The sequence below is a fragment of the Mycoplasma sp. 1573 genome (genome assembly GCF_053851775.1).
The window spans coordinates 57,672-115,342 of sequence record NZ_JBSQBG010000002.1 but is presented as its reverse complement, the minus strand read 5'-3'; the positions used below and the strand labels follow the sequence as shown (position 1 = coordinate 115,342).

Below are 57,671 nucleotides of genomic sequence, written 5' to 3'. Positions count from 1 at the left end.
TACATTTTCGTTAGTGAAAAGAGCATTAACTAGCAAGTTAATGTCGTGTTTATTTAATAATGTTTCAACTGTTAAGCCTTCGAATAAATTAGCTCAGGTAATTGAATTTAAATCATTAATATCTTTTTGATCTAGTTTATTGAAATTATCAAGTACTTGATTTTTTAAACTTTGGTAAACATCTAATGTATTAGCCTTAGAAATAACTTGCGAAAGAATTTCTTTGATATCGGTAGTTACTTCTTTGTTTAATGAGTCGATTTTTAACTCTTTTTTCATCAAATCAGTGATTTTGTCAATAACAAAATCTCTAATTATTGAAACATTGTTAATTTTTTGAACTAGTGAATCGATGTATGATGAAAGTTCTTCTCTGTTCTTGTTAACAAAGATAGTAATTAAATTAGCAAAGTTGTTAGCTTTGTTGACTTCTGAATTGTTAGCAGTTAAAGTTTGACTTAAAGCATCCTTTAGAATAGTCTTAGTTTGACTATCTTGTGCTAGTAAGTTTCAAATTTCCTGACTTTTTTGTTCGTCAATAGTTAGTAGAGAAGCGATTTTTTGAACAAAAAAGTCTTTAATTGAGTCATTATTTGAAAGTTTATCAACTAAACTATCCAAGTGATTTCTAGTGTCTTGACTATATTGCGAAGCAGTTAATTTTTTGTTAAATGCTTTAATTACTTTAAATATTGTTTCGCCATTGATTTGAATGTTAACTTCAACATTATCTGTGATTCCACTATTAACTTCAGCATTAGTTTCAGAATTCTTGTTTTCTTTCGGCACTAAAAGTTTGGCCACAGTATCGAAGTTATTGTCTAATACACGAACAATGGTGTTAATTTCTTTATCAGTTAGAAGATCAAGCAATTTATCAATGTTATCAATCAAAATAGTGTTAATTACACTTTTTACATTCAATAAATTACTTAAATTTGTATTTTGAAGTGAAACAACTAAATCATCACTTAGATTAATTGAGTTCAATAATTTGTCAAAAATACTTTTAGCTGTTGAACGAACGAAATCTTTTTGAGTAAGTTCAGCAAAAACTTTTTCAAGTAGTTTTTTGATAGTGTCAAAATCACTTTGTGTAGCTTGAATGTGTTGTTTTAAGTAATTTACAATGAAATCAGCTACTGATGAAGCAATGCTTTGAGTATTTTCAGAATCATTTAGTAAAGTACTTAAAACATTGTTTAATAGTTTATCAATTGCTTCAGTGATTTTGACTGTTGCATAGTCTTTGTATCAATTGTGTGGACTAGCTTGTGCTCTTTTGATTGATTCTTCATTGAATAAAGAAGCAAAAATTTGTTCAAGTGCTTCTTTGACTAATGTGTCAAATTTTTCTTCGACTACATAACCTAAACGGTTCATGATGTTTTGCAATTGTTGTCTTAAACTATCTTCTAGTTGTAATGAACTTAGATCGATATTTTTGATCAAACTAATTAATTTGTCTTTAAGTTTTAAATTATCGAATACAACATTGTAGAATTTAGGGCTTTGCACGATTGGTTGCAATGCTAATAGTCATTTGTCTAATTTAACATTAACAAAATCGTTGTTGTTATTATCTTTTGCAAAAATTACACCAAAAAACTTGTTAATTAGTTCGATTGTATTAACTTTGAAAATACTATTAATGTTTTTAGCGAGTTCTTCAAAAAAGTCAGCTGGAGTTTTGTTTTGAATTTCAGTTTGTGTTACTTTTTGAATTAATTCTTTAAATAAAACAGTATTTGGTAAATTTTGAAGAACAGCTGCAATATTTTGTTGCAACAAGGTTTTTTGTTGTCCTGATAATTCAATGTCAAAATAAACTTCTAAAGCGTTATAGAAAAGATCTAAACCTTTTTGTTTTGATTGTGAGTCCTGGTTAATTACTTCTGCTAGAGCTGAAAGTACTTTTTCAGGTTTCAATAAATCGATATTTTTTACTAAGTTAGCCAGAATTTCTTCAAATGTAGCACCTTTGAATTTAGCGACATTATCAATAAAATTATTGAAAATTTCTACTAATGCATCACTAAATTTAGAACTGCTAAAAATATCGTTTAATAACGCTGAAACTCATTCATTTATTGCTTCTCTTAGTCCACCTTGATTTAGATAACGTAAATTAAGTCCGTTAACTAGGTTGTTTTTATCTAAGAAGGCATAAACTTTATTAACTAAATTCCCTTGTGCATAGGCACTTAAAAATTGTGGAATTAAGTCAGATCTTAAAACGTTTGATTCAACTAATAATTTGAAAATATCTTTTAGGATTTGTTTTAGATTTTCATTAGTTACTAGCTGTTCATTATTAATCAAGATTACTGCTAATTTTTTGATTTCTTCGACACTAATTTGACTTTGTCCTAAGTCAGTGAATGAAATATCAGTAATCAAGTTACTGTTAACGAATGATTCAAGAATATCTTTTAGACCTGCTGCATATTTTTCATCATTACCTATTTGGTTAATAAAATCTAAAATAACTTCAGCATTTTCATTACCTTTATATGGTTTTAAAATTGCACCATAAATGCTTTGAAGCATAAAGTTTTTGAAGTTAAAGTTGTTGTTTTCAATGCTTTTTATAAAGTTAGAAATGATTAAATCTAGCATTCCATCTAAATATAGTTTGCTTGGAATAACTTTTAAACTTTGAACTGCAAAGTGGGCAATATTGGCCTTTTGTTCATCACTATATTTTGTTGCAAAAGTATTTTCTAATTGATTAATTACAACGTTTGAAACATACTTTTCAAATGAACTATTGTTAGCTAAAAAGTCGATAAGTGTAGCAATAACTTTACGAATCTCTGCGCCGTGGTGCTCGTAAACTTTGCTTAATAAGTCGGTCATTGAGTATGAAGAAGCAAAATAAAAATCATAATTATCAATAAAATCATCTAAAACTGCTGAAGCCGCAGAAGAAATAGAATTATTGATTTTTTCATCATTTAAAATTGCATTAACAACATCTTTGTGATCTTTATCGATTAGTTCTAAGACAATTTTGCTTGTTAATAAATCTTTAACGATTGCATTTTGTAATGATTTGAAGTAATTTTTATCTTCCTCATTTTTAACTACATCAGACTTGTAAATCGATTTTAAGGTTGCAAAAATTAGTGGCAAATTGAAAATGTTTTTTTCAAAAACGTTTTGAATTTCATTAACTGAAATGTTTTCAATTTGTTTTTCACTGATTAATTTGTCTAAATCAGCTTGTAAATTAGCAAAAAGCTTATCGATATATTTTGATTCAACAAATGCATCAATTAATTTTGGCATAAATGAAGATTGCTTGTTGTCGGCAATCAACTTAGCAAAAAATGCTTTAATATTTGGCATTTGATCATAGTCAACACCAATATTTTTAAACATTCGTTTTAGTAAAGATTCAAAATTTTCTTTTTCAAATAATAAGGCCGAATCGCTAGTTCAGAATTTAATTAATTTTCCATAATCAACAACTGGATTTTTTAATAAGAAATTGTAAATTGCTTTGTTATAAACAGTTTGTTCAAAGTCGTATCTAACATCGATAGAATCGGTGTTTTGCACTCCTGAAGCACTCAATTTCAACACAATTCTTTTTAGTTCTATATTGCTTTTGGCAAATTTTAGACTTTGTTTAAAACTGTTTGCATCACTATCTAGATAATTTTTATCAGCTACTATTTGACCGTTTTCTTCATCTTGAGTTAGTGACATTTTCAAGAAGATATCTTGTGCCATTTTTTTGTATCCAGCAATATCTGGGTGAATGTCAAAAATATTACTTGATAACAAGTTAGCGTTTTTTAGTCAGTAAATTTTGTCAAAAGTATTGATGTATTGAACATTAGTATTAGCTGCTGTTTGTTTAATTGCACCATTTAAGATATCTAATGCTTTTTCAGTCAAATCAGTAGTTAAAAGACTGAATTTTTTATCAATAAGTGGTGAAAGTCTTAAAAAAGGCATTGGATAAGAAATTAAATTAATTCTTAAATCCGGATTGATTGCTTTAAGTTTGGTAATTAATTTTGTGTAATTTTCAATGATGTTTTGGCTTGCTTGTTGAGCTTGTGAAATAAAATCATCATAATATTTTTTGATTAATTCAGAATTATTTGTTTCATCAAAACTTAACGTTGAAAGAATACTGAATAAGTCAACTTGGTTAATGAAATCATTTGCCCCAAGTGAAATAGTCATCAAATTAGCATTCTTAATTTGTTGCTGTAAAATACCAAACTCATTGTTAGCTTGTTCAAAATTATTGAATAAATATTGCAATCTTTTTTGTCCTTGGATAGTGATTGGATTATTGCTGTCACTATCAATATTTAAGTCAAATTTCAAGTTCGAAGTAGCTTTTTGCTTTTCATTTTCGCTTGCAGATTGTGGGTCTAAAAGATATAGTCAATCCGTGATTGTTGTTCCTGACAAACCGAAATTATAAAAGCTTTCAAGGCGATTAGGATTGGTTTCACGAATTGCATTGGCAATAAAAGAAGAATAAGACATTCCTTGTACTTCGTTGTTTTCACTATCGTAATATCCACCTTGATCAAATCCTAGTTTAACATTAAAACCAGCTGCAATAGAGTCTCCTAAAGCAGCGTATTTGATATTTCCACTAATAGCATAACTATTTTCCACTACTGGTGGTTTAGGTTCTTCTTTTGAGTTTTTCTTTGTCAATAAAATCGATGTAGGAATTGTTGCTCCTAATAGTGCTAAAAGCCCTAATGAAGCAGCAACAGCAATTTTTCTTTTCTTTTGCATACTAATCTCCTATTCCAAGTTATCCAATTGAAATATCCTCATAAATGTATTGAATTCTTGAACTATAGTGTTTTTGTCTTCCTCATATTAGAATTGTTGAACTAATTCCAATCCGTCCAATAAACATCAATAGAATCAGTGTTATTTTTGAATAAATATTAAGGTTGGCTGATAGTCCAGTTGATATTCCGGAGCTACCGAAAGCTGATAAAGTTTCAAAAAATACTAAAACGAAATTAAATTTCTTTTGTGAACCGTCATAATCTTTTCATGATTCATTTGTTAGTCCGTTTGCTGAAGTTGTGACTACTAACATACCAATAAATACTAAAACTAACCCGATTACAAAAACATTAATTGCTTTGATAAGGGTTTCTTTTCCGATCTGACGTCGGAAAGTAACAATATTTTTTTTTTCCCGAATAACACTAAAAATACTCAAAAATAGTATTGCAATAGTGATATTACTTATCCCTCCGGCTGTTGATGAAGGAGCAAACCCAATAAACATTAAAATTCCGTGTAAAACTAAGGTTGGTTGGGTCAAAACATAAAAATCAATAGTTGAAAATCCAGCGCTCCGAGTTGCCATTGTATTGAAGAAAATAGCTAGGCTTTTGTTAGCTGTTGAACCATATTGTTCTTGTTTTCAGAATGCCATGCGACTGGATGCCGTTGTTTCTAAAGCAAAAGTCAAGGCAATAGCAACTACTGAAATGATTAATCATGTTGTGATATTCAGTTTTGTAAATAAAGTGATACGGTAACGCTTTTTGGTGGCTAGTGATTCTAATTTACGATAGATGTCATAAATAGTAGGAAAACCAACTCCCCCAATAATGAATAAAATTAGTAAAATGATTTGAATTCCGTATCCTGTGTAATAAACTTGTAAAGATTTACCACCTAAAATGTCTAATCCAGCATTATTAACTGCACTGATTGAGTGAAAAACAGCATACCGTAGCGACATTTCGATATTACCCTTAGGGTCGAACTTACCACTTACTATTGGATCAAAACTACTTACTCGATCAAATTTATGATGTGCTTTTCAGTCTTGTACTCAAGCTTTATCATCATAAAAACCATCATTTGAAAAGTAAAAATATAAAAATAAAACAATCGAACTAATGATAATTGTGATAAATAAGGTGGTCACACTAACTTTAACTAGTCTTTTTGTATCACCGATGACGGCCGTTCCTCTTTCAAATTGAGTTAGAGAGACATCATAGTTAGTACTTTTTCATCCAAAGTGTCTTATTACCAAGTTGAAGAAATAAAGCTTCAAGGTAAAAAAACCAAAACCTCCAATTAATATGCCAATTGCAATTATCGCTTGACCTAGGGCATTGAAATGTTCACTAATATTAACAGAACTTAGCCCGGTATCGCTAAATGCACTAGCGGCTAAAAATAAAGCATCACTATAAGAAAAATCTTTTTTTCCCATAGGTTGTCCGTTACTATCAAGATTTCAAGTAATTTTCGAATACAAGAGAAAACTGATAATAAAGGTTATTAATAGGTAAATGAGAAAAATATGTTTGATACTTCCCATTCGCTTAAAGTAGTTAAAGAAATTAAATATCTTTTTGACTACTTTACCTTTGCTGGCTATTTTTTTCATATTGAAAATTTTACTACAAATATCCGAAACTTAGTCTTTTAGTTTATTTACATAGTAAATAAAAAAATATTTTTTAGGTCTTTTCAAGGCAAAAAAAGGCTAATTTTTAGCTTCGAAACGTATTTTTTAACAAATTATCAGGATTGATAAGCATCAATTATTTATTAATAAATAATTTGAAAGAGGATTTGTGTTTTTTGCCAATTAGGAACAAAAAAATTTTAAGTAAGTATACCAAAAATAAGGATTAAAGGCTTTAAAAAATCTGTTTTTGGACTTTTAAGAAACTAAAATTGTGCTAAATTGCTTAACACAAATTAAAATATTTATAATAGTTAACGTAAAAATTGCAATATTTTGCAAAAAACAGAGGTAAAAATGAAAAAAAATAAGTCAAAAATTGTTGAAATTTGCATCATCGGAATGGGTCGTTATGGACAAAGTGTTGTCCAAAATTTAATTAAAACTTATGATAATAAATTACACCTAACCTTAATTGACGAAAGTGAAAAGAATTTAATTCCTTTCCGGGATGAAGTAAATAAAGTTTTTGTGGCAGATGCGGCCGATCCTAAAGCGCTAATGGCAATGGCAATTAACGACATTGAAACCGTTGTTGTTGCAACTGGAGATAACATTGAAATTGTGGCAGCGTTACAAGAAATTGGAATTAAAAACATCATTGCCAGAGCAAATTCAGTACGTCACTCACGGGTATTAAAGCAAATCGGAGTAAATGTCATTATTAGTCCTGAAGAAGAAGCAGGAATTAAAACTGCTTTAATTGTTGCCAACCAATCGCTAATTTCATACTCGCAAGACTTAGAAGACGCTGGGGATGGCTTTGTGTTTGGTTCAGCCTACATTAAGAACCCAAAACTAGCTAAAAAAACCATTCGTGAACTAGATGTTCGTAGCAAAAATGCATCAATTGTGTTAATAAAACGTGGACTTTCAAGCTTTTTACCTGAAGGGGACTTCGTCATCGAAGAAGGAGATTTAGTTACTGTAATTGCAAAATTGGAAGACATTATCAATATCATTGACTGATTTTCAGAAGTGAAGAGCTAAGAGTGAACCGACTGCTTGTCGGTTTTTCTTTAATATTTTGGTAAAATATTACATAATACGTCAAATTGTAAAAAATGATTGATTTTAAAACGAGGAGCAATATGAAAGATTACAAAGATACGTTGTTAATGCCTGAGACTGATTTCCCAATGAAAGCAGACTTGGCTAACAAAGAAAAAAGTTACCGTTTACAATGAGAACAAGATAAGTTGTATCGTCAAATTTTAGCTAAAAATAAGAGCTTGCCAAGTTTCGTGTTACATGATGGACCACCTTATGCAAATGGCCACATTCACACCGGACACGCAATGAATAAAGTGCTTAAAGACATCATTGTTCGTCAAAAAAATATGGCCGGATTTTATTCTCCTTTTGTTGCTGGTTGAGATACTCACGGTTTACCAATTGAACACAAAATGCTTTCTGAAACTAAGAAAAATAAAAATGATTTCAGTGTTGTAGAACTAAGAAAAGCTTGTGCCGAATATGCACTAAGCCAAATTGAATTACAAAAAGAAGAATTCAAACAATTATCACTGCTTACAGATTTTGAAACCATTTATAAAACCTTAGATAAAAAAATGGAAGCGGATCAATTGCGTTTATTACAAAAAATGATTAATCGCGGATTAATTTACAAAGATTTAAAGCCAGTTTACTGATCGCCTTCGAGTCAAAGTGCTTTAGCTGAAGCAGAAGTTGAATATGCTGACCATATCTCTCCATCAATGTATGTTGCTTTCAAAATTGTTGAAGGAAATGAAGTCTTAGCCAAAGACGATAACGTTGTAATTTGAACAACTACTCCTTGAACTCTAATTGCCAATAGTGGGGTAGCAGTAAGTAAAGAATTCGATTATGTTAAGGTTAGTGCTAATAATCAAAATTACATTGTTGCAAAAGAGTTGCTTGAGTCTTTAGTCGAAATTTTTAAGTGAGAAAATTATCAAGTTTTAGACACATTTAAAGGACAAAAACTTTTAGATGCTAAGTACCTTTCGCCAGTGAATGACTTAGTTTGTCCAATTGTTGAAGGTCACCACGTAACATTGGACGGTGGGACAGGTTTAGTGCATATGGCTCCACTTTTTGGTGAAGATGACTTTTTAATTGGGAAAAAGAACAATTTAGCAATGATTATGCATGTTGAAGACGATGGTTCGTTAAATAATAAAGCAGGTCAATTTGCTAACTTATTCTATGATGATGCTAATCCAAAAGTGGGAGCACTTCTAACAGAAAAAGGTTTACTACTTGCGTTCAAGAAAATTAAACACTCATACCCACACGATTGAAGAACACACTTGCCAATAATGTACCGTGCAACACCACAATGATTCGTATCTTTAAAACCAATCAAAAAAGAAATAATGGATGCTATTCAAAATGTCCAAACTTTCAATGATTGAAGCAAAAAAAGATTGTCACTAATGCTAGAAGCAAGAGAAAGTTGAACTATTTCAAGACAAAGATCTTGAGGAGTCCCAATTACTGTTTTCTATGACAAAAATAAAGAACCAGTATTCAACGATGAAATTATGGATCACATTATTGCGTTGGTTGAAAAACATGGAACAGATATTTGATATGAACTAAGTGCGGATGAATTATTACCAGAAAAATTCCGTAATTTAGGCTACACCAAAGAAAATGACATTATGGACGTTTGATTTGACTCAGGTTCAACTTCAATTGGTCTGGATGTAGAAGGGATTAAGGCACCTTTTGATTTATATCTTGAAGGTAGCGACCAATATCGTGGATGATTTAACTCTAGTCTAATCAACTCAATTGCTTGAAGAGATACAGCACCTTATAAACAATTAGTATCACATGGTTTCTTACTAGATGGTAAGGGTGAGAAAATGTCAAAATCAAAGGGAAATATCATCAAACCTTTGGACATCGTTTCAAAATACGGAGCAGACATTTTAAGACTTTGAGTTGCAAATAGTGAATACACTTCTGATATTTCAATTAATGACAAAATTCTTGACCAAAATGTTGAAATTTACCGTAAATTAAGAAATACATTTAAGTTTATGTTGGGAGCAATTAGTGATTATGAGTTCCACGAAACTAAACTTGAATCAATCCATGTTTTAATCGATGAAAGAAGAAAAAACCTTGAGGCTAAAATTGTTGAAAATTACGAAAATTATCGCTTCATTAACGTAATCAAGGATATCAACAATTTCGTTATTGATCTAAGTTCTTACTATATTTCAATTTCGAAAGATAGTTTATATGCAGATGCTAAAAATAATGCAAATCGTTTACAAATTCAATACAACTTCTACAAAATCATTGAAACATTAATTACTGCCTTGGCGCCAATATTGCCAACTACAACCGAAGAAATTTATAAATATTTCAAACACCAAAATAAAAAATCTTCAGTTCACTTGCTTGACTTTTTCAAAGCTAAATCACTTGATTTTACAATCGAAAATCAATGAAAAGAATTCTTTGAACTAAAGGATGAAGTTTACAGACTAATTGAAAATGCTATTAAAAACCAAGAATTCAAGAGAGTGAATGAAGCTTACGTAACAATTAAAACTGACAGTGAATTTATCAAGTCTTTAGATTTAGTTTCTCTATTGATGGTAGCTAAAGTAGATTTTGCTAACGAAACAAAAGTACAACCATTAAAAGATAGTATCAAGTGTCAGAGATGTTGAAACCATTTTGAATCTAGTGAAATCAAAGATGATTTATGTTCAAGATGTGAGGAGGTCATCAATGCTTAATAATGCTAAAAAATGACTAAAAAAGGCAGCTCATGATATTGCTGCTCACTACAAAAAAATCACTTTTTACACATTTCTTGTAAACACAACTATCTTTTTTGCTGTTTTTGGATTAATGCTGGTTATTGACTTAGCAACTAAATATTCAATCTATAATAAAAACGATGCCACCTTGGCAGTTGACTATGGAAGATTATGAGGCCTAAGACATGTTCTTAATCCTGGAACAACCTTCTTTGGTTCTTCACTTTCATATGGATTTTTACATTTTTTGAGTATCGTAATAGTTTTATTAAGTTATGGTATTACGGTATCAATAACAAACAAAAGAAATTTAGCGATTATTATTGGACTAGCAAGTATTAGTGCTGGTGCAGTAGGAAATATGGCTGACAGAATTAACTACGATGGAGTAAGAGATATCTTTATCGTTCCTTGAGCTAGTCACGGAGTATTCAACTGAGCAGACTTAAGCTTAGTGTGTGGAGCAATTTTCACATCATTATACGTTGTTATTTCAAACATTGTTTTTTGAGTTTTAGACTCTAAAAAGCACCAAAATCAAAACCAATCAGCACACACTAGTGCACAACATCAACAATTAAAATAATCATAAGGAGACAATATGTTAAATGTTAATGAATTTAAACCAGGAATCACATTTGAATTAGATGGTGATATTTATGTTGTTTTAGAATCACAACACTCAAAACAAGGGCGTGGACAAGCAACAGTTAAAGCAAAAGTTAAAAATCTACGTAGCGGTTCAACTACAATCAAATCATTCACCGGTGGAGATAAAGTTAAGCCTGCTAGAATTGAAAAATCTTCAATGGACTATCTATACAGCGATGGAGAAAACATTATTTTGATGGATCAAGAAACTTTCGAGCAAATTGAAATTCCAGTTGCTAAAGTTGAGTGAGAAATGAATTTCTTGAAACCTTCACTAAAAGTTTTAGTACGTAAATATGAAACAGAAGTCTTAGACATTGAATTGCCAGCTAACGTTGAATTGCAAGTTATCTCAGCACCTGAAGCTGTTAAAGGAAACACAGCAAATAACCCACAAAAGAAAGTTATTGTTGAAACTAACTTCGAAGTTGAAACTCCAATGTTCATTAAAGAAGGAGAAACAATTTTAGTATCAACTGAATCAGGTAAATATGTTGGAAGAGCAAACAAATAAAATGAAAGAATGAATTAATGTTAATTCAGGCATGAATGTAACTTATTCAGTTCACATCGATGTACTAAAAAAAGCCATTTGTGAGCAAAAACATGCAAATATTAACATTCTAGATGATTTTCAAATTAGTATTGATAACAACAAAAATAATGTTTCTTACAAAATTAAATACAAAGTAAAGAAAAATGCTGATTTTGTTTTCGAAACTAAGAATCTAATCTTTTTTGTTGAACAAAAAACATTCAGCTTAATCAATGTTAAACCTATTAATGTTAATTTAGAATATTGCGGAACATATTAATTAAACACAAACCCCAGCCAGATGTTAGGCTAGGGTTTTTTTAATTTTCTGTGCAAAAAATAAAGCTATGTTATGTACTGTTATAATTAATTTTTCTTTTTCTGTTTCATCTAAATTCTTATCATATCACTGCAAAAATTCAAAGTCATATGATCAATCGTTAACATCATTTAAATTAAAATGTTCTAACAACAAGTAAGCTATCATTTCTAAGTTTAAATTGTAACTGGCAATCGATTTATTAGAATTGTTTAGATCAAATACAAGCTTTAACACATTGTAAAATTGCTGTTTAAATTTTTGATTGTCACTAAAATCGAATTCCGCGTAGCAATTTAGCTCTTTAGCAATTTGGATAATAATCTTTTTGAAAGTATCAAAATTGACGTTTTTAGTTTTATTTTCAAAAGGTTTGTTTAATTGATTTTCATCAAAAACAGGTACAAGCGTATACATTTTCTTTTTTAACAGAAATAGTTCGCCATTTTGATACTTCTTGATCTGATCTGAATTAGCCCTTTTAAATTCAACTAAACTTACATCATTATTTTCTTTATCAATCAAAAATGAAACATTCTTAAGCATTACTATGTAGGAAACTTTTTGTCCTTTTTTAACATAGTAGCCACGTTTTTTTCAACCTTCAAAATCATCATGAACTAAACCTTTGCTTTGATATTTTTCAAGCAGTCAAATATTAATTAAATCGTAAGGTAATAAGTGTGAAAGATATTTTAAAGATGCTATCAAGTTTTGTTTTGAGCTAAAAAAATGATTATTTTTCTTTTTAGCATAATCAATAGCGTCACTAACTTCTTTGCTAACTTGGTAATTTGCAAAATTAGATGTTGTAATGGACTGGAAATACATAATTTTCCTTGGCAGCTTCGTTAGTTCACTTATATGTTACATCTTTTGTTTTAATTTCTCCGCTTTGTGATGTTGCCATTTTACCTATACCAATCAGTGAAGATATTAAATTTATTCCAAGCGGTATCAGTGTAGTAAGAACTGTTATCAAGCTTCCAACTTGAATTTTTGCTGCATTTGTGTCACTTATTTCTTTGAAATTATTCATTAATGGTATGGTCCTTTTGGTCTTCCTCTAACTTTTGGTGGATTTTGCATTGTACTTAGTCTAAGACTACTTAAAAATGAAAAATCATTTGAAATATGTCTATTAATGCCATCGATTAATTGATTAGCAGTGGTAATGCCATATCCTTTTGATAAACTTGATTTATTTGCTTTAATATTTTGTGCTAGTGTTTTTATTTTGTCATCCATAGCGTTTACTTCATAGTAAGAAGTGTTGTAATATTTTCTCAATGCATCACTAAAATCGCCATCCAATTTTATGAAAATACTTTCATTGCCGTCAAATTGATTCAATGTGTATATTTCGTATGCTCTAGCATTAATTCCACTAAATGAGTTAGAACTTAAATTGTTGTGGAAGCCAATATATCTATTGATATCGTTTAAATATAATTTTCATGTTTGAAATTTAGCATCTATTATTGCCTTAGCTCACTTGCTTTGGGCACGAAGCAATAAACTTTCTACTGACTGAATTTTAGTTTTTAATTCAGCAATACTTGTGGCAAGTTGTTCTTTTTCCTTAATTAATGATTGAACTTGTTTTGTTAATTCTGTTTCTTTGTTGGTTAAAAGTTGAATTTTTTGATTTTGTGTCTCTATAAGTGCTTTCTTGTTTTCTATTTCACTTAAAGCGAGTTTTAAGTCATCATTTGATTTGTTAAATTTAGCAGTCATTTCTGAAAGTTGTTTTTTGTATTTTACTAAATCACCATTTTCAACTCTTAACTTACTTATGTCGTCTTTTAAATTTCGGATTATTAATTCATTTTGACTTATTGTACGTTCTTTGGATTTTACATCTTGTTTTAAGCCAATAATTTCAGATCTTGCAACAGATAAGTCCCGGCTTATTTTGTTTAAGTTACCTTGTGATGTAGTAAGCAAGTTTTGGTTATTAGTTATAGTTTGTTGAAGAAATCCGATTTTTTGATTAAGTTTTGCTGCTTCGTCTCTTAATTCCAAGATAGTCTGACGATGTTTAAAATAAACATCAACAACGTTTCAATTCAAAAGATTGTAAGATTTTAATCATGACTCAAAATTCAACATCATAGTCTCGGATTTCGTTATCATTTTTTCCTTTTGAATGAATTTATTTTCATTTATCATGGCTTGCACGTCACTTTTGAATGTTTTTAAAAATGCTATAAATGTTTCAGTATTACCATAAAAGTCTTTAAGTTTTTCAAAACTTGAGCCTTTGAAAATTTCTTTAGCAGATGCGAACGTGGTTTCAACATTTATTAGCATTTTCTCAATTATTGCCTTAATTACTAAAACATATGCTTTTGCGTTTTCTGTGTATTTTGAATTGTCTGCTTTAAGTTGAGTAATTAAAATATTGAGCTTCGTTGTTTCTGATTCATGCAACTCATTTATCTTCTTAATTGCTTCTTCATTTTCTTTTTGTAAAGCTATCAAATTATTGTTTAAACCAAAATTAGCGTTGTTTAATTCGTCTATTTTCGTATTCAAAGCTCCTAACATACTTTTATACTTATCTTCAGTTTGTTTTTTGTCTTCAATAGCTGAAGCTATTTTTTCGGTCAAAATGCTTTTTTCATTATTTAAAGATTCCACTTGTTTGTTCAGTGATGAAATGTTCTTTTTATTGCGTTCATTTTCGTTTGTAATAACATCAATACGCGACTCATAGATTTGTCTTTCTCTATCACGTTGTTCATTTAAGGTATTGTTTCTTGCTTGTAATTCATTTTTTTCAGCCGCATATTTAGCATTCAAACCATTTAAAACATTTTGTAATCTAAGTATTTCTTCATCTGAAACTTGTTTATTAGTTATAAGCTTAGCATTGTACTCAGCAAGATTTTGATTGTATTTTTCAGTAAGTAGAACATAATCTTTTTTGTATTGTTCCAATTGATTTACTAATTGACTTATCTGTTTATCGGACATTAATTTAGCTTCTGTTGCAGATTTAGTTAAGTCATTTTTAACGTTTTCTATTTCTTGTTGATATTTTTGAACTTCACTTTTGCTTTTTGACAAAGCAACTAATAAGTTTTGCTTTTGTGTTTTTAAATCTTCTAGCGATGAATTTTGTGTTGAAATTTTGCTGTTCGATTCAAGCAACGTTTTGTTTATTTGTAAATTTTCTAATTCTAATTTCTTTACTAATTGTGTCAAAGATTGTAATTTTTCACTAAGAGCAATTTTTTGATTTTCGTCAGAAGAAGCATTTTGCTTGAATGATTCTATTTGTTCTAAAAGTGCATTGTTATGATTTTGTTTTTCAATTAAAAGCTTATTTAAGTCATTTAATTCAGTTCTTAAATCCGTTATTTTTTCATTGCTTTTGCGCAACGTTGACTTTTTTTGTACTTGTGTAATAGCACTAATTGTAAATGTTGTTACACTTGCACATGCCATTAAGCCTAAGGCGATAAATGCAAATATTTTTTTGCGATCTTTGGGATTTGTTCTTGTGTTTTTGTAAATATTTGCAGCACTCTGCATTTTCCTCCTTTCACTTATTAAAGTAAAAAATGAAACCAATTTTAAAAATAAAAAACACTCCAAGTAATTTCGGAGTGTCACGTTGAAGTATTATTGAATTTGGGTTTTGAATTTAATTAATCCAGCATTATATAAAATTGATTTTTTAGTAGGATCGTCAGTAACGTGTGTGCTTTTAGGATTGTCAGGATCTAATCACACTAATTTTCCACTCATATCGTTTTTGAAAACTTTGAATGAATTATATTTTCCAGCAGCATCTTGTGTTGTTAAAACATGATCTGCATTTTCCCTTATGTCGATATATGTATCTTTTTTAGCATCATCATAGTTTCAAGATTTTGATGTTCCTAATCCCATTTGTTGCATAACATCACCTCTAGAGAAAAGAATTGCTGCATTGACTGGTGATATTGTGTGTATGGTTTTTTCACTAGTTTGTCCTGGGTAAGTAACTTTATGCTCAGTAAACATTGGTGCGTAAAATTTGCCTGTCGATCATACTGTAAAATTCTTATAGAATGTTTGATTTTCCATTCAACTATTTCAAATGTAGATTTTTTTATCTTCTTCATTGTATTCAAAATTGAATTTGTAGTAATAAACTGTAACCGTTGGTGAATTATATTCCTTAACGTATGAGTAAGCGCTAGTTTCATCACTAGGAACGAATGCTTTGCCTAGTCCAACTAGATCATTGAATTCTGAGTCAGCTTCTGTATTTCTATAAGGAGCCGATATAAACTCTCCTGGAATCGCTTGAATTACAGTTAATTCTCTTTTATTGATATTCATTTGCATAATTTGGAATTGATGCTCTAAATCTAGATATGTAGCACTGTGCCCATTATTTTGATAATTAATAAATCTAGGATTTGTGAACTTGATGTCAAACTTACTTTGATTATTGTCATAAGACGCGTCTTGTCAAATAGCATTATTTTCTTTATCAACGAAAACTTTTGTTAGTGCCTGGCTGTTAGTTGAATTTTTAATTGCTCATGCAATGTCTTCAGAAATCTTTTGCTCATATTGATCTTTGGTTAAGTTTTTGTCTCAACTTGAAGTTGCCACATCAAAGAAAGGTGTTTTTGCATCATAACCAAATTTATTATTGCTTTCAGTAAAAGGCTTGTCTTCATCAGTACCAGCATAACCACCTGCAGCCACGAAGCTGACAGAAGCATCACCAAATTTGTTTTGTGCTGGAAACTCAGAAGCCTCTTCGGAAGTTCAAAATCTTGTGCTGTCGTTTTTTATCAATGATTCCATCGATCTTTGATCATATCAATTTCACGTTCTTATACTTAACACTGGATCTACTTTTATATAGTCCGGTAAGTAGCTTGGGGTATATTCATATTTAAGTCTAAATGATATATTTCGAGAATTTGATGCGTTAGGTATTTTGTATCAAGAACCATCATCTTGTTTTACAATTTTAACTCTTACATTTTTTAAATTAAAATCAGATGGATCACTTGACTTGTCTTTTTTAGTAAATGCAAATAAATTAAATAGTGAAAGGATTTCATCATTTTCGGTGATGTCAATTTCTGTATCACCTGGTTTTGAATATTTCATCAGTGCTTGATAGAATTGTTCTCTTGTAGCAGTATTTGAAGCACTTATGGCTAAATATCTTCGACCATAGGTGTAGTCGTATTTCATTAATTTTGACATTAATGAAGCAAAGTAACTATTAAGTCGTCCATCGCTTGGATCTTGCTCATTAACTGTTCTCATCATTGTAGATAGCTGCGCTAATTTTGAAATGTCAGTTATAAATCACAATTGTTTTGAGTTATAGAATTCATTAGTTCCAGGAATTTTAGAACTTACTCAGAAGAGATTTACCAAATCACGTCATGTTCTTGTTACATGTATTAAGTCCAAATAATTGCTATATATGCTATTAATGGAAGATTTGATACTTTCTATGTTAGCGTCATTACTATTAATGTCTTTTGTTGCGTAAATATCAGCCATTGCTTCTTTTAGTAAAGAATAATTTCTAATTTCTTCATATTTCGCACTATATTCTTTTAACAGAGTTTCTCAAAAATCATAAAAATCATTCAATGTTGAATTTGTGTTTAGCATAAGTTTTGCTAGGGTTGTGGCACTTGCATAACCACTTAGAAGTTTATCTTGCTTTAGCAAATTTGCATATTCTTGCATTGCAGGATGAATTTTTTCAACTCAAATTCTTCGTGATTCATTGAAGCCTAAAAATTTGTAAACGTCTAAATTTGGATTTTCAATATTAATCATCTTGTAAGGTTCAATTGCATAAAGCATTTCATAAGAAGCATACTCACCTAAGAAAGTAGTTTCAAATCTAAAGAATAAGCCTTGTTCAAGAGGGCTATCCGCAGTATTATCAAATAACATACTGAAAAATTCTTTTGCTTTAGACACTAAGGCATTAATTTTAGATTGAACTGCACTAATTTTTTGTTCCACAGTATCGACAAAATCACTTTCAAAAGATTTTGTTGCATCAACTGAAGCATACCCAAATACATTGAATAAACTTGCATCGCTGATGTTTTGTAAATCAGTGAGTGTGCTTACTATTTCATCGTATGCATCTTGCACACCTTCATAGTCTCTTGTTTTCGAACTACTGAACGCATCTTTGTATGCTTGAAGAAGTTTAATTTTTTCAAACATTCTGCTTTGTTCGTAATTGAAAACATCATTCATGAATTCAGTTAATTTTCTAATTCCATAGTCAAGAATTTCAGTAGTTATGAAAGAATGGTCATGGATATTTGTTGATTTAGCTTTATTAAGTCTATCTAAAACTTCATATGTAAATCCGTCAGGAATGGTTACATTTCATGTTGTTGAATCATTATTTTTAGCTTTTACATAGTCGTAAAGAGCTTGACAAGTTTCTTTTAATTTGTCAGCATCATGCGAAATATTAATTGCTACTTCATTGCTTTTATCTAAAACATCACTTTTAGCCTGTTTTACTGCTTCTAGCGATAAATCACTACTGTGGAAAGTTGCACTGGCTTGTGCAACTGTTTGTTTTAGTGCTTCAATGCTTTGTTTTGTTTGCTTGCTACGAATGTATTCTTGATTTTGTCTTGTTGGTTCAAAATCAAGGAAATTTTGCGCATCAATTAAAGCCTCATCTAATTCAAATAAGGCATTTTTTAAATCAACTACAGCATTATTTTTTGCTTCGTAATCACTTTGTGCATGTTCAAAATCTTCTTCACTAGCATCGAGAGAAATATTTTTAGCTTCTAGTCATTGCGATGTTAATTTTTCCACTAATTTTGTGTTCAAGTTTTTATCTGATAATTGTTCATTACCATTAACCTTTTTGATACTTTTTACATAACTTGGTAAAAATGAGTTAGCAACTTTTTGGTATCAAGCCAATTTTTTAGTATACTCTTGTGCTTTTGCTACATCATTAGTGTTGTATAGATTTTTAGCACTAGCAATTAAGTTTGTAAATTCATCATAGAATGGTTTGATGTTTTCATTGTCATTATTAAATGCATATTTAGTTGATGAACCATCATTTTCAATTGATTTAATTACTGTTGCTAGTTGTTTTAAGGTGTCGAAAGAATCTTTAATTACTTGTAGTTGTTGATTAATAGCTTCAGAATTACTTTGACTGAATAATACACTATCATCTGTTGAAGATACATTCAGTGCCATCAATGTTTTCACACGTTTGGCAATCGTTTGACTGAATTCAGGAAGTGAATTTGCTAAGTCATTTGACTCAGCTTTTTCTAAAATTTCTTTGGCTAAATTGTAATTTGCAAGCCTGTGATCGTGAAGTTGTTTGATTTCATTTTCTTTTTGAGATGCTGCTATGTTTTTAGCCGAAATTTTAGCATTATCTTGGTCGTCTTGATATCTTTGTTCTGGTTGTGGACTGTTAGTTCACAATGTATCGATTAATGCTTCAATATCGATGTTGTAAACTTCATTTTTATCAGTTTGTTCACCTTTTCATTGATTAATTTGTTGTGATATGGCTTTTAATGTGTTTAGCAAGGTTATTGTTGCGCTAACTCTTGCTTTTAGTTGAGGTAAAATGGCTGAGTTTTGGCTTCCGTCTTCGTTTAATGAATCTGCTTGAATGTTATCCAAAAATTGATTGATTCTTGCTTTTTGATATTTGTCTTCTAGACCTTTATATGTATAGAATTCAATACCTTCTTGAGTTTTATCACCATTTAGGATAAGTTTTGCTTGTTTAATTAAGTCTTGAAGTTCAGTCGAATCTTTCAATTCTTTTACTGCTTTAGTAAGCTCATCTTTTAGTTTTGATAGAGTAGTTGTGTCCAAATTCTGTGGCACATAATTTTCTTGAGCTTTCTTAATTAAATCTTTAACTTTATCTTTTAGACGATTAATGTGTGAATTGTCAGTATCAGTTGTTGCATTCAGTGCGTCTTGGGCATTTTTTACTTCTTTAGCAAGTTCAACTACGTTATCTTTATTTGCTTTTAAGTCATTGATAAAATCTTTAATTTTTTGAATTTCTTCATCAGATGTTGCACCATTGTTTTTGTTAACTAACTCATCTAATTGTTGGTTAATTTTAGTTTGTGCTTCACTATCAACATCGCTTGCGTTTTCAGCTAAAGTATTTTGAAGTACTTGTTTTAAACCATTTTCTTGATTATCTATTGCATCTTTGTTTTCATCTTTGTTACTTTGTTGATCTTTTAGCGAATCATAAACTTGTTGCAGTTGTGAATTTTTTGCTTCTGTATCATCATAGTCTTTTTCAATGCTTGGTTGTGAATTTTGCAATGCTTTTGATAATGTTTGAATTGCATTTTGAAGATTTTGTTTTTGTTGACTATCTTCAGTAGCTAATCAGTCTTTTAGTTGTTTTGCGACTTTTTTCTGAGTATTAATTAAATCTAAATACTTATCAATTTGGCCATTAATTTTATCAAAATCTTCTTGATTTAAATCGTCTTGGCTTAGTCTATTTTTTAAGTCTTCAGCAAATGATTGAATGCCTTTTTTGACACTGTTAATTGCATCTAAAGCTGGATTTTCGACATTAGTTGTGTCGAACTCATCTAGATTTGTTAACTTAGCTAATTTATTTAATTTGTTGTTTAGCTTATCTTTAGCAAACGCCTTTTGCATTTTATCTTTAAAACTATTTAGCGAATCTAAAGTAATCTGTGGATCAGTTTTTTGTTGTTCATAATCAGCTTTAGTTGTTTCATACAATGGGAATGAATCATTTTCATTACCGCTTACTTGTTTCAATGCTTCAATTGCTTTATCTGTCTTATTAACAACGTTTGCGTCAATATCATTGATTAGATTTTGCAACTGTGTATCAATTGCTTCTTTTTTAGCTTTTAGTTCAGTAATTTTTGCATCTAATTCAGCTTTTTTGTTGGCTAGTTGTTCACTAGTTAAATCATTAGATTCCAAGTATGAACTATATTCTGCTTCTAATTGTTTGATTTCGTTTGACAAATCATGATAAATTGCTTTTTGTTGGTCATTTTGGTTGCCTAAAATAGCCTTCAAATCATCGATTGAAGATAGTAATTCAACTTTAGCTTTTGCTTCTGCTAATTTTTTATCAATTTCTGCTTTTTTATTTTGTGAATTTTCGATAGTATCATCATAAGCAAACATATTATCTGCTACTTGTTCACTTAATTTGTCAATAATTTCTTGATATTTTGTTTCTTTATTATGTTGCAAAATTCAGTTTTGTGCTTCAACTAGTGAATCATTTAGAGATTTTATTGCTTCAAATTTTTGCAGTGCATCTTTTAATTTTTCATCTGAATTGCTATTCATTAAACTTTCAAATCAGCCATCAGTGATTTTTGGTTTTTCACTTTTATACTTAATTGCAACACCCACAACATAGTCTGAAGGTTTTGTGTATTTGATTTGAGCATTAACTTTGGCAATTTTATCTTTTAAAAGACTGTTTTTTGTGTCCTGTAGACGTTCTTTTAGTGAGTCTAGCAAGTTTTGAAGATTTTCAAGATTGATGTTTTCGTCGGTATTGACGTTATTAATTAAGTCATTGATTTTTTGTTTTAGTTTATCATTTTCTTCTTTTGCTTTATTTACATATTGTCCGGCATCTGAATCGTTAGATACTTCATTTTCAGCATCATTTAATGATTGAGTCCCTTTTTCTAAATTACGAATCAAAGGTAAGGCTTGCTCTAAATTATCAATGTTTTTATTAATTGCATCAACATCATCTTGTGAAAGTGATTGATTTTGAATTTTGCTGCTTAAATCATTTAATTTTTGACTTAATTTTTGATAACTTGTCAACTTTTTATCTTCTTCATCTGGATAAAGGTTGTCTAATTCTTTTTTAGCGTCTTCAGCTTTTGAAGATAAGTTAGAATCGATTTTTGTACTTTGTAATTGATTGAAGGCTTGACTTAATTTGTCGCTTACATCTTTGATTGCTGAAGAATCAACATTGTCATCTTTAAATAAATTATGTGAACTATTTTGAAGACTTCTAATAGCAATAATTTGTTTTTCAAGTTTTTCGTTTCCAATTGTATCTTTGAAAATTTCTTGAATGTAGTCATTGATTTTTTCATTGATTGCATCTAAATTATTTAGAGCATCAATATTTTTTGCATATGAAGCTATTTTTTCATTTAAAGCATCCAAATTTTTAGCTGTTGTTTCAGTTGGTTCACCATTTCAGGCATCATTAGTTAAACTATCTAATTGAGATTGATAATCATTTAGAAGTTGTAATTGCTCTTGGATGTCTTGTGAGCTTTTTCAAATTAAATCATTTTTACGATTATAAGTAATGTAAGCATTATCTGTAGTATTAGATAGATATTGTTTAATTTGACTGGCTTTTTTAATTAAAGGTAAACGTGCTAATTCTTTTAAACGACGAATGATTGCGTTTTTGTATGCTTGTGAGCTATTTGTTGTGTCAGAAGTAATGTTTTGTTGTGAGTACTCTTGATCAATGAAATCTTGAATTCTTTTCACAATGTCAGCTGAGTTTGCATCATTGTAAACTGAAGCTAAAAATTTGGCTAGTGTATCGTCCAAAGTCTTTAACATTCCTAGCAATGCTTGACGACATTTTTCTTCTAGGGCAGTACTTAATTTTTTAGCATCAGTAGGTTTTAGTTTATCGCTATTGAAGATTGAATCTAATTGTAGATACATTTCTTGCAATTGAGCGCTGAAAAGTTGTTTATTTTCTTTTGCTAAACCTAGATCAGCATAAGCATTCAAGGCGTTTAGTAGTTGTTCGATGTTATTTTTAGTTTCCTTTGCATAAACTTGTGCACTAACATCAGCTAAAACATTGTTAGCAATTTCATTAATTTGTTTGTCTAAACTTTCAGTTGTTAGATTGCTATTAATCAAATTATTTAAAGCATTTTTGTACTCATGATTTTTATCTAAACTGATTAGGTTTTGTTTTTGACTTTCATCTAAATTTTTAAGAATAGTTGAAATTTTCTTATCTAATAAGTTTAATTGTGAAAGCTGAGCACTATATTTAGCTTTCTCTTCGATAACTTTATCATATTCGGTACTTGCAACGAAGTCTTCATAAGCACTCGAATTTTGCATTTGTTCTACTTGTTTAGTTAAATGCTTAATTTGTTTTTTCTGGATCTCAAGAAATGAGGTTCAGTTATATTTAATTTCTTCAATGTTTTTAGTATTGTCAAAAACTTTTGAAACAGTGTTTTGTAAGTCAATTTTCAATTGCTCAAAATCATCTTTTGAGGTAGATGAATTTAATCGAACATTAAATGAAGAAATTAAATGCTGCAATTGTGAAGCAATTTCCTTATTTGCATCGTTATTTTTCAAATAAGAATTTAATTGATCTAAATAACCATTAATTTCATAAACTAATTGGTCAATAGATTGTTTATCTTTCTTGTAAACATTAACAATTTCTTTAGCATCATTTTTTAAAATATTGATTTCATTGTAGCTAAATGATTTTTGTACCAACTTGGCTTCAATATTATCTATTAAAGAATTGGCTTGGTTTTTAAGCGCTTGACTTGGTAAAGAGTTGATATCACTTTTTAGTGATGCTAAATAGTCACTCTCATTAGATTCAAGTACATCATTTAGTAATTTTTCTTGCTTTTCTACTGAAATAGTGAATAAATCTTTAAAGGCCGCTAATTTTTCTTGTCTTTGTTGTACCGAAAGCGAGTTTCAGTTTGAGACAAAATTATCGATATCAGTTGAGAATTGCGGATTGTTGGCAAAATAATATGAATAAATACTTTGTTCCTGTATTCTGTTTCTTTGAGTATATAGAAAACTTTGTAGTTCAACAGTCTGATCTTGAGTTAGATTGCTATTAGTATTTTGTTGTAAATCATCGATTACACTAGAAAAGAATGAATTTTGAAAATCATTGATGGCAGTAACTTTTTCTTTGAAATTTTTATTATCATCATTTCAATAATTTTGAGCACTAGTAAGTTTTTGATTTAACTCTTCTTTTACTTCTGGACTGAAATTTCATACATCTTTGTATGTTTGAAATTGATCTTTTGACTGGTCAAAAGTTTTATAAAAGTGATTTTTATTTTTGTCAAAATCTTGCTTTTGTAAAGCTAGTGCAATTGTTGAAGATGAAACCGCAATACCTAGAATTCCACTTAGTGATAATAATATTTTGCTTGATTTTGTCATGTTTTACCTTTCTTAAATTAGTGTAATTTCAATTTGATTTCTAGTTTGTCGATGTTTGTCTTATAAGGAAAACCTTTAGATATGGTTTCACCCTTTGGAGTAAATGCAGTTTCGTAAACCCCTCCCCCAAAATCTGGATTGTCATGTGAAGGGTGTCACAAAGAAGTAAAGCTCTTTGGAGTAAAATCACCAAATCTTTTTATGTAAGTCTCATCATTATTCACAATTGAATCTTTAAGTAAAAGTTTGGTGTTAAAAGCATCGAGATCATTCAACAAATCTTCGGCCTTTGCCATATTTAAATACTCAGTTAATTTGTCTACTTTGATTTGGGTTTTATAAGTTTGTGTTGTCCCATCATTTAGATGTACTGTTTTTTCTGTTGCTTTATCATCTAGAGTTCCAAAGTTATAAGTTTTGAACATTCAATTAGCAGAAGTATTAGGTTTTTTTACATAATTATTGCTGTCATTTATATATCCAGTAAGAAGATTAGTTTCTCCCTCGTCACTATTTTTATAAAGTCTATTTCCTAAATCTAAATCAAGAATTAAAACTGCTCTATCTTTAAATTCACCTTCTTCATAATTTTTGACCTTTACCATAGGAAAGGCTATACGAAGTTTAATCATATAATCAACATATTCTGAATATTTTTTAATATTTATATCTTTAACAGTTCAATAAATATATTGATTTCCATCACTAGACACAGATGGTTTGTATGAGTCGCCATCGGATAGTGGTTCAGCCTTACTTTTTCGTAGTGTTAAAAGAAAATCGTCTTTTAACTTCAATTTTACTTTTAAATTGTCGTTTTGTGCATCTTCTCTGCTATTTGTACTTGATTCAGGATTGTTTATATTTCCATAATTTTTTACTTCTGAAGAAAATATGTCTATATTACGCTTTGCCATGTCTAGGAGTGAATATTTAGCAAATGCGCCAACATAATTATTTATAACATTTTGTGCATTTCAACCTGCTTTATTTCAGTCGAAAATTTTGCTTTTTTCTTTTGTTTTAGAACCTAAGCTTTGTTGTGTTATAAAAACTTCGTCCAAAGTATTTACTGAAATGGTTACACCGTCATAGTATTTTGCAATGTAATCTACGCCTGGATAAGATGAACTACCTTCAGGTTTTTTGTAAATGAACCTTAAATTAAATTTAATTTTCTTAGTTAAACCATCGGTTTGGTTGAATATTTTAATGTATTGAGAATCAGTTTTAGCTTCATAGAATTGAACATCAACATTATTTAGGTTAAATTTCTGATTTTCACTAGACTTTAGAATATTGAACTTATTGAACAAGTCTAAAAATTCAGTTTTATCCTTAATAGAAGCATAGTCATATTCTGGGTTAGGTTCATTAGGATCTTCAACATTTGAAGTATTTACTTGATTTCATTTCTCAACGATATCTTCAGCACAAATTCCTTCTTTTACAACGATATCGTTGTAATTTGCTTCATTTGGTTTTTGTCAGTCAGGAACGACATCTAAATAGCTAAAAATTTCATTTAGATTATCCTTGTAACCAATTCAATCTTTTAATTGCTTAATTGAATTGTATGAACTCTCAATGTTTTTTAACACCATGTCGAAAGGAGTAACGTCTTTTTGTCAGTTGGCTAAAATATCAGTTTTTAACTTTTCAACTGCATCTTTTTCTTTATATGAATTTTTAATGAAATTACTGAAATCTGGATTTCGACTAGAAATATTGTTGCTATTTTCGTATATGTTGTAAGGGCTAATATTATTAACAACTTGTGAAAATAGCAAACCAAAATTAGAATAAGTTTCAGTGTAGTCTTTGTAAATTTTTACAAGTGAATTAGCGTTATCATTTGCACCATAAACTAGGTTGTTGAATTGTTTTTGGTTTTTATAAATTTGACCAATTAGTGTTTGTAGCTTTTCTTTTACGTTGTTCATTTTTTGAACTTGGTCGCCAGTTTGTGGATACTGAGCTTGTACTGAAGTATCTGTATAATCGTTATTAGCTAGAGATGAAACAAGCGAGCTAAGTGTTTCAACAACACTTATTGTGGCCGCATCTAGACTTTCGTCTTTAAAACTATTTAGACTTGATTCAATATCACTATATTTATTAATGCTTTTTAAGATAGTTGTAAAGTAATTTGCATACGCATCATTATTTTGTTTAGCGGCAAAATCACTTTTGAAATCACTATATTCTCTTGCTAATTTATTTAATGGACTAATGAATTTAGTATTCAGTGTTTGTAATTGTGTATCAAGTGATTTGATTTGTGCCATGTATGAATCAACTGCAGTAGTGAACACATTTTCGTAAAGGTCGCTTCCTTGTTTAACGGTTTCATCACTTAATTCTTGTGTTAGGTCAAAATTGAACTCACTTAAGAATGTGTTTAGTGAGTTTAAATCATCTTCACTTACTTGCATAATTTTTAGCAATTGTGCTTTAGTTAAATCTTCTCAATCTTGTGGTTTTGATGTTCCCTCAACGCTATTTATTAAATCAGCAAAGTCTTTTAATCATTTATGTTCTCAATAAATTCTAGCTTTTAGACCTTGATACAATTTCAAGACATTTTGTTGGTATTTTTGTTGTAATGAGTTGTATTTTTCAGAAATTTCATTGAACGTATCCTTATCATTGATACCCTTAACTGAAGACAAGTATGTAAAATCTGGATCGCTTGAGTTTTCTAGTGTTGGTCTAATATTATTTTGAAGCATTAAAACGCTCAATTTTACAAAGTTGTTTGCTAAGGTTTTAGCTTGGTCCAGTTTGGTTTGTTTTAGTTTGTGCAACAATCCTGTTTGCATATTTCTTAGTTCTTCGAATGAGGCATTTTTTCTTTTACTCATTTCGACAATTGCTTGATCGTCAGTAGTAATGCTTGGATCTGATTGCTTGATTTGTTCTAGTGTTTCAGTTGTGTGTTGAATTGCTCTTTGAATAGCTTGATTCAATTCTTCAAAAACAGCTTTCATTGTGTCATCTTGAGCATAAGTATCTTTTAGTGCATATCAAGATTGAGCAATTTGGATGTTGGCTTGCAATTTGTATGTGTCTCAGAATGCTTGATTGAATGTATAAGCATTAGAAGCATCTTTATTTACATACAATTCTGATCATGATCCATTTGTTGGAACTTCAATTTTGTAAGTATTAGGAACAAATTGAAGATATTTTAACTCTAGTTGTCTTCTAGGAATGACAATATCATAATTTTGATCGTTGACAATTAGTCGTGATTTAAGTTTTTGTAACGCTAGATCAACTATTTCGTTTAATGGTGCTTTTTGTTCGTCTGATAACTTGATTTGTGGTCATGCAGTGAAATAATAGTTTTTTGAATAATATAGAGCCGGTATGTAAGCAGCTGAGATTGTTAACATTTCTTTACTTCACTCAATCAGTGTATCTTTTGAAATGTCATCATTTAATAAATTGTCAGTAATTTTATTTACTAAACCTACAACAGGAGGATTTACATCTTGGGCTGAGCCAAATAGTTTTTCAGTGTATTGTTTAATAACTTCTGAGTCAGTGAAAGCATCAGGATAAAGACTTTTTAAGTAATCATTTTGTTCTTTTACAGCTTTCACATTAGTCATAATTGCTTCATAGAAGTAGAGATTAGCATATTTATCAAAAGCATTTGCTCTAATCTCTTCAAGTTTATTGTTTAAATTATTAAAACTTGAATCACTAGGAGCTTTAGTTAGCGAATCTAAATTAGCATTTGATAATTCAGTTAAAAGGTTTTCATAGTAAGCCTTAATGTATTGTTTTGAAGCAGTTTCATTTAGGTCAACTCAATAAATTTCGTCATAACGTTCTTCAATTAAATCTAATAAGTTAGTTTGGTTTCTGTTAATAATGTCATCAGCAATGTGTTGTCTTAAAGTTGCAATATTCAAAAGTTTTGTAAAATCGTTTTCTAAAACTTTTTGAAGACTCAAAATGTAATGAACAGGTTTAACAACATCGCCTATAGCAGGTTTTTTTCAGACAGCATCAACTGGAACACTTCTTAAAATTGCATCAGCCATGTTTTTGGCATCTACTACATCTTTTACGGTTCTGCATAGTCTTGATGCTGCTACTTCTTGCTGCTTAGTAATCAATTCTTCCTGTTTGTTTAATAAATTAATTATGTCGTTGAATTTTTCAATGTAACCAATTATGTTTTCGCGACTCAATACTTCACTTGTTGCTCCTGAATACAATCTATTAACATAATCTTCAAAAGCCTCTTGCTCACCGTTTGCTGAGCCAAAATTACCAGTTCCCTCTGGATATTTAATACTATTAATTTTTTGTAAAGAAAAAAGGTAAAGTTCACGCAATCTTGTTGTTAAATCAACTAGTAATTTTAAATTTTCAATTTTTTCTTTTGAATCATAGACATCTTTGTCATTTAAATCTTTCGAACCATATAAGTCTTTTAACTGCTCATTTGCTTTATTTAGTTCGGTTAAGGCTTTTTCAATCAATTGAGTTTTTTCGTGATTCTCATCTTCGACTTCAGACATTTTTTGTTGATAAAAATCGTTTGTATCTTTAACTAATTTAGCAATTTGCTTGCTATTATCAATTGAATCAATCAAATCATTTAACTTAGTGTTAACTTCAGCAGCTTGCTCATTATTTGTAATATTATTTGCATCAGTTTGCAACCCATTGAAAAGGTCGTCCATTTTTTGTTTGAAACCAGGATCTAAATTTTCAAACGAACCTTGGTCAAAATCATTTTTAGCATCTGTTACTTTGTTTGTTATATCTTCTTTGTTTTCTGGTGATGTTTTGGTTTGAATTACCGCATTATCAAGATCTTGTTTTTTGTTTAATATTTCTTGTGGACTTTCATCTGTAGTTGTAGATGGTAGTGATTGTTTAATTTTATCTTCAAGATCAACAGCTTTTTGGTTATCAGTATCATTATTTTGATTTTTAAGATTTTGAATACGATCAAAAGCCTCTTTTTGTGATTTCACTAAAGAGTTTATTGCATCTAATTTATCTTTTAACTTGCTTAGTTCTTCTTTATCCGAACTGCTTAAAGCATTAGCTTTGTTGACAATATTTTGCACATATTCTTCTAGCTTTTGAGCAACTTCGGAAGCAAGTGGATTATTAGTGTATGGATGTTTCCTTAAAGAATTTATATTATTTAATGTCTCGTCTTTTTTAGCATTAAATATATCTTTTTGGTAAGCGGCATCCATTTTTTGTAAATATACTTTTAGATTTTCACTATTAGCTTCGGGAGAGTTTTTATCGGCATTGTATTGATTGATAACAGACTCAAGAGTTGGAACTTGGATTCCACGTAGTGAAGAATCTTTTAATAAGTAATTGATTTTTTTAGAAATTTCAGAATTTACTTCTTCTAGTTTGTTGTAGAAATCATTTTTATCTTTTGTTGCTTCGTCATACAATGTTTCGGCATCCAATTTTGCTTTCTTTAGATCCAAAATTGAAGCATCTTTGTTTAAAACCTTAGTTTCTAGATCATTTATCTTTTGTTCTAATTCTGAAGCTTTAGTAGCAAAATTTGGTGAGTTCTTTTCTTTATCTGTGTATACATTTTTAGCTTTATTGATAGCCTTTTCTGTTTCAATATAATCTTCATTTTTTGAAAGCGCATTGTTTAGATTATCAATTTTTTGTTTTATTTGGTCATCATCATCTTTATCGCTTGGTAAAGAGTCTAAAATTGCGTCTTTTAGATGTTGTCAAGCATATGGATTTTCATCCTTGTTGATATCATCTAATGAATTTAAAGCATTAGACAATTTTTGTACAAGTGGCAGAACTTTTTTGATTTTATCTGTTAATTGTTGTAATTGTTCCAAATTAGGATCAGCAGAAGAAAGTAAATTTTCTTTTTCATTTAAAAGTGATTTAATTACTTCATTTACTTCTTTATAAGGTGATTCCTGAGAATTTTGCTCATCTTCTTCATATAGTGCATCACTTAGATCTCTTCCGCTTTTATCAAGAAGAGCTAGTGATAATTGTTTGTTAAGTTCATTATTGCTTTCATCAAGTTGTTGTTGTACTTCTTGGTATTGTTTTTGTTCACTAACCTCTTTTTGATTAAAAGCTTCTGGTTTGTTGTACTGATCTAAAAGTGCTTTTGCTTTTTGGTATGCTTGATCAAAATCTTTATGGCTATCAGTGTTATCTAAGTCAACTTTCTTGATTGATGCTTGTTCGTAACTTTGTTGTAATTTTGCTAGTGAAATTTCTAAACTTGCACCACTTGGAGCATTTTGACTTAATTTTTCGATTTGTGCTTTTACATTGTTTCTTTGTTCTTCGTTTTCAGCATTTGAATAATCTTGAGATAGTTTGTCAAGTTTATTTAAAAATGATTGTTCGACTGCGTGAGTTTGTGAAATTTCATGCGCATTTTTAAAAGCATCAACAATTGCTTTTAAATTAGAATCAAAAATTTCATTTGCTTTGGTTTGGTTTTGTTTTGTTTTGTTTCAGTGTTTTTGATTGCATCATCTAATGCTTTTTGAATTGAATCTATGGTTTTATCAGTGTTTTGTGGATTACTGAATTATTCGTCAGCTTGTTTGATGATTTGTTTGATATTTTTAATATCCTGACTAAATTTAGGATCGGGATTTTGATTGTATTTGTCAACTAAATCATTTGCTTGTTTTAACAAATCATCAAGTGTTTTGTATTTATCAAGATTGGTAGTTACTGATTCTATTTGTTTTTCAATAGCTTTTAGTTGTTCTTCTTTTTGCTCTAAAGTTAAATCGTTATTTTTTGAAATTAAATCTGCTTTTGCTTTTAAAGCATCTAATAAGTTAAGTAATTTTTCTTTGCCACCATTTGAATTGTCACCAAATTTATCATTAACTATCTTTTTGGCATCTTCAACTTGTTTTTGTACTTTCGCACTACTAATAGCAGCTTCTTGGTTTAATAAAGTTTCTTGCGCTCAATTAATATCATTTTGCATTTCTTGACGAGTAGCACCATCGTAAAGACTTGTAACTAAATAAATATCATTTAACTCTCATTTATTAACAAAAGTCTGAACATTTTGTTTTATTGAAACGTCAGGAATATCGTTTTGAATAGCTTTTAAATTTAGCACCAAGTTTTTGATTTCATCTTTGTTAATAGCGCGCAATGATTCAATTGCACTTGCTAAAAATTTGGTATTCGCTTCAATAGTTTGTGGAACAGACAAGTGGTTTGTAATTGAATTATCTAATGAAGTAAGTTTTTGCTTATCTTCAACATTTAAGCCAGTGAATTCTTCGTTTTTGATTGATGTTTTTACTTGATCTTGTAATTTTTTGATTTCATTTACTAGTTGTTGATTATAAGCAATAGTGCTGATTAAATTATTGTACACATTTGAAAGGCTAGTAATAAAATCACCAATATTATCAACATTGGTTTTTAGTAATTGGTCATTTACAAGTTTTTCAAAATCTTCTAAAGTGATTAAATTAGTATCTTTAGCGTTTTCTAAGACTTCATGAAGTTTTTGTGTGTAACGTCAAGCAAGATTGAATAAAACTTTTTTGTCTTGCAATTGGTTATAAAGTTGCACACTTGGATTTTGTATGTCTACATTGACAATGTTGTCATTTACTCAATTTGTTAAGATTCCATAGTTTTGAGCGTTGTTAGCAAAATATTGTTGTAGAGTTTTAATGGCTTGTTTTAAATCATTTTGTGACAAGAAATTAGCACTGATTTTTGAAAAACTTGTGTCAATAAAGTCATTAATATCTTCTTTAACTGTTAAGTTGTTAGCAGGAATTTTGGCATATGAATCAAATATTGCTTGCTTGAAGCTTGAAGCTTGTTTAATGTACGAGTCTTTTGTTGCTTCGTCTAATTGTGCACTTTGAATTTCTTTAACTAATGCATCAAATTTAGTATTGATTGAGTCAATGTTTTCTTTTGATAAAGTGTTTAAAGCATCCTGAGTACTGCTTGCTGCATTTCTTAGAACTTGGTTGAAAATGTTGTTTAAAGTTTGTGCAAAGTCACGGCTAGTATTTGGGTTAGCCATTTCATTTTTAATTGTGTCTAGAGCTTGGAAAACATTATTTTTGTCAGTTGAGTTTTTGAAGAAATTATCGTTGTAAATATCTTTTTCAATTAGTTCATAAAATTGTTGTTCTAATTGCTCTGAAAATTCGTTACTTTTTTTGCAGCAATGCATCATAATTGGCATAGAAATTGTCAAAATCAAAATCATTAGCGTCATTATTTTTTACATTGTCATAAAGTGATGTAACTTTTGCCTTTAATTCATTATCTTTAACTAGTGATGCTAATTCGTCTAATGATGCTTGAATTTGTTCTTTTGTAGCTTCTTTATTAGCAACAACAGATTCAAATTTTGCTTTTTTTACTGACTGAGATAATTCATTTTTAAGACGATACATTTGCGCAACATCAGAATCTTTCTGTTTTACAAATTCTGATGCTCTTTGTACTAAGTCACTAATTTTTTGCTTGTTGTCATCACTTAGATTTTTGTTTTCAGCCAACTCGACTTGAGTTTTCTTAATTTCATCTTCCATTGCTTGGTAAATGTTGTTATTCTTTGCATAATTAACTTCTTCAACAGAACTTTGTTTTACCAAAAGAAGTGCAGTAGTAAGACCAACAGCAGCTGCAGTTCCAGTACCCAAGGCTATCATTGAATTTAATAATTTGTTTTTCATACTTGTTCTCCTTAGTTTTGATGATTAGTTATTTTTAAAAAATCCAAAAATTCCATTTACTCTTTGTGCTTTAGTTAAAAGCAAACCATTTGCATCAGTGTTGTTGAAACGAATAAAGTCTGCTAGATAAGCGATTTCAACACACAAAATCAAAAGCAGAAGCAAAGTCAAAATGATTGCTATCGCTAGTCAAATTTTTTGCCCCTTAGTCATTGGCTTTTTTTCTTTATTTTTGCTTTCTGAGTTGCTTTTAGCAACTTCCTGGCTTGTTCTTTGTTCCATAAAAAATCACTTCCTTAATTTGTTGTTTTGTAAAAACAAGATTTCTAAAAATCTTACTACAAATTTAAATAAATTTGTCGGCTTTGCAAAAAAAAAAAAAATGCGAGCAATATTGCTCGTAATGCGGAAAAATACTGTTTTTTTGAGTTTTTTGACCGGTTTTTTTGACTGAAAAAATTCAGTCTTTTTTTGGTTTAATTTTCTGGTTTTTCAAACACTTTTGCGTCTTTAAATTTGAATTTTAAACGAGTTAAAAAATTCAATTTTCTTGCTTCAAAAAGACTGGATTTTTGTCACTTTGCTTTTGGCATTTTGATTTTTGAAATTGAAGAATTTGCAAAGGCTAAATCGTTTACAAAAAGTACATTTTCAGCACTAATTTTATTTATTTTATTGTCGAAATAAAAGGCTTTTTGTGCAATAAGACGAATGTTAGAACCTAAGATTAACTCACTTACTTCTTGTTTTGATTCAACTAAAATATTGTCGTAAATTAATAAGCTTTTAGTGTCTAATTTGTTGTCATTAAAGAATTTTGCACCAGTAAAAGCATTTTTAGCAACATAACTGATGTTAGGAAATTTAGCTTGTGCTAGGCTTGAGTTTTCGAAAGCATACTCACCTACAAAATCAACATTTTCAAGATTAATGGTTGATAATGTTTTTGTTTCAAATAAAGAATATGGAGCGATGTGTTTTAAGTTAGGAGCATTGATTTCTTGTAATTTGTAACAATATGCAAGGGCACAAAAATCAATGTATTCAAGAGCAGGGGCATCAAGTTTTTCAAGTGTAGTGTAAGAAAGCCCTGAAGCATGAATTTTCTTAATACTTGGCATCTCAACATCTTTCAAACTGACACAACCTTCAAAGACAGCAACACCAATTTCTTGTAAATTTTTCATTTTAACTTCTTGTAAATTAATACATTGATAAAAAGCTCTTGTACCAATAGTTTTAACATTATTCATCTCGACGCTAACTAAGTATTTATTAGTTACAAAAACTGATTGAACCACTTCATCAATATCATTTAAAACTAAACGGAATTTAAAAGGAATTTTTTGACGATAAGCAATTAATTTGTTATTTTCAACAATTAAAATAAAACCGTCTTTTTCATTATTTATGTATGATTTATCAATTGTCATAATTAGTTCATTTTTTTCATTCATACATACCTCCTTAGAATTACTAAAATTATAAAGTCAAAAACATTTTTTGTGTTGTTTTACTTATGATGTTAAAAATGATAATTAGTTGTCAATTTCGAACGCCGGGTATCGTTGTTTTTGTATATCGTTTCGTTATAATACTTTAGACATGAAAAAGGAAATTACACTATTTGAGGCTTTCGCTGGAATAGGAAGCCAATATAGAGCGCTTGAGCGTCTCTCTCTCTCTCTTTCTTTCTTTCTCTCTCTGAAAGGCAATCTAAATATAGAGTAATCAATTTAGGAACAATCGATTGATACATTGATGCTATTATTTCATATCAACTAATTCATTATGGAAAACTAAAAAAAGAAACAAAATATAGCCACGAGCAAATGGCTAATCTTTTAGCACAATATACTTTTAGTGCCGATAGCAAAAAGCAAGTTGGTAATAATTATTTTATGAAAATGAATGAACAAAAGTTGGCATCAATTTTTCCTTACTTATATTCGTATGTTAACAATGATTACTTTCATCAAAAATATGGTTTCAAAAAAGACAAACGAGCAAGTAGTAACACTGATATTTCGAAATTTCAAACCTTACCGGAAGGAATTGACATTTTCACTTATTCATTTCCTTGTCAGGACTTGAGCCAGCAAGGTAAACAACGAGGTTTAACTAAGGAAACTCGTAGTGGTCTGTTATACCAGGTCGAACGAATTTTAAAACAAAATAAGGATCGTTTACCAAAAGTGTTAGTACTTGAAAATGTTAAAGCGCTAGCTTCACAAAAATTTATTCACCAATTTGAAGATTGACTGAACACACTCAAGAAATTAGGTTATAAAAGTTATTGAAAAGTAATTAATGCCGCTGATATGGGTAGTGCTCAAAATCGTGAAAGAGTTTTTGCTATTTCAATCCTGAAAGATAAATTATCAGAAGAATTTGAATTTCCTCAAAAAGTTGAAAATGGTAAAAGTTTAAAAGATATCATTCGCGCAGTCAAGAGCAATGATAAACGCCTTAATTTAGCACAAAAATATGAAATGACTGATTTTGTAACAACAGCCAACAATATAACTAAGGCAAGACTACTAAATTACACTGAATTTAACTCAGAATCATACGTTTATAAGCCAATTAATAAAGGACCTACATTGACTGCTTCTGGTGCTAATGCTAGATTAAAATTCTATTTTGAAAGATCTAAAATTCTTAAGGTAATTAACTCTCAGGAAGCTTACGAGTATATGGGATTCGAAAAGCGTGACTGACAAATAGTAAAAAGCAGTGATTTAGTTTCTGAAACAAAAATGATTTACACATGTGGAAATTCAATTTGTGTTGAAGTTTTAGAACAACTTTTTAGCCAAATACTAAAATGTTTAAAATAGACAAAAACACTAGAATCTTTAAAATCCCTTTGTGTTCTAAGTCATACATTAATAAAAGAAGTAGAGGCGAAAAAGTTCTGTTCGATTTATATATTGTTTTTGACACTAAGTTTCTTTATATCAAGACATGATATGCTAACTTTCTAGAAGCTCAAATTGACTTGTATACAACTCCTTCTCACTTCAAAACTAATCCTAAGAATTTCAGACACAGAAAACAACTATTAGAAGAAAGACTTGGCTTCAAAATTCAAGAAAGACCTGACAGAAAAGCCAAGCTCATCAAGACTCTTGATGACAAGCAGTTAAAATCGCTTGAATACTATGTTAACAACAATTATTTTGAAGGTGGTTGCACTTTGAAGGGTCTAATTTACCTGTTTAAAGGAAATAATCCTGGGGGTTCTGTTACAAATCCATCTTCTTCTGAAATTGTAAGTCTCCCAAGTAAAAAAGATAACTTCACAATAATCAATCCAGCATTAGCTTTTGACTCAATTTTTCTGGATACCGATGACTTTAAGTACCAAAATTTAAATGAATTTTTAACAATTAATACTAGAGAAAATAATGTTGAATCTTTCAATGATTTTTTAGAATACATTAAATCCGATTGTGAATTTTTGTACAACTTGATAAAACTATTGAATAAGTATGATAAATCACTAAAAAACCAAAAAGACATAGAAATTAAAATGTTACGTGAAAAGACTTTAAAAAAGAGTGAAAAGTACTATTGATTCATTCAATACATTAAAGATGAAGCAAAAAAACAAAGAGCACAATATAGAGACAAAACATCAGAGTGACTTGTATTTGAAAATTTTGCTGTAGAAGCTATTGAAAAAGCACACATCTATAATGTTAGTTGAATCAAAAGAGATGCTATTGAATACGCACATCAAAACACTAGCTGAAAAAGGAGTAAGTTAGAAAAAGAAATTAATAACATTTTATCTGATATATCAAACAAATATAACTTTCTTAATCTAGATGCTACTGTTCATAAAATGTTTGACGGATATAAATTTACATTCGATGCTGAAAATGGCAATCAAGTAATACTAGATGACACTATAGCTAAAAATGAACGTATAGCAACATACTTAGAGCCTTACAAGCAAATAGAACATAGCAAACTTAATAATGAGCTTAAGAAATTCATATCAAAAAGAAATGACTACCTATCAAAAAATGGATTAATTTCACAAGAGAAGATAATTTAGCAGTCTTTTTTGGTTGTTTTTGTGTCTTTTTGTAAATTTAGTCGCGCTTGCGACTTTTTATTTGCCCTCTAAATAAAAAAGCAAAGCACAGTGGCTTTGCTTGATTTGCAATCAAAAACACTCACGATTATTTTGTGTTTTTAAGTTCTTTAAGTCTTGCTGCTTTACCTTTAAGTTCTCTCATGTAGTATAGTTTTGCTCTTCTAACTTTGTTTTTACGTAGCACTTCAACGTGGCTAATTAGAGGTGAGTTGTAGTTGAATACACGTTCAACACCAATTCCGTATGAGTTTTTACGAACTGTAAATGTTTTAGCTGTTCCTGTTCCGCTTAAAGCAATAACTAGACCTTCAAAAGCTTGAATTCTTTCTTTGTCTCCCTCTTTAATACGAACGTGAACACGAACATTGTATCCTTCTCTAATTTCTGGTAAGTCGCTTCTTAATTGTTTTTGTTCAACAATTTCTAATAATTTTGCTCTACTCATTTTTTAACCTTTCAATTATATCTGGACGATTTTTTAATGTTTTTTCATATTTTGCTTTTTGTCTTCAAGCTTCAATTTTTTTATGGTCACCACTTAACAGTACTTCTGGTACTTCAAAACCTTTGTAAACTCTTGGTCTTGTGTATTGTGGATAATCTAGCAAGCCATCACCTTCGAAACTTTCTTCTAAATGTGATGATTTTCTAATAACTCCCGGTGCAAGTCTAGCAATAGCATCCGCCACAATCATAGCCGGAATTTCGCCACCAGTTAATACATAATCACCAATACTTAATTCTTCGTCGACAAAATTTAGAATTCTTTCATCAAAACCTTCATAATGTCCGGCAATTAGTGTTATTTCATTTTCTTTAGCAAATTCACGAGCTTTTTGTTGATTGAAAACTTTTCCTTGTGGTGAAAGAAGAATCTTTTTACCACCAACTGTTTGCAACGCTAAATCTAATGGTTCCACTTGCAACAACATCCCTTGGCCACCGCCATAAACTTCATCGTCTACTTTTTGGTGTTTATCTTTTGAAAATTGTCTTCAGTCAATAATATTGATTTCCAAGTGACCCAATTTGATTGCTCTTGCAATAATTGATTCTTGAACGAAATTTTCGAAAAATTTCGGAAACAAAGTCAAAATATTAATTTTCATACTGATTATTTACGGTTTTTTGTGTATTCAGCGTAGAAATTGTCGTGTTTTAGAAGTTTTCTAACAGTGTCAGTTGGTTGAGCACCTTGGTTTAATCATTTAGTTAGAGATTCTTTGTTTAATACTACTTCTTTTGAGTGAGGGTTGTAAAAACCTACTTCTTCGATGAAACGTCCATCACGTGGTGAACGAGCATCGGCAGCAACAATTTTATAAATAGCTTGGAATTTTTTTCCATTACGTTTTAGTCTTAATTTAACCATAGCATTTTCCTTTCATAATAATGTGATGTGTTTTTAATAAAACAAATTATAGCATATTTTGTTAAGGTGTCAAGCAATTTTACTTAACACCTTTCGAAGATAAAAAAACTGACTAGAGTCTGATTATTCGACCCTAGTCAGGAACAAAATTATCTAACCATAAAAGGTATTAAAATGATTTGTAAAATAATAGTTAACAAGATAAGAAATATGAATATAAAAGATGAACTTTTTCAACTAATGGGATCTTTAGAACTAATTTCTTTTGGTTGCTGGTTTTTCTGATTTCGTAAGGCATCATAATAATCATCATTAAAGCTATTATTATGTTTTCTTTGTTGTGATTTGCGAAATGTATCATCGTCTTTGTAATATTTCATACCATTAAAGGTTTGTCGGAAAAAACGAATAATTCCTCTTCCAAATCCTCTTCTAACAATCAAGGCAAGAATATTTAATGAAAAAACCATAATATTAGCTACCGTTAATGCATCACAAATCTTTAGTGTTGTTAAAGCGATTTTGTTTTGTTCAGCCTGAGCACGGTAACGAAAAAATAATATTAAAAAGAAAGTCAAAAAAACTATTATATTGACAACTAAAAAGATGATTGTTCCAGTGTTGAAACCTCTTTTTACATAACTTGAAAATCGTTGCTTAAAAGTTAATCTTTCTTTATTTGTCATTGTTCTTTTCTTCGTTGCTTAAAATTAATTCTTCAAAATAACTATCATCATCACTATTTAGTTTTAAAGTTTTAACATCACTAATTTCTTTAGTTCACTCATGAACTTGTTGATTAGTTCCGTAAACGAAGTGATTTTGACCAATTTGTCAAGTTTTCGGAACATTAGGGAATTTTTGTTGTTCTAAGTAATTTAGTTCAAAACTAACATTTTCAAATTTTTCATTTGCATTGGAAATTTTTGGAATCGCTTTGAATAAATTGATTGTGTAAGGGTGCACTGGGTGAGCATAAATTTGTTCAGTGTCACCTGATTCAACAATTTTACCAAGGTGCATAATTTGCACTTTATCAGCAATGTATTCAATCATTGACAAGTCGTGAGCGATAAATATTAGTCCAATGTTTTTTTCTTTACATAAATCTTTTAACAAGTTAACAACTTGAGCCTGAATTGAAATATCAAGTGAAGCAATTGGTTCATCAGCAATAATTACTTTTGGTTGAGTAATCAATGCCCGCGCAATAACGATTCTTTGTCTTTGCCCACCACTAAATTCATGTGGATAACGATATGCAAATTGTTTTAATAAACCAACATCTTCTAAAGCTTTGTAAATTATTGTTTTATAGAAAAGATTCTTTAATCTAATTCAAGCAAAAGGAGCAAAAATGTAATTTGAATAGATAAAACGCAATTTTGGATATTTGTCTTTGAAAATGATGTCTACTAAATTATGGTTTATTCCTAGTAGTAAGTCAATGTTGTGAATATCTTTAACCAAGTAGCGATACTCAATAGCAAATGATTTTTGAGTTTCTAATTTAGCGTTAACAACTGTATTGAAAGAAATAATTTCATATTTTTGTTGTTTTTTAGCTACTTTTTCGCTAGCAACTTCTTGATTTTTTAGATATTGAATGAAATTTTTGTGCACTGATTTAAATCTTTTAACTAATTCTTTAATTTGTTTTCTTAAAGCATAGTAAGTTTCATTAATTTCAACAATTTTGGCCTCAGTTGCTGCAATTAATTCTTTTCTTTCACTAACATGTTGAATATAACGTTTTTGATAGCTATCTTCAGCCAGTGAAAGTCTTTGTTTTGCTTTATTTAAATCTTGTTTAGCTTGTGCTTTATCAACAGTTTTAGGTGCCAAATTTTCAATGTAGAAAGCAATTTGGCTTTCGATATCTTTAAATCTTTTATCAAAGTTAGCTTTATTGGTTTTTGACTGTTTTAGATACTCATCGATATTGAAATTAAACTCAGAATCAATAGTTTCTTGTAACAATTGTTTTGCTTGTTTTGAGTATTCAACATTCAGTTTAATTCTATAAAAACCAACCATGTATTCACGCAAGTGTTTAATTAAAGCTTTGATTTGTTCAAACTCTAAATATTTCAGTTCAGGATACACTTCTTTTAGAAATTCATTTGCTTTTGAATTAATTAATTCTCTTTGTAGGTTATAAATATAAAAATCTAAATTTGTCGAAAGCAAACGTGAGTTCTTTAGCATGTTTTTTTCATTTTTGAACTCATAAATATAATTTGTAAAAGCATTTTTAGAAACTTTTAAAAACTCACTGTGTTCTTTTTTGAGTGCTTTATACTGAGATCTAACATTTTTATACTCATGGTAAAGTTTAACTTGTTCGTTTGTGTAACGAAGACCTAGTTTAGCATTGTTGTAATTTTTTAAAGCATTGCGTAATTCAATTTCATCTAAGTCGATATTGTCTTCACGGTAGTCTTTTTGTTTCTGGTAATAAAAGTCAATCAATTTGTTTGTATTTGAGTACATGGTGTTGATAACTTCAGTCTCCATGCTTTGCTTTTCTTCTAAAAATGCAAAGTATTGATTGAAATTATCTTCATTTGAAAGTTGGCTATCAAAAGTTAAATTATTGAATTTATTTTCTCACTCAACAACAAAATCTTTAGCAATATTATTGAATGAACTTAAATTAATGATTTCATATTCTTGTGCTAATGATTTAAAAGTGTAACGGAAATTTTTCTTAACGTGTCTTCAGTCACTGAATAGATCCTTCATTTTCTCACGCATAATCCCATTTACTACAAGTGGTTCTTTTAGTGTTGAGAAAATGTTTTTTTGTCCATTTAGAGAAGCATGTGGATCCTGGAAAATCATTTGTACATTACGACGTAGAAATTTTTCAGTATCACGGCTAATTTTGCGACCACTAACTATTCTTCCATCTAAACGAACGAACCCGTTGTAATCATCATACAGACGCATTAATGAACGTCCAACAGTTGTTTTACCTGAACCAGACTCTCCAATTAAACCAACAATTTCTGACTCATGGACATTGAAAGATACTGAATCTACTGCTTTGTTAACGTTTGAACCATGAATAAAATATTTCTTTAGATTGTCTATTTCTAAAACAACTTTTTGCTTATCTTTGTTCATCTTCAAAAACCTTTCTAAATGATTCTAAACGTTTTACTAAATCAGGATTAAGCTCAACTTTTGGTGCATCTGGGTGCAATAATCAAGTCGCAGCTGAGTGAGTAGGACTGACTTCGATTAAAGGTGGTTCTTTAATAAAATCAATCTCTAAAGCATAGTCATTACGTGGTGCAAATGGATCACCTAACGATAAATTAGCCATATCAGGTGGAGTACCTTTAATTGAGTAAAGACGTTGTTCTTTATTTTCTGGTACTGCGCTAATTAATGCTCAAGTATATGGGTGACGTGGGTCAGTGAAAATTTCTTTTTTAGTTCCTCGTTCAACTACTCTTCCAGCATACATTACGTAAATGTAATCACAGAATTTAGCAACTACTGAAATGTTGTGACTAATTAAAATAATTGATATTCCAAACTCACGATTAATGTCATTAAATAATGCCAATACTGAAGCCTGAACAGTAGGATCTAGAGCAGTTGTTGGCTCATCAGCAATAATAATTTTTGGTTTTAAAGCAACCACCATTGTGATAACAATTCTTTGTTTCATCCCCCCACTTAATGTGTGTGGATACATGTAGAAAATTTCTTCTGCATTTCTTAGACCAAATTTTTTTAACAAGCCAATTAAATAATCTTTTTTGGCAGCATAAGAAGCCTTTTTTCACTCACTATTGTGATTTAAGGCATCAAGTAATTGTTTCCCGATTTTACGAGTTGGATTTAACGAAGTAAGTGGGTCTTGAGGTATATAACCAATTTTTGAACCACGCACTTTTTGCCAACTTTTATCTTTTTTTAGACTCAATAAATCAACATCTTCAACCATTGCCTTGTCAGCTTTAAAAATAGTTTTACCATTAACATTAATTAAACTTTTGGATGTAACACTTTTTCCTGAACCTGATTCACCAACTAATCCAACAATTTGTCCTTCATAAATTTTTAAATCAACACCGCGAATGATGTTTAAGATTTTTTTCTTACCAGTGCGAAAACTGACTGATAAATTTTCAACGTCTAAAACGACTTTTTTACTTTTTGACATAAAAACCTCTATTTTTTATTCGCACTAATTATACGCGGATCGAGTGAATCGTGTACTCCGATAGCAATGAAATGCAATGAAAGTGATAGAGTTAGAAGGATTAATGAAGGCAATAATAAGATTCAGAAGTTATTTGAAATTTGTGGTGTTGCATCAATTAATAATTGTCCTAAGTTAACATTGTTGTTGTCTTTGTAGAAACCTAAGAAGGCAAGTGAAGCAAGAGACAAGATGATTGACGGAATTCTTTTAACAAATGAGTTAGCAATTTTTCCTAAGATTGCTGGTAGTGCATGAATGAATACTTGTCTTGTGGTCGAAGCACCAATACTTTTTGCAGCTGTAATGTATTCTTCATCTTTAACAGTAATAATAAACATTCTTGTTGAAGAAACTGGTCATGCTCAACCGGTAATGATTAGTGACAAGATTAAAGCTCAGTTGTTAACTCCTAAAATTGATACGAATAGTAGCATTCAAATTAATGAAGGTGGTGAAAGAATAATTTCAATTACCCGCATTGTTATGGTATCAATTCTTGTTCCTGCTTTGAAACCTAAATAAGCTCCAATTGATACTCCAATAATGGTTTGCACGATAGCGGTTAAAATAGCAATTTTGATTGATTCAGCAGTTGCATATCAAGAAGCTGTTCAAACATCTCTTCCGTAAACATCAGTTCCTAAAATCGAATTAACTTTTGGTGCTGAGTTTATTCAAGAAGCGAAAACATCTTGAGCTGGGAAATTGCTGTTATTTTCACTTAAATAAGCAAATAATTTTGCGTAAACAACATAAGATTGATACATTTGATAGCTATTGTAAGTAAAGGCAACTTGAACTGATTCTCCAATTTGTGAAAATGATGAAGAATTTAACAAGATTTGGAAATAATCTTTTACATATTCTGGAGTGTCATCCTTGCTTACTAAGTCTTTAATTCTTAAGTAAGTAGCAAAAACTTGATCACTGACTGCTTCTGCTCCTGAACCTGGAGTTAAAGTAACATTACGAGTTGTTATCGGACTGTTGTTAGGTGGTAAAAATTTAATAAATTCTAAGTTATCACCGGTGACTGGTTTATTTGCTTGATATTGCGATGTTGCTGGAATGATAAAAGCACACAACAATAAAGCAACAAAAATAAAGAATGAAAACGCTACATAAGGGTTCTTGAAGAAACGTTTGAAGATTTCAATAACGATTTTTTTGGGCTTACCAGCAATATTTGAAATGATTTTACGTTTATTAGGGTCAACAAAATGAATTTTTTCGTTTAATTCATTACTCAGTTTGTATTTTTTATTAAACTCTGCCGCTTTCACTTTGTCCTCCTTCGCTAATTTCTAATTGCATTGATTTGAAGATTCTTCTTCTTTCATTTCAAGATTTTACGTAACCTAAATAGTTGTATTTTGAAGCTGATGCGTATTTAATTCTTGGATCTAGAACTACATAACTGACATCAACAATAATTTCAGTAAAGACTGATAAGAATGTAAAGAATACAATGTTAAACATCACAATATTGATTTCACCTTTAGGGAATGAGTTAATAATAACTTGTGATGTTCCTGGCACGCTTCAGTACGTTTCAATAACAATCGAACCAGTTAATAAACCAATATATGATGGAAAAATGATTGAAAACAACGGAATGGAAATATTTCTTAAAACGTGTTTTCAGAAAATTTGTCAATTACTCAAACCTTTAGTTTTAGCGATTAAAACATGGTTTGAAGTTAAAACAGTAATAATTTGATTTCGAGTATATGAAGTATAAGTTGCTAGTGAACCTAGAATAACAATGATGATTGGGGTTAAATATGACAAAACCTGTCTAGACTGAGAAAAGCCGTCCTTTTCTAAGAATACCCGTGAAGGTAAACCTAATTTAACGGCTAAATTGATTGCTAGTGGGGCGATGATGAATGAAGGCAATGCAATAAAGATAAGTACAAAAGTATTGATGATACTGTCGGTTAGTGTACCTCTTTTGTATCCTGATAAAGTTCCTAACCCTATTCCGATAATTGCACTAATGAAAAAGGCTGGTAATGAAATACGGATCGAGTAAACTAAAGGAACAAAGAATAGTTTTGGAATTGTACTATTTTCCATTCCTAACTTGGTTGCTATATCAGGGTTATAAATTGCACCTCAATCACCTTTAAAAATCCCCCCTAAATATTTGAAAAATCGAACAATAATAGGTAAGTTTCAACCATATTTAATTTCTTGTGCTTTAACATAGTCAGCTACTGGACTAATGTTTTTGGATTGAGCGTAAGTTAAAAATGGGTTTTCTTGTGAAAAAGCTGCCATTAAAACATACGAAACTAAAGAAATTAGAAATAAGGTTAAGAGTGCAAAACCTATTCTTTCTAAAATATAACGAGTCATTTTCTATTTATTTAGTTTGTAATCTGCAATGTATACGTAGTCTGTCCCAACTCTTGGAATGTCATATTGAATTGATGCTAAGTATGGAATAAAGGCTGAACGTGCTGTTACCATATTTCCATCAAGTGAAGGTCCAGTGAATACTGACACTTCATTTGCAAGTGCTAGTAATTTTTCATTTGTACTTGTACTGTTAATATTTTGTCAGAATTGGTATGAGAAAGTTCAAATATTGTCACCGAATTTTGAGTAATAATCTCTTCCTTCTTTTAGCGCAGTGTTTCATCATTTATCTGCATCTAAAAGATTGCTGAATTTAGATTTATTGTCATCATAGAATTTTTTCAATTCTTTTGATAGTTCAACTAAGTGAGGGAATGCTTTTTGCAAGCTAGCTTGTAATTCAGGTTTAGTTGCAATTTCATATAGTGTTGGTAACAATGAACCCATTCATGAGTAAGCGTCAAATCCTGAACCTATTGTTTGGTAGTCGTATCCTCATCCTACAATGTCAAGGCCTGCTGCTACAAGTTTTGGATATTGCACTTCAGTTCAGTTTCCGATTGTAGCATTGAATTTAACATCTAAACGAGAATCTAGTGAGTTCAAAGTTTTTTGCACATTTTCGTACAATTTAGTGTCTTTAGCCGAAATATTTGAATATGGATAAATTAATTCTCAACTTACTTTTACATCATTTGATAGATTATTTTCTGCATAGAATTTGTCCAACAATGCTTTTACTGCCACTTTTACTTTGTCATAAGCAGCTGATTTGTATTGATCTAAGTCATCTGAAACTTTTAGAATTGCATTTTCATTGTCTTTTGGAGTGATTGAAGAATTGTTGTCATTTAAACCTAATTTGCTTCCGTCTTTATCAACTGCATACAATGCGTTAATTTCATTATATTTATCATGTGGAGTGACTTCATCTTTAGCAGCTCATTCAGCTTGGTTTGTTCCACCAAAAGGTGTATCTTGCGCAAAACGAACTAATCATTCACGAGCATTAGGGCTTACAGTAAATGCTATTTTTCTTCAGTTTAAAGCAGCATTAGTTAATGTTCTGAATTCTAAACCACTTCCAGCGATAAATGATGTTACATCTTTTACATTTCCATTAGCAATATCTTCTAATGAAGCACCGTACATTAATTTTGCATATGCATCATTGTAAGGGTATTTAGCTTGTCATCCTGGCACTTGATCAGTGTATTTTTTGTCTGATTTTAAATCTTTTACTAAAGAAGATAGATTAGTTGGGAATGCAGAAAGAAGATCACGAGCTACTCATGTTTTTAAGTTTCTTGATTGGTTATATCTGTAACCTCAAATGTCTTTAGTAAATTCACTTTGTTGTGCCGATGTTAAAGAGGAATAAGAAATTGCTGATGTACTTCCTTCTTTGTATTGGTTGTATTGTTGGACTTTGAATGCTTCAGGGTTTTGACTTAAGTTGTAATTTTCAACGATTGTATCAATTGTTAATCCTGAATTTACTCAATTTTGATTTCAGTATGAATGGTTTTTTCTTAGTTCAGTTGAGTTAATTGTTTTTGTTGGTAAGTAACGTCCTGAGTATAAAGTAGCTTTTGGAGTAATTCCATATCAGTAAATTCCTGCTTCTTTTGCAAGACTATTGTATTGAGAATCTTTTAGTGCACTTTCTAATTGAGTTTTTTCATCACTCTCAAGATTTCCTCAATATGGAGAACTTGCATCAATATTATTGGTATTTTGTTTAATTCAGTCACTAGGTGCCGCTGATCATTCAAATGATTTAGCAACTTGTTCAAATAAACCATAGAAATTAGGCTCTGTTGCTCCATCAACAAGACTAAAAGTATAAGCATCTAAATTATTGTACTGAGCTTCAGATGTTTGTGTTTTGGTTATAGCTTTTGATTTATCCAATAGTGCTGATAAGTCGATTCCGAAGGCTTGGTAGATGTAAGCATTTGGATATTTTGATTTTTCACCATAAATGTCTGGAGAACCCATTCTTGTTGAGATTTCATTGATGATTTTGTCTAAACTTTCAGTTCCACCATTTTCTAGTCTGAACCCTTTTGAATTAGCAACAGTACGAACAAAACTTACATAGTAGTCTTCGGCTTTTGTTTTAGTTCCTGAATCTTTACCATCACCATCTACTCAAGCATATTCACGAACAACGAATTGCATACTTTTTGCGTCTTTTAAGACATCTTTGAAGTGTTGTGAGTTAATTGAACGATCATTACTTGAAGTTGCTTGGTTATCCATGTATCTAAAATGAATACCATCTGCTAACATTACTGGTTTTTGTTTATCAATTGAATCTACTTCATCATTGTCGAAAACAACTACTGAACCATCGTTTTTAGTAACTAAAATGGCCTTTGCACCATCAAGTGTATATCTTCAGTATGAAGGACGAGTAATCAAAATTTGAGTAGTTGGTTTACCATCGTCAATCACTAATTTTGTTTCATACGTTGCTTGATTTAAACCTTGCATACGAACCAATAATGTTGATGTTTCTGAAAGACTTGCAGCATTTCCTAATGAACCATATCCTCTTGAACCTTCATATATGAAGGCACGGTTTGGAGCATCAGTGTTATAACTTGTTGATCATTTTTTAAGACTTGCAACTGTTTGTTTACCTTGTCAGTATTTTAGAGCATCACTTTTTGATTTTGAAATCTTAGCATTGTAATAACTTTGTAAATCTGGTGAATAAGATTTATATAAAGAATCATTTACATCGATATTTGGTTCAACACTGTTTTGTGAATTTTGACTTCCATCTTGGCTTCCACCTTCGGTTTTACCACCACCAGTACCACCACCACTATTTGTATCATCACATGAAGCAGCGATAAATGGCACAGCACTGGCACCTAATCCTAAAACTGTCAATGATGAGAGAAGAAGCGATTTACGTCACTTAAGTTTTTTCATTTTTTTCTCCTTAATTGTTTTTAGATAATTTTGTTATTTCTTGCTGCTTTTAAAAAATAAAAGCTAGCACTTAACCGACAAAGTTAATTGCTAGCTTTTAGAATTAAAATTATTAAAAATAGTTTCAATTTTGGGATAAACCACAAGAATAACAATTAATTTTGACTTTATTTATGTGAAAAAAACGGACTTCTTAGCCTTTTGTCGAATTAAAGTTTTGGCAAAAAGCTAGATTGCTTTCAAATTTAGTTTTTGGTTATTAATAATAATTCACTTAATAATAAAATCAAAATTTGAAAAGAAAATAATACATGTGTTAATAAACATGTATGTCATATAAAATGTACACTTGCGTAATGAGTTAAATGTAGTCATTTTACTTTTCCTTTCGCAAATAATTATAGACATATTTTTATTTTTTGTTTTCAAATTATTTTTTAAATTTTCTTTGGCATGAAATTAAGAATTTTAAAAAATACGAAAAAGATGCAAAATAATCAGTCTTTTCGAGTATTTTTAGTAAAAATGGTGGGTTTTGAACCCACCATTATTTTTATTTAAGTTTGAATTTAATAATTTTTTCGGCTATTACTTTATTTTTAATTAACCGATAGGCTTCCGCTACGTTGTTAGCTTTTTGGCGCTCAGTTATGTTCTGATCTAAAGCGTAAACTACCATTCAATGGAACTTGTTTTTTGTTTTTGACTTTTTGTTTTTAAAAACATTTCACTTATTTTGACGATTAACGAAATACTTTTTAATTTCTTCTGGCATAATCGACTGCTGACTAAATGAATTATTAATGTAGTGACGAGCGCTCCGTTCTTCATCTTTAGTCAAGTCGTTTTCTTTAATAATTGTTCAATCTCCACTTTGTGGTTTGATACCTAAACATGCAAACTCACAACTTACTAATCCTCATTGTTGTGCTGTCGAAGAATTGAAAATAAAAATTGCATATTCTTTAACATTTTTAATGTTTTTAATTTTTATTAAGGGAGTTGAAACCTTCAAGTCTGGTTTTGACACACTGTCGATATCAAAATAATATTTTTTGGGCAAGTGAAGAATGTTTTTATCATCTTGCTCCAAAGCAGGAATAGTAACTTTTAGGCCGTCGACTTCTTTGTTTTCGTTTAAGACATAAAACATTCCATGAGTTTGACTTTCATTGGCATATAAGTTACCTTCTGAATCAGTTAATGCTTGTTGCGAAGCAAAAGTTAGTACCCCTTCATCAATAACGTGGTTTGCAATTATTTCTTCCATATCGTTTCAAAATAATGGTTTTGATGTATCAACAAATTTGCTTACATCTTCAAAATCTAAAGCATAAACACGCACTTCATAAGTATGATCTTGGTCAGGAGGACAAGGCCCGTAATAACGTGAAGCATTATCATCTAAATATTGACTTGGTAACAAAATTTCATTAACATTTTTTGATAGTGAATTTTCAAATTGCACTATTTCATTTGCTTTCGAAATACTTGAATTACGACATATATGGTCATTGTGAATATTGAATGCTATTCAGTGAATAAATGACATTCCCACAACCCCATTAGCTTCATGATCAATTAAACTAATAGCATAAGATTTTGCACCTTTTACTTCTTCTCAACCAATGTGTGGTGAGTGTGGTGAACCTAAACCGTTTTTTAGTTCAATGACATTATAAACATTCATTGTTTTTGAATATACACGCATTATTTTCCTTTCTTAGTTTCTTGACTATGTGCTTTTTTAGCTTTGGTTAAGATTAAGTGGATAGAACTTGATGAATAAAAGATTTTTCCAAAAATTCTTGAATATAAATAAGCTTTGGCAAAGAATTTACGTTTAATCATCTTGCGACGTTTTTGTTTTTCGGCACTGAATAAATAATCATAAATTGAAATTGTTTGTGCTTCTTGCAACAACATTGTTAACAATTTGTTCAGTTTCGGCTTGTTGTCAGAAACAAAATATAGCAAGTTTGAAATTGCTCTTTCAATTTTTGCGTTTTCTTTTTCGCTTAGTTCAAAATTAATTTTGTAAATTGAAAATAAATTTAATTTAATGAACTGAATTGATTTGGCAAAGTTTTCTTTTGAACTGATTTCTTTTAGAATCTTGTCAAAATAGAAAATGATTTTGTAGTGGTTTTGTTTTAATCAGACGTATCATAACTCGTCAAAAGATCTTAATTCTGAGTATTTTTTGATATTTAACATAAAGTTATTGAATAAGAAATCAATAAATTCTTTAAAACTTTCTAGTTGCGCCAAATAATCACGACTGTAACTATATCTTTCATCCAATTTATGATTGATGAGTGTTTCCAGAAGCGGAGTAGCCAAAATTTCAGTCATAAAATCATAAACAATATTTCATAACTCTTCTTTTGAATCATTAATAAATTTTGCTTTTAGTAAATTTTGAGCAACTGGGTAAACTAAATTTTGTCTCTTAATAACATTATTTTTTGACTCAATAATATCAGTTCAAGCAATTTGATTTTTCTTTGTTAAATTTGTTTGAACTGTGTAAATAAAATTATCGACATGGTTGTTTTCAAGTAAGGTAAGAAAAATTTCCTGACTTCATTTCTTACCTTCTAAGAAATTTAAAAGATTTTGTTTAGTTTTATATTCTTGTGGTGCGGAAGCAAACTTTTTCTCGATATATCTTGTTAATGTACTTCCGAATCCCATTTGCAAATGTTTTTCTAATGCTCTAGTTGCTTCAGAAATGCGATAGTTGGGTAACATTAAGTTTTTGATTTCTTGTTCATAGTAATCGTCTAAAAATAATTTATCTCCACGATTCATACCTAAAACTGCCAATATTAAACCTAAACTATTGGCTTTAAGGTTGAAAATTTTGCGATAACTATTGAAATCTTTTTTGTAGATATTGAATTTTGGTAAAAAATTCAAAATATTATCAGAATCATCCCCATAGACTTTTGAAACATAATTGTCATCTAATCCAAGTTTTAAAAGAATACTTTGTGCCATATGTTTGTACCCTTTTTCAGTTGGATGAATGTCTAAAATGTTTTCATATAAGAAATTTTTGTTAGTGATTCAAAAATCGCGATCAAAACTGTCGACATACATATTGTTAGTTCTATTGGCAGCTTCTTTGATTGCGGCATTTAAATATCCCAACATAATATCACTCATTTTTTCAGAACTGATATCAGTGGTTGAAAATGTGTCATCTAAAGCATTTTTAAAGTGAATTAAAGGTAAAGGATAACCAACTAAAACTATGTTTGTTTCGCTATTTAAAGCTCTAATTTTAGTAATTACTTGCTCTAAATCACTAACAATTTTTTCACTTGTTATATGTAAATGTTCTACAACTTGCGAAAAAGCAAAGGCGCGACGTGAAAGATTTTTAACAGCATAAAAATTACGTAATAAATTTCAAGGAATTTTAGCTAAAAAATCGTTTGCTCCTAAGGTTACAACAACAACATTAGCATTTTGAATTTTTGCCTTAATTATGTCAAAATCACCATTACCGAAATTAAAGTTTTTAAAGTAAGGGTTTAATTCATGTTGAAAAGGGTTTTGATCATTATCATTAATTGAACGAATAAAATCCATTTCATTTTGCAATGAAACTGAAACTTCACGCTTAAAATCTAGCAACTCACTATATTGAGCTGCTGTTATTGCGCTAAAACCAAAATTATCATAAGAACTTAAAAAGTGGGGTCTAATTTCTTCTATCATCCGCACTAAATAGGCAGGATAACTTAAACCTATAACTTTTCTTTGTTCTTTGTCCAAATAACCACAAGACTGAAAACCAAATTTTGAGTTAAAACCAGCTGAAATTGAATCACCTAAAAAAACAATTCTCAAGTCAGAATCGATAACTTTTGCGTGTATTGGTAGTCTATTGTTATCTTTAAATTCAACAAAATCACGAAAATCCATACTTTCTCCTAGTCGTAAATAATGTTTTTTAGATTTCTAAAATAATTAATTAAGAAATTATAAGTTTCAGTAAATAAAACTTGTTTGTTTTTATCTAAAAAGTTTTTCTGTCTAGCAAGTTGAATAATGTTGTTATAAATTATTTCATCTTCTTGCGATGCTTCTAAATCTAAAGCTTCTAAGGCTTGAGGTTTATATTGTGAAACTAACCTGTATGCTTCATAACAAAAATCTTTTAAGTCTAATGCTTCTTTTTTTATTGAACCGATGACAGCTAATTTGACAGCTTGCATTTGATCATCAAATTTAGGTCACAGCAAACCAGGAGTATCTAAAACAATGAATTCGTTATTACAATTTACTCACTGCTCTGACCGCGTTATTCCTGCTTCATTACCAACTTTAGCTACTTTAGATTTAGCTAAAATATTGATTAGCGTACTTTTGCCACTATTTGGAACTCCTAATACTCCAATTTTTAATGGTGGAACTTTAAAACCTTTTTTAGTATTTTGTTGTTTTTGAGTATAAATTTTTTTAATTACTTTTGTTAGTGCATTGTAAGACTTATTATTGTCTTTTAAATTTAAAAAAACTATTTCATCGTTGGGATTGTTAAATGATTTAACAACTTGATTAAAACGATTTTTATCTACAAGATCAATTTTGGTAAAAGCAAAAATCCGCTTTTTGTGTGGTGAGATTTTATCAAATTCGGCATTGTAAGAACTAATTGGACAACGGGCATCCAAAACAATAATAAAAACATCAAACAACTTTTCTTTTTGTTTGATTTGGTCGAATGCCTTTTTCATGTGTCCTGGAAATCAATTAATCATTTTTTAACCTTGCCTTCAATTTTTCAATTTCATCAATGTATTCAACAATATCTTCAATCAAAAGATCAATGAATTCATCAACTTCATCAGCATTGTAACCGTTAATTGCTGGACTAAATTTCATTTTCACAATTTGGTCGACAGTAAGTTTTGGCATTTTACTCCTTGATAAAATCTTTTCCTTTTTGCACTTCGTATTTTGATAAGTTCATAAAATCTAATTGTCTTAAAACCTCATATAAAACAACAATTACACTATTTGCTAAATTTATCGAACGACTTTCTGGTGTCATTGGAATACGCAAGCAATTATCTAAATTAGTTTGCAAAATTTTCTTTGGTATCCCGGTAGATTCAGTACCAAACATAATTCACACTTCATCATTTTGTTTAAATTCAGTTTTAAAATCTATGTCAGCATATGTAGTGTATCCATAACGAGTTACATAGTAAACATTTTTTGAGCCATATTTGGCTAAAAAATCTTGGTATGAGTTGTGAATTTCGTGCTCGATATCACTTAAAAATCTTCCTGCTGCCGCTCTTTTCATTCAATGTGGGTGTAAATCGAAAGCAATTGGTTTAATAATGTGCAATTTAGCACCAGCACTAAAACAAGTTCGAATGATATTAGCGGTATTAGGACTAATTTCAGGTTGGTATAAAACTATATTAATCATATGAAAAATTATAACCATTCCGCTTTTTTTATGAAATAAAAAACCTTTAAGTTGTCTTGGGTCTAATTTCGTATTTAATAATCGAAAATAAAAGGACAAGAATTAAATTTCTGCCCTTTGAATTAGGTAGTATTCTTTTGCTTTAATTTGAAAGACTCTTTTCATATTCAGCAACGATGTCATCTTTGATTACAAAATATTTATTGAATAAATAATTAATTCCTTCACGGATTTCTTCAAATCATTGTTGTCTCTTTGCTTTCGAATCACCACGTGATGAAATTCTTTGAGCAGTTAAATCATTTAAAGAACCTTCCAAATTAACTTTAGCTTCTTTGAAAAAATCGACCATTTTTTCATCGATCTTATCTTGTTTTAATTTTTTATTAGTTATCAAATTATTTTTTTCTTGCTCATAGTTAGAAATAGCAAAATTCTTGAATTGCGAAACAATATCGTCTTCGTCGGCTTCTTTAGAAATACAAATATCAATGAATTTTTCAAAAATATCAGCTAAACGTCTTGTGTCTATTGCAGAATTAACCGCATTCATAATTTTTTCTCTATATTCTGATGAAATATAATTATTTGCTTGTTTGTACTTGTTAATTAAGTTAAGAACATAAAGCACAGTGATTTGATCTTGACGAATGATTTCAATATTTCAAACAATATCTTCCGGAATTTCAATTGGTGTATGATCTTTGCTAGTATTTTTGGCACGATCATGCAATTCTAAATATCAAGATTTGTATTTAAGGTTTTCGTCACTTGTTACAATGGCATGTTTTTCTTCATTAAATTCATCAAATCTCTGAATTATATTTTTCAATTTGATAAAAGAGTTATATTGGCGTAAAAAATCATTTCTAAATGGTTCAAAGGATAATAACTTATCAAAAACATATGGATCATTGGGATTAAATTTTTGCTTTAAGTTATTTTGAATTTCACTAAAACCTGGTTGATATTCGCCTTTATCATTGTAATAACCGTTGTTGTATTCTTCGAAAGTACGCATCAACACAATAGTTGATGCTGTATCTTCATCACTAAACAGTCTAATTGATTCATCAACTTGTTGTTTTAGGTCACGATAACAAACAATATTACCTGAATCTTTTACATTGTTATAAATTCTGTTTGTTCGACTAAATGCTTGCAATAGGCTGTGGTGTTTTAAATTCTTATCGACTCACAATGTATTCAATGTTGGTGCATCAAAACCAGTTAAAAACATATTAACAACTAGCAAAATGTCAATTTCTTTGTTTTTAGTTCTTAATGAAATGTCTTTGTAGTAACTTGCAAAACCTTCATCGTCAATACTGTAATTTGTACCAAAATGATTATTGTAATTGTTGATAATTTTGGTTAAGAATTTCTTATCAGAATCCGAAAGCGAATTAACTGCTTCAAAGTCATTTCCGTCAATATCTTCATATTCTTCTGAATCGGTAGCACTTTTACTGTAGATAGCAGCAATTTTGATGTTGCTTTGTCTTTTTTCAATTTGTTTAATTAATTCGTCATAATAAAGTTTTAGTTGTGCAATACTTGAAACAGCAAAAATTGAGTTAAATCCATTTTGTTGTACCGAAACACTCATTTGTTTAGCACCATCATTTCTTGTTGTCAATTGTTTAATATTTGTTAGTTTTGCTGCATTATAACTTTCATTTTGCAGTGTTTTTTTATCAAAATTATCTAATATATGACTAACAACTGCTGAAATATAACCAGATTGCATATAAATGTCTTCTTCACTGATACTTAAGGGTAAATTGTGCTCAATTTTGGCATATTCAACATTGAATTTCAAAACATTTTCATCTCTGATTGCGTCAATAATTGTGTATGAATGTATCTTTTCACCAAAAAGTGCTTCAGTCGTTAAATTATTTGAAGCAGATGCTGAATTTTCATCCAAAATTGGTGTTCCAGTAAAACCAAACATGATAGCATTTTTAAATTTCTTCTTAATTTGGGCATGCATCTTACCAAATTGCGAACGATGACACTCGTTGAAGATGAAAACAACATTTTCATTAAAAATACTTAAATTAGAGTGATTTTTGTTGACAAAACGAGAAAGTTTTTGAATAGTTGTAACAATTACTCTATCAGTTTCTTTGGTGCTGGTGATTTTACCAGCCAAAATATTGGTGTTTCTTGTACTTGCTACAGAGCCTTTCTGGAATTTATTAAATTCATTTATTGTTTGATAATCAAGGTCTTTTCTATCAACAACAAAAATAATCTTTTTAAGTTCACTAATTTGTGTTGCTAGCTGAGCAGTCTTGAATGATGTCAATGTTTTACCAGAACCGGTTGTGTGTCAAACATAACCACCTTTTTTGTTTCCTTTAAATTTATCTGGATAATTAACTACTAGTCTTAATTTGTTGATAATTCCTTCAGCCGCAGCTATTTGGTATGGACGCAACACTAATAACTTTTTATCTTCAGTATAGACACAATATTTTGTTAAAACTTCTAACAAAACAGACTTTCTTAAAAAGGTTCTGGCAAAATCCTCAATACCTTCTAGTAATTTGTTGTTGACATTGGCTCAGTAATTTGTAAATTTGAAACTATTTGAGCTTCGAGTTTCTTTTTTGGTTGCTTGTTTTCGCTGTTCAATAGCATATTTTCGAGTAGTATTTGAGTAATATTTGGTTAAAGTTCCATTAGAAATTATGAATATTTGTACATAATTGAACAATCCTTCGCTTTCATCAAAAGACTCAGCCTGGTAGCGTTCAATTTGATTGAAAGCATTTTCAATATTAACACCAGCTTTTTTCAGTTCAATATGAACTAAAGGTAAACCATTGACTAAAATAGTAACATCATAACGATTTTTTCTTCCTGGAATTTTAGAATCCGCTCTAAATTGATTGATTACTTGTAAAGAGTTCGAGTGAATGTCTTTTTTATTAATGATTTTTATGTTTTCAGACTCATCATTGTCTCTTTTGAGAGTATATAAGTAATCATTTTGAATTCTTTGTGTTTTATCTTCAATGCTTTCGTTTGGTTTACACAAATAATCTCTTTTTAGGATGTTTCATTCTTGATCTGAAAATTTTGTGTTGTTTAACTTTTCAATCTGATTTCTTAGGTTAGCTAGCAATTGTTCTTCATTTTTAATTTCGCTAGCATATTCATAACCTTGATTTTCAAGCATTTCAATCAAGAAATTTTCTAGAGTAGATTCTTCTGAAAAAGATCTATTTTTGTTATTTATTGTTGGCTCATATTCACCAACAATAGTATTTTTGTTTGTCTCGAAAATATGTTGCGAATTATTCATATTACCCTTCTAGTTTTTGTTTTTTTACTCAATTTTTTTAAATAATAAATCTCGATAGTATTCGTATTGTTGTTCAACTTTTTCAATTAGTAGTGGAATTCCTTCAGTTATCCCATTAGTAAGACTTTCGAATCTTATTAGTTTTGAAGCAATTTCATCTTGAATATTTTTGTTTGGCAAGTGAACCATAAAATTTTGTAAATCACTAAAATTTAAGTTTTTTATCCCCACACCATTTGCAAGTCGTTTTAGTTTTGTTTCATTTTGTTTCAAATAAAAATATAAATATTCAATGTTTACCCAATTTTGAGTATTTTCTACTGATATTGCGTAATTATGGCCGCCAGACCAATACTTTTCATTCATCATCCTTAAATAACCAACACTTCCACCTTCACATATAGAAATAACGTTTTCAGCATTAAAATTATGTCAATATCCGGATGGGTTTTTACCACCATTCATCACAGGATAACAATATGTGTCAGTTCTAATTGGACTTAAAAGCACTTTATTTATTTGTTTCCCTTTTTTGATGGTTGAAACATCTTTGAGTAAATATATTTTTTTAGCATTTAAGAATGATATTGAGCTAACAAAGTTCTCTATGAATCTAATTAGATCCTCTCTCTCTCTCTCTCTCTCAAGTTATCTACATTGATATTGCCTGTTTCAATGTATTCAAACAATTTATCTCTGTAGAATTCATATTGTTTATTGCGAGCCTCAAGCTCGGCAGGAAGTCCAATATTAAGATCTTTGCATATTGTGTAGAAGTTGTCCAATGAACGAACAATTTCGTTTTGTTTGTCAATGTGTGGCAGTGTTATTACCATTTTGGAAACATCGCTTATATAGACGTGTGGTGTACCAACACCCTTCTTAAACGAATAAATAATGTCTTGCTTTGACTTTAATCAATAAAATAAATACTTCAAATTCAAAACATCATTATTTTTGTTTTTAAGAGTGAATGCGTCCGATACAAATATTGGTTCATTTCATCAAGAAACATAACCTGCTGAACCTGAAGCAGCAACCGCAATTGTTTCACCATCAAAATTGGATTTATCGGTATATCCCGAAACCTCTTTGCCACCACTAACAATTGGAATATTTCCCGTCTTTAAAGACGATAAACGAACAATGTTACCTTTTTTAAAGTC

The 57,671-nt window shown here is 29.9% G+C and carries 35 protein-coding genes (2 of these 35 cut by a window edge); 7 read left to right on the top strand and 28 right to left on the bottom strand.

The annotated features are described in order from the left end of the window. On the bottom strand, positions 1 to 4,773 hold the 5' portion of the coding sequence (locus ACWXVT_RS02080; RefSeq protein WP_455967882.1) for a GDSL-type esterase/lipase family protein. The gene continues 9,594 nt to the left of window position 1, outside the view; the window shows 4,773 of its 14,367 coding nt (coding positions 1–4,773); the start codon lies at positions 4,771 to 4,773; its stop codon lies beyond the left edge, outside the window. A 19-nt stretch (positions 4,774 to 4,792) separates the two neighbouring features. Further along, positions 4,793 to 6,229, bottom strand: a complete 1,437-nt coding sequence (locus tag ACWXVT_RS02075) for a potassium transporter TrkG (protein ID WP_455967880.1) — start codon at positions 6,227 to 6,229, stop codon at positions 4,793 to 4,795. A 555-nt stretch (positions 6,230 to 6,784) separates the two neighbouring features. Here ACWXVT_RS02075 and ACWXVT_RS02070 point away from each other — a divergent pair. From ACWXVT_RS02070 to ACWXVT_RS02050, 5 genes are all read left to right on the top strand, one after another. Next, a complete protein-coding gene (locus tag ACWXVT_RS02070) occupies positions 6,785 to 7,477 on the top strand; it encodes an NAD-binding protein (RefSeq protein ID WP_438341766.1) in 693 nt (230 codons plus the stop codon). A 101-nt stretch (positions 7,478 to 7,578) separates the two neighbouring features. Continuing rightward, positions 7,579 to 10,230: an isoleucine--tRNA ligase gene (gene ileS / locus ACWXVT_RS02065; protein WP_455967879.1), complete on the top strand. Its 2,652-nt coding sequence runs from the start codon at positions 7,579 to 7,581 to the stop codon at positions 10,228 to 10,230. Further along, positions 10,223 to 10,840 (top strand): signal peptidase II, encoded by a 618-nt coding sequence (locus tag ACWXVT_RS02060; RefSeq protein ID WP_438341768.1) that lies wholly within the window; start codon positions 10,223 to 10,225, stop codon positions 10,838 to 10,840. The genes ileS and ACWXVT_RS02060 overlap by 8 nt, the downstream gene beginning before the upstream one ends. Positions 10,841 to 10,855: 15 nt before the next feature. Then, positions 10,856 to 11,419, top strand: coding sequence for an elongation factor P (gene efp / locus ACWXVT_RS02055; protein WP_438341769.1), 564 nt, complete (start codon positions 10,856 to 10,858; stop codon positions 11,417 to 11,419). Beyond that, positions 11,397 to 11,720 carry an MMB_0454 family protein gene (locus ACWXVT_RS02050; protein WP_455967877.1) on the top strand — a complete coding sequence of 108 codons (324 nt, stop codon included), beginning with the start codon at positions 11,397 to 11,399 and terminating at the stop codon, positions 11,718 to 11,720. Before efp ends, ACWXVT_RS02050 begins: the two co-directional genes overlap by 23 nt. 24 nt (positions 11,721 to 11,744) lie before the next feature. On the opposite strand, the gene ACWXVT_RS02045 is transcribed toward ACWXVT_RS02050, so the two are convergent. The 9 genes from ACWXVT_RS02045 to ACWXVT_RS02005 all read right to left on the bottom strand — a co-directional run bounded on the left by ACWXVT_RS02045 (position 11,745) and on the right by ACWXVT_RS02005 (position 34,179). Then, positions 11,745 to 12,590: a hypothetical protein gene (locus ACWXVT_RS02045; RefSeq protein WP_455967875.1), complete on the bottom strand. Its 846-nt coding sequence runs from the start codon at positions 12,588 to 12,590 to the stop codon at positions 11,745 to 11,747. Continuing rightward, positions 12,562 to 12,798: a hypothetical protein gene (locus tag ACWXVT_RS02040; protein WP_438341772.1), complete on the bottom strand. Its 237-nt coding sequence runs from the start codon at positions 12,796 to 12,798 to the stop codon at positions 12,562 to 12,564. The genes ACWXVT_RS02045 and ACWXVT_RS02040 overlap by 29 nt, the downstream gene beginning before the upstream one ends. Next, positions 12,798 to 15,299, bottom strand: a complete 2,502-nt coding sequence (locus tag ACWXVT_RS02035; RefSeq protein ID WP_455967873.1) for a hypothetical protein — start codon at positions 15,297 to 15,299, stop codon at positions 12,798 to 12,800. The genes ACWXVT_RS02040 and ACWXVT_RS02035 overlap by 1 nt, the downstream gene beginning before the upstream one ends. Before the next feature lie 90 nt (positions 15,300 to 15,389). Then, a complete protein-coding gene (locus ACWXVT_RS02030; protein ID WP_455967872.1) occupies positions 15,390 to 23,999 on the bottom strand; it encodes a hypothetical protein in 8,610 nt (2,869 codons plus the stop codon). 17 nt (positions 24,000 to 24,016) lie between these two features. Next, the gene (locus ACWXVT_RS02025; protein ID WP_455967871.1) at positions 24,017 to 29,860 is read right to left on the bottom strand and encodes a hypothetical protein; all 5,844 of its coding nucleotides are present in this window, start codon (positions 29,858 to 29,860) and stop codon (positions 24,017 to 24,019) included. Between the two features lie 716 nt (positions 29,861 to 30,576). Next, the gene (locus ACWXVT_RS02020; protein ID WP_455967870.1) at positions 30,577 to 32,217 is read right to left on the bottom strand and encodes a hypothetical protein; all 1,641 of its coding nucleotides are present in this window, start codon (positions 32,215 to 32,217) and stop codon (positions 30,577 to 30,579) included. Further along, positions 32,192 to 32,722 carry a hypothetical protein gene (locus tag ACWXVT_RS02015; protein WP_455967868.1) on the bottom strand — a complete coding sequence of 177 codons (531 nt, stop codon included), beginning with the start codon at positions 32,720 to 32,722 and terminating at the stop codon, positions 32,192 to 32,194. The genes ACWXVT_RS02020 and ACWXVT_RS02015 overlap by 26 nt, the downstream gene beginning before the upstream one ends. Positions 32,723 to 32,746: 24 nt before the next feature. Next, a complete protein-coding gene (locus ACWXVT_RS02010) occupies positions 32,747 to 33,004 on the bottom strand; it encodes a hypothetical protein (protein ID WP_438341782.1) in 258 nt (85 codons plus the stop codon). Positions 33,005 to 33,198: 194 nt separating this feature from the next. After that, complete coding sequence (locus ACWXVT_RS02005; protein ID WP_455967866.1) at positions 33,199 to 34,179, bottom strand: leucine-rich repeat protein; 981 nt, start codon at positions 34,177 to 34,179, stop codon at positions 33,199 to 33,201. 273 nt (positions 34,180 to 34,452) lie between these two features. On the opposite strand from ACWXVT_RS02005, the gene dcm_N reads away from it, so the two are divergent. Together dcm_N and ACWXVT_RS01995 are read left to right on the top strand one after the other, a co-directional pair. Next, positions 34,453 to 35,562: a DNA (cytosine-5-)-methyltransferase N-terminal subunit gene (dcm_N, locus tag ACWXVT_RS02000; RefSeq protein ID WP_455968060.1), complete on the top strand. Its 1,110-nt coding sequence runs from the start codon at positions 34,453 to 34,455 to the stop codon at positions 35,560 to 35,562. Continuing rightward, positions 35,550 to 36,788, top strand: a complete 1,239-nt coding sequence (locus ACWXVT_RS01995; protein ID WP_455967865.1) for an MAG4270 family putative restriction endonuclease — start codon at positions 35,550 to 35,552, stop codon at positions 36,786 to 36,788. Before dcm_N ends, ACWXVT_RS01995 begins: the two co-directional genes overlap by 13 nt. A 127-nt stretch (positions 36,789 to 36,915) precedes the next feature. Here ACWXVT_RS01995 and rplS read toward each other — a convergent pair whose 3' ends face one another. The 17 genes from rplS to ACWXVT_RS01910 all read right to left on the bottom strand — a co-directional run. Next, entirely contained in the window at positions 36,916 to 37,275 is a 360-nt protein-coding gene (rplS, locus tag ACWXVT_RS01990) for a 50S ribosomal protein L19 (protein ID WP_455967863.1), read from the bottom strand. After that, on the bottom strand, positions 37,268 to 37,939 hold the full coding sequence (gene trmD, locus ACWXVT_RS01985) for a tRNA (guanosine(37)-N1)-methyltransferase TrmD (RefSeq protein WP_438341789.1): 672 nt from the start codon (positions 37,937 to 37,939) through the stop codon (positions 37,268 to 37,270). The genes rplS and trmD overlap by 8 nt, the downstream gene beginning before the upstream one ends. Positions 37,940 to 37,944: 5 nt before the next feature. Further along, positions 37,945 to 38,202 carry a 30S ribosomal protein S16 gene (rpsP, locus tag ACWXVT_RS01980; RefSeq protein ID WP_438341790.1) on the bottom strand — a complete coding sequence of 86 codons (258 nt, stop codon included), beginning with the start codon at positions 38,200 to 38,202 and terminating at the stop codon, positions 37,945 to 37,947. Positions 38,203 to 38,351: 149 nt separating this feature from the next. Further along, positions 38,352 to 38,888, bottom strand: coding sequence for a hypothetical protein (locus ACWXVT_RS01975; protein ID WP_438341791.1), 537 nt, complete (start codon positions 38,886 to 38,888; stop codon positions 38,352 to 38,354). Beyond that, positions 38,878 to 41,331 (bottom strand): ATP-binding cassette domain-containing protein, encoded by a 2,454-nt coding sequence (locus ACWXVT_RS01970; RefSeq protein WP_455967861.1) that lies wholly within the window; start codon positions 41,329 to 41,331, stop codon positions 38,878 to 38,880. Before ACWXVT_RS01970 ends, ACWXVT_RS01975 begins: the two co-directional genes overlap by 11 nt. Beyond that, the gene (locus ACWXVT_RS01965) at positions 41,318 to 42,382 is read right to left on the bottom strand and encodes an ABC transporter ATP-binding protein (RefSeq protein WP_455967860.1); all 1,065 of its coding nucleotides are present in this window, start codon (positions 42,380 to 42,382) and stop codon (positions 41,318 to 41,320) included. The genes ACWXVT_RS01970 and ACWXVT_RS01965 overlap by 14 nt, the downstream gene beginning before the upstream one ends. Before the next feature lie 8 nt (positions 42,383 to 42,390). After that, positions 42,391 to 43,707 (bottom strand): ABC transporter permease, encoded by a 1,317-nt coding sequence (locus ACWXVT_RS01960; RefSeq protein WP_455967859.1) that lies wholly within the window; start codon positions 43,705 to 43,707, stop codon positions 42,391 to 42,393. Next, positions 43,688 to 44,785 carry an ABC transporter permease gene (locus ACWXVT_RS01955; RefSeq protein ID WP_455967857.1) on the bottom strand — a complete coding sequence of 366 codons (1,098 nt, stop codon included), beginning with the start codon at positions 44,783 to 44,785 and terminating at the stop codon, positions 43,688 to 43,690. Before ACWXVT_RS01955 ends, ACWXVT_RS01960 begins: the two co-directional genes overlap by 20 nt. 3 nt (positions 44,786 to 44,788) lie before the next feature. Beyond that, the gene (locus ACWXVT_RS01950; protein ID WP_455967856.1) at positions 44,789 to 47,734 is read right to left on the bottom strand and encodes an OppA family ABC transporter substrate-binding lipoprotein; all 2,946 of its coding nucleotides are present in this window, start codon (positions 47,732 to 47,734) and stop codon (positions 44,789 to 44,791) included. A gap of 553 nt (positions 47,735 to 48,287) precedes the next feature. Beyond that, positions 48,288 to 49,445 (bottom strand): YbhB/YbcL family Raf kinase inhibitor-like protein, encoded by a 1,158-nt coding sequence (locus ACWXVT_RS01945; RefSeq protein ID WP_455967854.1) that lies wholly within the window; start codon positions 49,443 to 49,445, stop codon positions 48,288 to 48,290. Continuing rightward, the gene (locus tag ACWXVT_RS01940; protein WP_455967853.1) at positions 49,445 to 51,670 is read right to left on the bottom strand and encodes an SGNH/GDSL hydrolase family protein; all 2,226 of its coding nucleotides are present in this window, start codon (positions 51,668 to 51,670) and stop codon (positions 49,445 to 49,447) included. Before ACWXVT_RS01940 ends, ACWXVT_RS01945 begins: the two co-directional genes overlap by 1 nt. A gap of 8 nt (positions 51,671 to 51,678) precedes the next feature. After that, complete coding sequence (gene ylqF / locus ACWXVT_RS01935; RefSeq protein WP_438341246.1) at positions 51,679 to 52,509, bottom strand: ribosome biogenesis GTPase YlqF; 831 nt, start codon at positions 52,507 to 52,509, stop codon at positions 51,679 to 51,681. Further along, entirely contained in the window at positions 52,502 to 52,666 is a 165-nt protein-coding gene (locus ACWXVT_RS01930) for a DivIVA domain-containing protein (RefSeq protein ID WP_438341247.1), read from the bottom strand. The genes ylqF and ACWXVT_RS01930 overlap by 8 nt, the downstream gene beginning before the upstream one ends. A gap of 1 nt (position 52,667) precedes the next feature. Continuing rightward, on the bottom strand, positions 52,668 to 53,189 hold the full coding sequence (locus ACWXVT_RS01925; RefSeq protein ID WP_438341248.1) for a TrmH family RNA methyltransferase: 522 nt from the start codon (positions 53,187 to 53,189) through the stop codon (positions 52,668 to 52,670). Between the two features lie 142 nt (positions 53,190 to 53,331). After that, entirely contained in the window at positions 53,332 to 56,505 is a 3,174-nt protein-coding gene (locus tag ACWXVT_RS01920) for a type I restriction endonuclease subunit R (RefSeq protein WP_455967852.1), read from the bottom strand. A 24-nt stretch (positions 56,506 to 56,529) separates the two neighbouring features. Next, a complete protein-coding gene (locus ACWXVT_RS01915) occupies positions 56,530 to 57,063 on the bottom strand; it encodes a restriction endonuclease subunit S (protein WP_455968058.1) in 534 nt (177 codons plus the stop codon). 59 nt (positions 57,064 to 57,122) lie between these two features. After that, a protein-coding gene (locus ACWXVT_RS01910; protein ID WP_455967851.1) for a restriction endonuclease subunit S crosses the window boundary here: on the bottom strand, positions 57,123 to 57,671 show its end. The gene runs 624 nt beyond the window's last position; 549 of the gene's 1,173 nt are visible here — the last part of the coding sequence; the start codon falls outside the window, past its right edge — the gene reads right to left on this strand; the stop codon is at positions 57,123 to 57,125.